Raw genomic sequence first — 57,671 nt, 5'->3', positions numbered from 1 at the left:
GGACCCATACCGTGGACACGTCCAAACATTTCACCCTGTACCGTCTGACCCTCGACCCCAAGGACGCCACCCGTTACCTGCTGGACGGCAAGTCCATCCCCTTGGATAAAACGGCGGTAACGGTACAGGTCAAGCAAGCCGACGACAGCCTCAAGGCCGTGACCCACACCGTCTACAGCTCGCAGTTCGGCCCCGTGGTGCAATGGCCCGGCAAGCTCGACTGGAACAGCCGCTACGCCTTCAGCCTGCGCGACGCCAACCTGGGCAACGACCGGGTGCTGCAACAGTGGTACGCCATGAACCGCGCCGCCAGCCTCAAGGAATTGCAAACCTCGGTGCACACCCTGCAAGGCATCCCCTGGGTCAACACCCTGGCCGCCGATGATCAGGGCCAGAGCCTGTACATGAACCTGTCGGTGGTGCCCAACGTCAGCGCCGCCAAGCTGGCAACCTGCAGCGACCCACGGGCCGGGCTGCAAATGATCGTGCTCGATGGCGCCCACAGCGCCTGCGCCTGGGACATCGACCCGCGCGCGGCCCAGCCCGGTATCTTCCCGGCCGACCAGTTGCCCCAACTGCAACGCACCGACTATGTGCAGCACTCCAATGATTCTGCCTGGATGGCCAACCCCAAGGCGCCGCTGAGCGGCTTCTCGCCGGTGATCAGCCAGGACAACATCGGCCTGGGCCCACGCGCGCGCTTCGCGCTCCAGCGCCTGCAAGCCCTTGAGCAGCAGCCGATCAGCGTCACCGACCTGCAAAACATGGTCATGGACAACGAGGTGTACCTGGCGGGCCAAGTCATGCCCGACCTGCTGACGTTCTGCGCCAATCAACTCGGCGCCGACGCCGCTGCACTGCAACCTTTGTGCACCAGCCTGAAAAACTGGGACCAGCGCGCCAACCTCGACAGCGGCGTGGGCCTGGTGCACTTCATCAACCTGATGCAGCACTTGCAGCAACTCCCGGGCGCCTGGCGCGTGGCCTTCGACCCGGCCTACCCACTGACCACTCCAAGCGGCCTAGCCATCGACCGCGCCCCGGTCGCCAAGGCCCTGCGCGAAGCCATGCTGGCCTCCAGCGCAGAAGTGGGCAAACTGGGCCAGACCCGCTGGGGCGATATCCAAGTCTGCGGCCAAACCCCAATGCACGGCGGCCCGCAAGAATTGGGCATCTACAACGCCATGCAAACCGTGTCCCGCGCCGATGGCAAGCGTGAAGTTGTCAGCGGCACCAGCTACCTGCAAATCGTCAGCTTCGACGACAAAGGCCCCAACGCGGTCGGCGTACTGGCCTTCTCCGAGTCCAGCAACCCGGCGTCCGCCTATTCAAAGGACCAGACCCAAGCCTTCTCCGAGAAAAAACTGCACCCATTGCCCTTTACCGAGGACCAGATCAAGGCCGACCCGCAGTACCACATCCACACGGTCAAGGAGTAGGGCAGACACACAACCCCTTGATGCCAAGACAGAATATTTTTTGAAATCAAGGGGTTGCAGGCCTAGGCAAATGAGTACATAATGGCGCCCATCGAACGCAACGAAGCATTAAAAACTTCAATGTATTCAATGAGTTAGAGTAGAGGCAAGCTTCACATAGCCCACTCAAGTTTGTATGCGGTGAATGTCAGCAACCAGGGCATTGATCGTTTGAGGCCGAGTAGCAAAATGGTTATGCAGCGGATTGCAAATCCGCCTACGCCGGTTCGATTCCGACCTCGGCCTCCACTCTTAGAAGCCCCGTAGATTAACGTCTACGGGGTTTTTTATTGCCTGGGATTTGCCAGCACTTCCAACGCCCCGTGAAACTGAACCAAACAAATGATGTCCGATTGCTATCGGCCAAGGAAGAGGTCCGCCAAGCGCGCATTGGGTCTACGCTCAGTAAAGCCTCACGCGACCTCCTCACGCCGTTTTAGCCGCGCGCTTATCCTGCCAGCGCAGGAAACGCCCGCACTCATCAAAGCTGACAGAGTGACCCATGAAACAAAAAATTCTTCTTGTAGCCGTGTGTGCTGCACTCATCCAAGGCTGTGCCGCCCCTTCCAAAAGCCATGAAGAATCACCTTCGATGCCAACTACCTCAGCCGCTGTAGCCCAGCCAATCTTATCTGCTTATGACTGGAACCTGGTCTCGGCAACGGATGCGTCGGGCAAGCCTCTCGTGGCGATGAACAAAGGCATTGAGCGCAAGTTGCGCGTTGCCTTCAGTGACAACAACCTGAGCATCAGCGGTGGCTGCAATCGTCAGTTCGGCGGCTATCAGTATCAGGACGGGGTTCTGAAGGTTCAGCCACTGGCCTCTACGTTGATGGCGTGTGACAAGAGCCTGATGGACCTTGACGCCCAGGTAGGACGGCTGTTCAAGGGCGATCTGCGCGCTGTAATCACCGGCGACAACAGCGCGCCGATGCTGCAACTGACGACAGTGGATGGCTCGGTGCTCAAGCTGCAAGGCGAGGCCACTCCGCAGACCCGCTACGGCAGCGAGGGTGAGGTCAAGTTTCTGGAAGTGGCGGCCAAGACGGTCAAGTGCAGCCACCCTCTGATCCCGAACTATCAATGCCTGCAAGTGCGCGAGCGCCGCTATGACGACGCGGGCCTGCAACTGGCGACCCAAGACGCTTGGCATCCGCTGTACCAGCCTATCGAAGGCTTTGTGCATCACGACGGCGTGCGCACTGTGCTGCGGGTCAAGCAGTACGAATGGAAGAATCCGCCAGCGGATGCGCCTTCGACGGTCTACGTGTTGGATATGGTGGTCGAGCAGGACGCTTCTGGCAGCAAGTAAGCGAACAGAAACCCCGTAGATTAGCGTCTACGGGGTTTTTTATTGTCTGTGATTTATGCGTTTTTTCGACGAGTGACACGTCTAGATCAAGGGTTCTAGCTCGATCGGGGGTTGTCACGTGCGGATTTGCCGACTACTCTGAAAATGTTTGAATTATTACAAACAATTTCGGTGTGGCTGTTTTTCGGTCACACGGCTTCAGGACGAGGAACGAAAAATGTTTTCACATGAAGGTACTGCACTAGAGCTGTTGGTCTTGGTTTTTGGCGTCACTGGGGTGTTGTTGGTCGCCTGGTTTATTCACCATCAATACGAGCTCAGGTCGCGCAAGCATGTAAAAAAACAACATGCCTCTGGCCAGCAACGTGAAGCTCAAAGCCGCTAACCGTCCCTTCACCTGTGCCAGCCTTTACGGCTGGCCTCAGAATCCGGCTTTCAATGGTCTGCAAGGTTTTCCCGAGCCCACTGCTCGGCAGTGGTGACCGGAATCGACTGCTGCTCGTTGAAGGTGGCCGCCTTAGGCCAGGCCACACCCTTGCCTTGTGCGAATACGGCACGGTACTTCTTGATGTGGTGCGTGGGGTCTTTTTCCAGTGCCTGCATGAGGTAGTCAACCGTCCACACGTTGCGCTTGAAGGGGCGATCCAGAACACGCTCCAGCATGCTTGCCACCTGCCCATACGTCACGGTGTCGCCGGCCAGGTAGACAATCTGATTGCGCAGGCGCGGTTCGAAGAACACGATTTGCGCTGTCAGCGTACCGATGTCGTCCGGTGTGGTGAGCGTCACGCTGTTCTCCAGACTGCCCAGGGCGTTGACTGTGTGGTTGTCGAAATCGACGACCTCGAACACCGGCTCGAACAGGAAGCTGGTGAACATGCCTGTCGAGATGATGACCCATTCAGTGTTGTCCTGGGCGCGCAGCAACTCGCGCACATCGAGCTGAGCATCGAACAGATCCTGAGGGCTGCCCCGGCCAATCACGTCGAAATCCACGCCGAACTGCCACGGGAAGTAGCGCTTCACGCCGGACTTGAGTGCGGCGGTCGCCAGCTTCATCGGGGTTTCTCGGCCCGCGACCATGCCCGCGCAGCCGATCACGGTATCGAAGCGTGCGAAGACCTTGGCAAGTTGATCGATTGAGTCGTTCACCAGGTCTGCGGCGACCATCTGGATGCCCAGGCCGCGCAGCTCATCGATCTCTACCTTTTTTTCGGGCACTTGCGTGTTGATGGTCGACTCCCTGAGCAACACGCTGAGGGTGGAGCCGGGCGCGCGTTTGGCCTCGCGTGCCAGGTTGCGCAAAACCGGTAGGCCGAGTTCGCCGGCGCCTAGAACGAGGATCGATTGAGAGGGAAGTGGGGTCATTTCAGGCATGATTTCTCCGCAGACCTGTTGGCGATAAGATGAGCCCATGCTGGCATGATTCGGCAGCGCTCATAAGAAGGCACACGTGTGATACCAGGGGTAGAAATGACCGATCATGAAACGCTCAGCCAGGCAGAAGTGATATGCCAGTCGCTAAGGGAGGAGGACGATGGCGTCAGGCGTGAAGTCCTTGCTCACGCCGGTAGCCGCTGGGCATTGGGCATCCTGCATGCGCTGGGTGTGTACGGTGCGATGCGTCATGCCGAGATAAAACGGCAGATGACGGGGGTAACTCAGCGTATGTTGACCAAGACGCTACGCGCCATGGAGCGCGACGGCCTGTTGGTTCGGCGCGAGTTCGGTCAAATTCCGCCCCGCGTTGAGTACGAGCTGACGCCACTGGGCAGGGAGCTTTTGATTCGCATGTCGCCTATCTGGACCTGGGTGGTGGAAAACGTGGAGGACTTTCGTAAGGCTCGGCGTATTTTCGACAGTCAGGAGGGCAAAAAACCGGCATGGCAGGTTCCCACACCGATTCCCGATGCGCCTCGGTAAGCGCAACTTCTCGATGAAGGCTGTACAAGTGTATGCCTCGATCCACCCCTAGCTGTACGGGGCGCAGCGGGCCATAACCCACTACTGTCGCAGGCACGTCACCACCGCTTGGATGCCGCGCCATGTTCATGTCTACCAGCCTGTTATCAGCCTTCGTGCTGTTCGCTTTTGTCTCTTCGATCACCCCTGGGCCCAACAACACCATGTTACTGGCCTCAGGCGTGAATTTCGGCTTTCGCCGTTCGATGCCCCATGCACTGGGGATCAGTATCGGCTTTATGTTGTTGGTGATCTGTGTGGGGCTGGGCTTGGGCGAGGTGTTCAAGCTGTTCCCGTGGGCCTATACGCTGTTGCGTTATGTCGGCGCCGCGTATTTGTTGTACCTGGCGTGGAAGATTGCCAATGCGGGCGGCATGTCTGACAACCCGGATGAACACGGCAAGCCGATGACCTTCCTCGGTGCGGCAGCGTTCCAGTGGGTCAACCCCAAGGCGTGGATCATGGCGCTGGGGGCGATCACTACCTACACGCCTGCCGAGGGTTATGTCACCAATGTGCTGGTGATCGCGCTGGTATTTGCAGTGGTCAACCTGCCGAGTGTGTGCGTGTGGGTGGGGTGTGGCAGCGGCTTGCGTAACCTGTTGCGTGAGCCGCGCTGGTTACGGATGTTCAACTGGTCCATGGCCGGGCTGTTGGTGCTGTCGCTGTATCCGATGCTGTTTGTGGGCTGAGTAAGTAGCCACGATGCGAAGCGAGCCGCTCGGCTTTTGATCTTGCTCTTGATCTGAAGCGCCCCGTTAAACCCCGCTGGCCGAACGCAGGCTTGAATTCGTGGGTAACCCGGCAGGACGCAGGGTTAGCCGCCCCGCGCCATGGATGGCGCGTGGCGGCGGCCCACGGATTCAAGTCTGCGTTCGGGCACACCGAGCCAAGGCGAGGTGCCGAGGGGTGGGGCAAGAGCCCTTTGGTTACTTTGGGCTGGGCCGGCATTCCGGCTCTTTTCCAAAGTGACCCGCCGTCAGGCGGAACCCTAAGTGGCCGTTACCGCAGCAATGGATATGCACACAATCCAACTGTGTTGCCTGTCAGGCCGCCTTCGCGAGCAAGCCCGCTCCCACAGTTTGGATCGTGGGGTGTCATGTAGATAGATGTCGGCTGTGAGGCCGCCATCGCAGGCAAGCCAGCTCCCACAGTTGGATCGGGGGCGTCAGGTAGATAGGCGTCGGATGTCAGGCCGTCACGGGAGCAAGCTCCCTCGCCACAGGGGCAGCAGCGCGGGCTTAGACCGGCGAGATGGTCGCCAACATGCCGATGCCAATGGTCAGCACCAAAAAGCCAAACAGGAAAATTGCCATCTTGGTCATAAGGCCTCCGAGGGGAAGGGGACGACAGGAATGTCGGGATGGGGCTATTGTCCGCCTCAAGCGGTTTTCAATACAGGCGCAGATTGAAAAGAAAAAACCGTATCAGATCACCGCGCAGCGCCTGGGCCGTGGCTTTTCAAGCGAACAGTTTTTATCAAGATCAGCGCCATGGCCGCGGCCCGCCTTGAGCGTCACCTGAGACAGACACGGCATTTGCCCCTAAGATAGCGCCCACTGCACAACAATAAGCGTGGGCCGACCCTCGATGGAAAGACGCCAGTTCAGCGGTGGCATGCAAGGCAAGAACCTGCGCTACCTCAGTGATAACCCCCAGCAATCAACCTCGGTCACCCGCGTCGGTTTCCTGCTGCTCGAACACTTCTCCTTGCCGGCCTTTACCCAGACCCTCGACACGCTGGTGACCGCCAACCTGTTGCGCCCCGATCTGTTCGCTACGCGCACCTTCGGTTGGGGTGAGGGCGAAGTCATCAGCGATCTGGGCCTGGTCATTCGCCCGGATGCGAACCTGATGCTGGCGACCTTGCAGGACTTGGACCTGTTGGTGATCTGCGGTGGTTTTCGTACCGAACTCAAGGCCAGCGAGCCCTTTATCCAATGGCTGCGCAGCGCGGGTGAAGCGGGCGTGCGCCTCGCCGGTTTGTGGAACGGTTCCTGGTTCCTCGGGCGTGCGGGGCTGCTGCAGGGTTACCGCTGTGCCATCCACCCCGAACATCGCCCGGCGCTGGCCGAAGTGTCCAAGGCGGCGCAGGTCACCAGCGAACCCTATGTGATCGACCGCGACCGCCTCACAGCGTCCAGCCCCTCGGGGGCTTTTCATATGGCTTTGGACTGGATCAAGAGCCTGCATGGCAAAGCGTTGGTCGAAGGTATCGAAGATATCCTGGCGTTCGAAGAGTCGCGCTACCGCCGTATCAAACCGACTGAAAACATGTGTGTCAGCGCGCCACTGCGCGAGGTGGTGAAGCTGATGGACGCCAACCTCGAAGAGCCTCTGGAACTCGATCAACTCGCCGTCTACGCCGGCCGTTCCCGCCGCCAGTTGGAGCGCCTGTTCAAAGAACAGCTGGGCACCACGCCGCAACGCTACTACATGGAATTGCGCGTCACTGAGGCACGACGCCTGTTGCAGCACACCGAGTTATCCCAGGTGGATGTGCTGGTGGCGTGCGGGTTTGTCTCGCCGAGCCATTTCAGCAAATGCTACAGCGCGTATTTCGGCTATCGCCCCTCCAAGGAGAAGCGGTTGGTCAAGTAGCCTACATTTGGTTTTCGGCGTTTTCAAAAACGATCCAGCCGATAAGGCTGTAGCTCTGGCACCCGCTCACCCGCCGCGAGCTGTCCAACCCGCTCGGCCGTCACCGCCGCCTGTGTCAGCCCCAGATGCTGGTGACCGAACGCGAGCAGTACCTTGCCCTCGCACACCCGGTCAATGATCGGCAGCGAGTCGGGCAGGGAAGGGCGAAACCCCATCCAGGGCGTGGCTTCGCTGTCGCTCAAGTCGTGTCGGAACAGCCCTTTGCTCAACCGGTGCAGCTGCCAGGCGCGTTGCATATTGGCCGGGCGGTCGAGGCCGGCGAATTCGACCGTACCGGCCAGTCGCAGGCCACCGGTCATGGGCGTCATGATGAACTTGCGCTCCAGCGAAGTGACCGCGAATGGCAGGCGCTGTTGTTCGTGGGGCAGCATCAGGTGGTAACCGCGTTCGGTGTCCAGTGGCACCTGTTTGCCGGTGAGTGCGGCGGTGAGTTTGGCCGAATGGGCGCCGCAGGCGATCAGCACTTGCTGCGCTGTCATTACGCCTTGGTCGGTCATCAGGGAAACGCCGCTGCCCTCCAGGCGCGCATCCAGAACGCGTTGCTGAAGAAATCGCACCCCCTCGGCCTTGGCCGCGTTCACCACTTCGTCAACCACCGTGTACGGGTCCAGAAAGTGCCCGGTAACGGGAAAGAACAAACCGCCTTGTATCGCGTCGCTCAGTTGCGGCGCAGCCTTGCGCACGGCATCGCCGCTCCAGAAGTCCACGGCGACGCCTTGCTGGGTCATGCGGTGCTGTAATGCATCCAATGCAGCGCGGGATTCGGCGCGCTCAAATACCAATAGCGAACCGTCTTCACGCAGCAATTGTGTTTGACCAATCGATTGCAGCAAGCGTTGCCACGCGCCCAGGCTGCCTTCGTTCAGCGCGCGAAGGCCCGCCACGGTGCGCTGATAACGCGTTGGCCGCAGGTTGAGCAACAGGCGGATAAACCAGGGCAGGGCGCGGGGCAGGTAGGCCCAGTCCAGGCGCAGCGGGCCCATGGGGTCCAGGAGCATGGCGGGCAAGCGCTTGAGGATCGACAGGTCGGCGATGGGGAACACTTGCTCCGTTGCCAGGTGGCCGGCGTTGCCGTAGGAGGCGCCCATGCCGGGTGCCTGGGCGTCGACCACTACGACTTGGCGACCTTGGCGTGCCAACTGCAAGGCGCAGGCGACGCCGATAATGCCGGCGCCGACCACTACGATGTCTGCTTGATTGGGATCGGCCATGGTTAAGCTTCTCGCTGGCCGTCGAGCAGGCGCCGCAGCCGCAGCGGGTTGTCGTGCTGCAGGGCAGTGGGCAGCAAGGCGTCCGGGAAATCCTGGTAACACACCGGGCGCAGAAACCGCAGGATCGCCGCCGTGCCCACCGAGGTGCTGCGGGCATCCGAAGTCGCCGGAAAGGGCCCGCCATGCACCATGGCGTCGCACACCTCTACGCCAGTCGGCCAGCCGTTCACCAGCAGGCGCCCAGCCTTGCGCTCCAGCACCGGCAGCAGTGCCCGGGCCTGTGGCAGGTCGTGGTCATCTATATGCAGGGTGGCGGTGAGTTGACCTTCCAGGTGCTCGGACACCTGGCGCATCTGCTCGACATCGCGGCACTCCACCACCAGCGAGGCGGCGCCAAAGACTTCGGCTTGCAGGTGTTCATTGTTCAGAAATGCTTCGGCCTGGGTCACGAACAGATGGGCCTGGCCCTGGTTCGGCCCCGTCGCTGGCGAGCCCTTGGCGGCAATGTTGGCGTGCTGGGCCAGGGTCTTCACGCCGTTTTCATAGGCGTTGAAGATGCCCGGTGTGAGCATGGTTTGGGATGGGCAACCCGAGAGCCGGTCACTGGCTGACTGAATGAAGCGGTCCAGAGCGACGCCTTGCAGGGCAATCACCAGGCCAGGGTTGGTGCAGAACTGGCCGGCGCCTTGGGTCAGCGACGCCACGAACCCTTCGGCCATGGCTTCACTGCGGGCTTCAAGCGCGGCAGGAAACAGGTACACCGGGTTGATCGAGCTCATTTCCGCGTACACCGGAATCGGCTCCGGGCGTGCCTGTGCCGCTTGGCACAGGGCAATGCCGCCACTGCGCGAACCGGTGAAGCCCACAGCCTTGATGCGCGGGTCGCTCACCAGTGCGATACCCACCTCGTTACCCGCACCGTAGAGCAGTGAAAACACACCCTCCGGCAAGCCGCAGTGTTTGACCGCCTGGGCAATGGCGCGGCCCACCAGTTCGCTGGTGCCGGGGTGCGCGTTGTGCGCCTTGACGATCACCGGGCAACCGGCGGCGAGTGCCGATGCGGTATCACCGCCCGCCACGGAGAAGGCTAGGGGGAAGTTGCTGGCACCGAACACCGCTACCGGGCCGAGGGCGATATGGCGCTGGCGCAGGTCGCCACGGGGCAGGGGTTGGCGCTGGGGCTGTGCAGTATCGACGCGCACGTCGAGCCATTCGCCCAGGCGCACGGTGCGGGCAAAAGCGCGCAGTTGCCCGCAGGTACGGCCGCGTTCACCTTCAATGCGTGCGCGAGGCAAGCCGGTTTCGGCGCAGGCGCGTTCGATCAACTCATCGCCCAAGGCCTCGATGTGGGTGGCGATGGTTTCAAGCAATGTGGCGCGCTCTGCCAAGGTGGTTTCGCGGTAAGCGTCAAACGCGGCCCACGCGAGTGCGCAGGCCTGTTCGACGTGCTGCTCATCCCCGCCAGCGTAGGCGGGTTCCAGTGGGGTGTGGGTGGCGGGGTTGATCGCCCGGATCGCATCGCGATGGCCGGAGATGGATTGCTGACCGATCAGCATCTTGCCTGTCAGAGTCATGGTGAAATCCTGGAAAACAGAGGGGCGGTGTAGGAGCGAGCTTGCTCGCGAAAAACGTGCCTACAACGCGTTCATTCAGGCTGAGCGCGTTATCGTTAACGATCTTCGCGAGCAAGCTCGCTCCTACAGAAATCAAGCAGCGTTTTGTTCTGCCGACCAGTTGGCATACCACTGGCGGAACAGCGCGTACTGCTGCTCGGCATAGCGGCGCTGGGCCGCGCTGAGCTCGTCGGTTTCGTTGAAGTGCAGGGCGTAACCCTGGTCACCGTTGAGTACCATCAGGTGCTTGTAATACAGCACTAAATCGCAGCCTTCGTCGAACGACGACAACACCGCCAGCGCAGCTTCCAGCTCACGGGCCTGACGACGCGCCTTGGCATCGCCCTTGGCGGCCTTTTTGCTCAGGGCTACCAGTTGCAGCACTTCGCGGGGCAGTGCATTGCCGATGCCGGTAATGGCGCCGGTGGCGTTGCAGTTGACAAAGCCGTGGACCACTTGGGTATCGACGCCGACCATCAGGGTCACATCGTCATCCTGGGAGGTGATGTTTTCGGCGGCGTAGCGCAGGTCGGCGGCGCCGCCGAACTCCTTGAAGCCGATCAGGTTCGGGTGTTCGCGGCGCAGTTCGAAGAACAGGTCGGCGCGGGTGGCGAAACCGTAGTAGGGGCTGTTGTAGATCACCGCCGGCAGGTTGGGGGCGGCGTTGAGAATCGCTGCAAAGTGAGCCTTTTGCGCAGTGACCGAAGCCCCTCGGGACAGCACGCGGGGAATCACCATCAAACCATGGGCGCCGACTTTGGCGGCATGGGCTGCGTGGGATACGGCCTCACGGCTGTTCACCGCCCCCGTACCGACGATGGTCGGCACACCCGCCGCCACCAGGCGCGCTACGCCTTCCTGGCGCTGGGCCTCAGTGAGCAGCGGCCAGTCGCCCATGGAACCGCAATACACCACGGCACTCATGCCGATGTCGATCAGCTCGCGACCCTTGGCCACCAGGGCGTCGAAGTCCGGTTGGCGTTCGGCGGTGCAAGGGGTCATCAGGGCGGGCATGCAGCCGGTGAAGATGTTGTCGCTCATGGTGCTAACTCCATTTCAGTTGAATTGATCAAGGGCTCAGATGCCCCAGGCAAACGGGTCTTGTTCGTCGATCAGCAAGGTGCTGTCGGCGGTCATGTAGGCACGGCCGGTGATGAATGGGCGTACGTGTTCGCCGTCCCACTCATAGCGGCCGAGGAACTGGCTGCCGGTGATGCTGGCTTGTACCCAGGGTTCTCCTGCGGCCAGTTTTGCGTCGGCGGCCAGGCAGGCGAGCTTGGCGCTGGTGCCGGTGCCGCAGGGGGAGCGGTCATAGGCTTTGCCAGGGCACATGACGAAGTTGCGGCTGTCGGCGTGGGGGTCGTCGGCGAACAGTTCGACATGGTCGATCAGCGCACCGTCTGCGCCACGGATGCCTTGGGCTTCGAGGGCCTTGAGCATCGCCCAGGTGTAGTCGGTCAGGGCGTCCACGTTATCCATCTGCAGCTCATGGCCGTGGTCCAATACCAGGAAAAACCAGTTGCCGCCCCAGGCGATATCGCCCAGCACCACGCCATGCCCAGGCACTTCAACCGGTACCTGCTTGCGATAGCGGTAGGCGGGCACATTGCGCAGGGTCACGCTGCCGTCTTCGTGCAAGGTGGCCGCGACCGGGCCGACCGGCGTGTCAAGGCTATGCACGCCCGGTTGGATCAGCCCCAGGTGATGCAGCGAGGCAACCAGGCCGATGGTGCCGTGGCCGCACATGCCCAGGTAGCCGGCGTTGTTGAAGAAGATCACCCCGCAGGTCGCCCCCGGTGTGACGGGCGCGCAGTACAGCGCGCCCACCAGTACATCGTTGCCCCGTGGCTCCAGCAGGCAGGCGCGGCGCCATTGATCGTGGTGGGTCCGCAGGTGGTGCAGTTGGTCGGCGATCGTGTCGCCAACCAGCGCGGGGAAACCGCTCATGACCAGGCGGGTAGGTTCACCGCCGGTGTGTGAGTCAATCACGTGCAGCCGTTTCATAAGGCGCTCCATCAGTGGGTGGTCGGGGACAGTGGGGCGCTGTAGTGCGCGTCGCTGACGGCTTCGCTTTCGTCCTCTTCCTGCTCCAGGCGCACCAAGTGGGCAGGCACGCCGGTGGCGGCGCCCCAGTAGTAGATGCCCAGGGCGCAGGCCGCGACCACCAGGGTGTCAAACGGGTGGCTGATCACGCCGATACCGCCAAAGCTGCCGAGTTTGGAGAGCAGGATGGTCACGGCGTAGAAGCCGATCAGCCAGGCCGAGGAGCGCACCTGTTGCTTGAGATTGAGGTGCGCGGTCGGCACCCAGCGTGCACACAGCAGGTACACCACAAACATCAGGATTTGCAGGCCCAGCAGCCAGGACACGGTGCTCCAGCCCGACCAGTACACGATCAGCGCAGCGATGATGAAGGAGAGCGGGCCCAGCACCGCCATGCCCTTGACCCGAAACGGGCGCGCCATGTCCGGTGCATTGCGGCGCAGGGCGGCGACGGTTACCGGGGCCACGGCGTAACTGAGGATCAGGGCGGCGGACACCACGTTGATCAGCGCTTCCCAGGACGGGAACGGCAAGGTCCAGAACACCGACAGGCCAAAGGTCAGCCACAGCGCCGGGCGCGGGATGCCGGACTTTTCATCGATGCGCGTGAAGATCTTGAAGAAGGTGCCGGTCTGCGCCCAGCCATACACCACGCGCGGGGTGGCGTTCATGTAGATATTGCCGCAGCCGCTGGGGGAGATCACCGCATCGGCCACCACCAGGTAGGCCAGCCAGCCCACGCCCAGCGCCAGGGCGATATCGCGATAGGGTAGGGCCAGTTCCTTGCTGATGCCGGCCCAGCCATTGGCAAGCATTTCGGTAGGCACGCCGCCGAGGAATGCGGTTTGCAGCAGCACATAGATGGCCGTCGACAACAGTACCGAGAGGATCAGGGCGATGGGGATGGTGCGCTGTGGGTTTTTCACTTCGCTGGCCACCGAAATGATCGGCGTCAGCCCCAGGTAGGCAAAGATCACCCCGCCTGCGGACACGGCCATCTCGATGCCCGACAAGCCGAACGGCGCGAAGCCATGCACCTGGAAGTTCGCAGGCTTGAAGAAGGTGAACAGCACGCCGATCACCAGCAACGGCACGATGAACTTGAACACGCTCACCAGGTTATTGGCGATGGCAAAGGTCTTCACGCTGCGGTAATTGAGCACAAAGAACAGGCACAGCAAGGCAAATTGCACCAGCCAGCCCAGGGTGGTCGGGTCGCTGGAGCCGGCCTTGGTCAGTTGGGGAAACCAGGCTGCCGCATACTGGCGTGAGGCGACTACTTCAATCGCCACCAGGCTGGAAAACGCGATCAGCGTGATAAAGCCCATCAGGTAGCCCAGCAGCGGGCCGTGGGAGTAAACCGGGTAGCGCACCACGCCGCCAGCGCGGGGCAGGGCGGCGCCGAGTTCGCAGTAGACAATGCCCAGCAACAGCACAGCGAACCCCCCGAGCAACCAGGAAAAGATTCCCGCCGGGCCTGCGATGGCAGACACGTGGCTGGCAGCGAACAACCAACCCGAACCGAAGATGGCCCCCAACCCGATAAAGGTGAGGTCCATCAGTGACAGCTGTTTCTTGAACTTGCCTTGGCCTGACATAGCGGCGCCTTCTTGTGAGTTATTGGATAGGCATGCAGTGGCGCTATCCTGAACCCACAGGCCTGGCTGACGATTGATGTTTTATGCGGCGATGGATGACGAATTCAGCACAATTTACTGCGCTCGACAGCGCTCGCCCCATGCCTCAATCTGCTGGCTGTCGACGAATAAAAGGGCAGATAAAGTCATGTTGCAGAGCGCGTTCGCGAGCCTTTTCCAGGGCAGCCGACCCCACAGCATCGAGCAGCTATTGAGCGGGGTAGAGCAGTTGCTGCCGATGCTCGATGTACTGCCCAATGCCGCGATTTTCATCAAGGACATCGACGCCCGCTATGTGCTCGCCAACCGCACCCTGGTGCAACGCTGCGGCCTCAAGCAACTGCAACCACTGCTGGGCAAGACCAGCGCCGAAGTGTTTCCCGCGCAATTGGGCCCCGGCTATACCGAGCAGGACCGGCGCGTGCTCAAGCAGGGCCTGGTGTTGGAGGAACAGCTCGAACTGCACCTCTACGGCACCCGCGAACCCGGTTGGTGCCTGACCCACAAGTGGCCGCTGTACAACCAGTTCGGTGCGATCATCGGCCTGGCCGGGATCTCGGTAGACCTGCAATCAGCCAGTGAAACCCACCCGGCCTATCAGCGTCTGGCGGCGGTGGACGAACACATCCGCAGCCACTTCAACCGCCGTGTCACCCTGGGGGAATTGACCCGCATTGCCGGGATTTCCGTGGCGCAACTGGAGCGCTACTGCAAGCGCGTGTTTCACCTCACGCCTCGGCAAATGATCCAGAAAGTCCGGCTGGAACATGCCCGGCGGTTGTTGCATACCGAGCTGCCAATTACCGAGGTGGCGCTGCAATGCGGGTACACCGATCACAGCGCGTTTACCCGGCAGTTCAAATCCTCTACAGGTTTCACCCCAAGGCAGTACCGGCAAGCCACACAAGGCGGCAGTGCAGGTGAATGTCTTCTGTAGGAGCGAGCTTGCTCGCGAAAAACCTCAACGATAACGCGGGCGTCATGAATCAACGCGGCGCCAGTGGGTTTTTCGCGAGCAAGCTCACTCCTACAGGGTAAGCGTTCTATTGCGATGCAACGAATGGCGCGCACGCCCCTCATATGCTTACACCGACACTTTTCACCACCACAGGTACCGAGCTTATGACCGCGGCGAACAACGATCATGTGAACTGGCTGGTGCAACATTCCATGCTCCACGCAGCGCGGCAGCGGGCCAAGCTGTATTCGGGGCAAGGCCGCCTGTGGCAGCAGCCTTATGCACAGACCCGGCCGCGTGACGCTTCGGCCTTGTCGTCGGTGTGGTTCACTGCTTACCCCGCGTCGATTGTCACCCGCGAAGGCGGCACCGTGCTGGAAGCGCTGGGGGACGAAACCCTGTGGCATACCCTGTCGAAGATCGGCATCCAGGGTATTCACAACGGCCCGTTGAAGAAGTCCGGTGGCTTGTCTGGCACCGAGCACACCCCGACCATTGACGGTAATTTCGACCGCATCAGCTTTGACATCGACCCGCAACTGGGCACCGAGGCTCAGTTACAGGCGTTGACGCGCATGGCTGCCGCCCACAATGCGGTGATCATCGACGATGTGATCCCGTCCCACACCGGCAAGGGCGCGGACTTTCGCCTGGCAGAAATGGCGTATGAGGACTATCCGGGCCTCTACCACATGGTCGAAATCCGCGAGGAAGACTGGCCGTTGCTGCCCGACGTGGCCGACGGGCGTGATGCACAAAACCTCAGCCCCTCACAGGTAGACGCGCTGCGCGACAAGCACTACATCGTCGGCCAATTGCAGCGGGTGATTTTCTTCGAGCCCGGCGTCAAGGAAACCGACTGGAGCGCCACCCCGGTGGTGCTCGGCGTAGATGGCAAGTCGCGGCGCTGGGTATACCTGCATTACTTCAAGGAAGGCCAGCCGTCGCTGAACTGGCTTGACCCTTCGTTTGCCGCGCAGCAGATGATCATCGGTGATGCGCTGCACGCCATTGATGTGATGGGCGCGAAAATCCTGCGCCTGGATGCCAACGGCTTTCTCGGCGTGGAGCGCAAGCTCGATGGCACGGCCTGGTCCGAAAGCCATCCGCTGTCGATCACCGGCAATCAGTTACTCGGCGGCGCCATTCGCAAGGCGGGCGGGTTCAGTTTTCAGGAGCTCAACCTTACCGTGGATGACATCGCGTCCATGTCCCACGGCGGCGCCGACTTGTCTTATGACTTCATCACCCGGCCGGCCTACCAGCATGCATTGCTGATGGGCGACACCGAGTTCCTGCGCCTGATGCTGCGCCAGATGCACAACCTGGGCATCGACCCCGGCTCGCTGATTCATGCGCTACAGAACCACGATGAACTGACCCTGGAGCTCGTGCATTTCTGGACGCTGCACGCCCATGACAGTTTCCTGTTCCAGGGCCAGACCTTCCCCGGCAACATCCTGCGCGAGCATATCCGCGAGCAGATGTACGAACGCCTGACCGGCGAGCATGCGCCGTATAACCTCAAGTTCGTGACCAACGGCGTGTCCTGCACCACCGCCAGTATCATCACCGCCGCCCTGGGGATTCGTGACCTGGAGGCGATCACCCCGGCAGATATCCAGCAGATACGCCAGATCCACTTGTTGCTGGTGATGTACAACGCCATGCAACCTGGGGTGTTTGCCTTGTCCGGCTGGGACCTGGTGGGCGCGTTGCCGCTGGCGGCCGAAGACGTGGCGCACCTGATGGCCGATGGCGACACGCGCTGGATCCACCGTGGTGCCTATGATCTGGTAGACCTGAACCCCGAGGCCGAACTGTCGGCGGGGCAAATGCCGCGCTCCAAAAGCCTGTACGGCAGCCTGAACAGCCAGCTGCAGGACTCGGATTCCTTTGCCTCCCAACTGCAAAAAATCCTCGCCGTGCGCCGCGCCTACGACATCGCCGCCAGCCGCCAGATCCTGGTGCCGGATGTCGAGCACCCAGGCTTGCTGATCATGGTTCACGAATTGCCGGCGGGTAAGGGCACGCAAATCACTGCGCTGAACTTTGGTGCCACGCCGATCACCGAAACCCTGCACCTGCCCAACATCGCACCGGGGCCGGTGGTGGATATCATCAATGAGCGGGTGGAAGGCGATTTGACCGAGGAGGGCGCGTTCACGATCACGCTGGACGCTTATGAAGGGCTGGCGTTGCGGGTGGTGAGCAGCACGCCGATGTAAAGGGATATTGGCCCTGGCAAACCGTAAACGTCATCGCCTACTGTAGGAGCGAGCTTGCTCGCGAAAAACGTCAACGATAACGCGAGCTTCCTGAATAAAAGCGGCGTCTGTGAGTTTTTCGCGAGCAAGCTCGCTCCTACATGGCAAGCCAGAGGATCAGTGGTGCTTGTTCTTGTGCTTATGCTTGTTGCCTTTGTGCTTGCCACCACCCGAACGATGACTGCTCTCGTCATCGGCCAGGTTGTTACCCAGCGCGCCACCGGCTGCGCCACCCACGCCCGCGCCGATGGTCGACCCGGTAGTACCGCCCAGGCGATTACCAATCAGCGAACCGCCCGCCGAACCCAAACCGCCGCCAATCGCTGCTTCGGTTTTATTACCTTTTTGCGCACCCACCGCACTCCCGGCTGCGCCACCCACGCCTGCGCCGATGGCCGCACCGGTCGAGCCGCCGAGCTGTTGGCCCACCACATTGCCCAACACACCGCCGACACCTCCTCCCAGCGCCGCGGTACCATCTCCAGCGGCCAAGGCCCCTTGGGAGATCAGGATGCCCAATGCCAGGGCCGGGAATGTCATTTTCATTTTTTTGTACCTCAAGGGCTGTCTCAGGCGCTCACGGGTTAAAGCACGCCTGGCAGTTTGATTAGAGCACACGCCGCAACGCTTGGGCTTCGGTGATCGCCCCTTGCACAAGAAATTTTTTTCCAGCCCTCTTGAATTCCTTTTGCGCGTCCATAAATTTTTGATCACGCGATGCCGAATCCGGGTCGCGTACTAAATCACTTGGAGAAACTCAGGAGATTTTAAAATGGCTACTACCCTGTCGTTGGCCCCACTGTTCCGTCAATCGGTGGGCTTTGATCGCTTCAATGACCTGTTCGAGTCGGCGCTGCGCAGCGAGGCTCCGAATTCCTATCCACCTCACAACGTGGAAAAGCACGGTGACGACGCGTACCGCATCGTAATCGCCGTGGCAGGCCTGACCGAGGAGGATCTGGATATCCAGGTCGAGAGGGGTGTATTGACGGTTTCTGGCGGAAAACGCGAAACCGACGATAAGGTCGCTTACCTGCACCAGGGCATTGCCCAACGTGCGTTCCGGTTGTCGTTCCGCTTGGCGGACCATATCGAAGTACGTGGCGCATCCCTGACCAGCGGGTTGCTTAACATCGACCTGCTGCGTGAAGTGCCTGAAGAGGCCAAGCCAAAACGCATCATGATTGGTGGTGAGGCCAAACCCGAGCTGCGTCAGGTCAGCTTGCAGTAAAACAATCGGCGGTAAAAAGGCGCTCTGCGGAGCGCCTTTTTTGTGCGCGCTGCAAACCCAGGCCCGCTAGGCCTGGGTATTGGGCGCAAACAACTTCCGGGCCTCGGCAAAGCATTTCTCTGCGATGGCCGAGCGCGGTTCGGTCTTGCGCATCACCATGCCCAGGGGGGCAAGGACGCTGGCATCCGGCAAGTGAATAAACGCCAGGTTCTCGATGGGGCTTTCCAGGCCGCTGTCCAACGGCATGATCGCGCAACAGAAGCCTTCGTGAATCGCCTGGAACAGTTGATAGGTGGAGTCGCTTTCCAGAATTGGCTGGGGATCGAGACCGCGGCTGCGGAAACTCAGGTCGATGGATTTTCGATAATGCATGCCATTGCTGATCATCCCCAGGGGCAATTCGGCGGCTTCTTCCCAGCTCATCTGCGTGCCTTCGAAGTGGAAGTGGCGGGTGTCGTACAGCAGGCCGACACGGGTTTCGCCCAGTTCGAAAAATTCCAGGTAGTTGGGGCTCACGTGGTCCAGGTAACACACGCCCAGGTCCAGTTGGTTGGTGCCCAGGGCTTCGATGATTTTGTCCGAACTCATGGAGGTGAGGCTGAACTTGAGTTCCGGGAAACTGTGGGACAAGCCTTGGATGAAGCTGATCGGGTTGAAGCCGCTCAGTGGCACCAGGCCCAGGCGCAGGTTACCGACCAACTGGCCGCGACACGCAGCCGCTTCGGCGAACAGGCCGTCGTGGGCGGCGAGCAGGGTTCTGGCCCAGGCCAGCACGCGTTCGCCGGCCTGGGTGAAGCCTTCGAAGCGTTGGCCGCGGGTCACCAGTTCCAGGCCCAGTTCTTCCTCCAGGTTGCGCAGGCGCATCGACAGAGTGGGCTGGGTGATGTTGCAGCGGGCGGCGGCCTGGCCGAAATGGCGGGTCTGCTCCAGCGCGATCAGGAATTTAAGTTGTTTGATGTCCATGAAGGCACCTGCCTGGAAATGAGCCGATGATCGCATTGTAACCACCGGCACGTCCAAGTGCCCTTGCCACCGTGCAGTGGCATCGTTCCATTTATGGGATGGAGCGGCCCGTTTCAGCTACTACCTAACCTCGAACGCGATGACTAAGGTGGTTCCACTGTTTTTTTGGGTGGGCCTGCTGACACACGTCCAGGTCGCGGCCCAAGCGTGTCTGTACAGGAAGCACAGGCACTGCCGGACGCAGTTCCGGCGCACCACGCCAGGGAGGTATCGCCAAGCAAGAGGAAATGCAAATGACTGCATCAGGTAACGCTGCAAACTTCAATGGTCAAAAGCCGACGATTGACCCCGCTGACACCGCCATGTTGCTGATCGACCACCAGAGTGGTCTGTTCCAGATCGTCAAGGACATTGATGTTCCTCAATTGCGCGCCAATGCCATCGCGCTGGCCAAGGCCGCGACGCTGCTGAAAATACCGGTCATCACCACCGCTTCGGTGCCGCAGGGCCCCAACGGCCCGTTGATCCCGGAAATCCACGAAGCCGCGCCGCACGCCCAGTACGTGGCCCGCCGTGGCGAAATCAACGCGTGGGACAACCCCGAATTCCATGCCGCCGTCAAAGCCACCGGCAAGAAGACCCTGGTGATCGCCGGTACCCTGACCAGCGTGTGCCTGGCGTTTCCGTCCATTGCGGCAGTGCATGAAGGCTACAAGGTGTTCGCGGTGGTCGATGCCTCGGGCAACCACTCCAGACTGGCCACCGACCTGACCGTCGCACGGCTGGCCCAGGCCGGCGTGGTGCCGATCGACATCATGGGCACGCTGTCGGAGCTGCAAGGCTCCTGGAACCGCCCGGATGCTCAGGAGTGGGCCAACGTCTACACCCAGGCCATGCCGCACTACCAGCTTCTGATCGAGAGCTACATCAAGGCCCAGGAAGTGGCAAACAACCACGAAGAACTAGACTCACAGCGCAAGTAAATCCGGTTGGCACTTTGAGGTGCGTCTATTTCAGGACGCACCTTCTTATCAGGAGTAATGATGATGTCTACACCTTACGTTCGCCTGGACAAAGACAACGCTGCAGTGCTGTTGGTCGACCATCAGGCTGGCCTGCTGTCATTGGTCCGTGATATCGACCCGGACAAGTTCAAGAACAACGTGCTGGCCCTGGCTGACCTGGCCAAGTACTTCAAGCTGCCAACCATCCTCACCACCAGTTTCGAAACCGGCCCCAACGGCCCGCTGGTGCCCGAGCTCAAGGCCCTGTTCCCGGATGCGCCTTACATTGCGCGCCCAGGCCAGATCAACGCCTGGGACAACGAAGACTTCGTCAAGGCCATCAAGGCCACCGGCAAGAAGCAGTTGATCATTGCCGGCGTCGTGACCGAAGTGTGCGTGGCGTTCCCGGCGCTGTCGGCCCTGGCCGAAGGCTTTGAAGTGTTCGTGGTCACCGACGCCTCCGGCACTTTCAACGAACTGACCCAGCAGTCCGCCTGGGCCCGCATGTCGGCCAACGGCGCGCAACTGATGACCTGGTTTGGTCTGGCCTGTGAGCTGCACCGTGACTGGCGCAACGACATCGAGGGCTTGGGGACGTTGTTCTCCAACCACATTCCGGACTACCGCAACCTGTTCACCAGCTACAACGCCTTGACTGAAGGCAAGTAAGCCCGAGCATGGGGGCTGTGCTGCGACAGGCAGTCCTCATTACAACCCAGGACCAGGTGCGTTGTCGCTGTGGCTGGCGTTCCTGGATGAGCTGGCAGTGGCGGGGCGTTCATTATCGACGCAGGCGCGCCAGCGCTTTAGCGGGTTGCAACAACGCTTTGACCCGTTGGCCAACAAAGTCGAACAACGTGATGGGCCCGCAACCGGCACGTTACGCGCCCTGGCGTGAGCCTTGCGCTGGGAACCGGCCAGGCTGTTGCAACAACTGCAAGAGATCCTGCAACTGAGCGATGCCATTCAGGAGGGCCGTCCGGCCAACTGCCTGTACCGCCAGAGACGAAGTAACCCGCTGTACCTGGACTGGCACCTGGCGGGAATAAACGCTGCCCGTGCGTTTCTTGCCTTGCTCGTATGCGGATTGATTTGGATCGAAGTTGCATGAGTTGGCGCCCGGGCAGGGATGATCCTGGTCGGGATCCTATGCTCATTGATGGCGACCTTTCCAGTCGCCAAGTACCGCCTGCGACCAGGCACTACGGCGACGGTGACGGTACTTGAACAACAGGAGCAACGCTGATGAGTGTGTCATTGCGCCGGCTTATAAGGGTCTCAATCTCGCTGACTGTCTCATTGTCGGCGACAGGGGCCTATGCCGATAACTCCATGGACCAGAGAGATAACCTCAGCACCGGTATCAATGAGCGCCAAAAGGCTGAGCTGTCGGTCACGCCGGGGTTTGTCAGCGGCTCGTCTCTTAACGGCTTGCTGCGCAATTACTACCTGGGCCGCGATAACCACAACACACCGTCCAGGCGTGACCAGCGCGAATGGGTGCAGGGCGTGTACTTGTCCTTTCGTTCGGGATACACCGACGCACCCATTGGCGTCGGGCTCGACGTGCATGGTTTTTATGGGCTCAAGCTGGATGGAGGAGGGGGCAGCGGCGGGGCCGGCTTGCTGCCGCTGGACTCAAAAGGCGCGCCGGAGTCTGACTTCTCGGCTGCGGGGGCGGCGCTCAAGTTGCGCGGGTTTGACAGCTTGATGCAGGCTGGCGATCAGTACCTTGAAAACCCGCTGATCGCCAGTGGCGTCAGCCGAGTCTTTCCCCAGACATTTCGCGGTGTCACGCTCAAGAACTACAGCCTGGAACACCTGACACTGGACACTGGCTGGATCGACTCAACACGCCAGCGCAACCAGAGCGGTCAAAGCCACTTGACCACCAGTTACGGCACCGGCAACAAGGTTGGGGTGGCCGCTGATCGTGAAAGCGCGTCCATGAGTTGGCTGGGTGGCGTCTACGCGGTGCCTGGCGGGATAACACTGACCCTGTACGGCGGCCAATTGAGTGATATTTGGAACCAGTACTACGCCGGGGTCAGCCAGCCATTCAAGCTAACGCCTGGGCTTACGCTGACACCGTACCTGCGTTACTTCAAAACCCGCGATCAGGGCCAGCGCCAGTTGGGCTATATCGACAACAACACTTATAGCGGTGGCCTGACGCTGTCCGGCGCAGGCCAGAGCCTGACCCTGGGGCTGCAGAAAGTGGACGGCGACACGCCGTTTGACTACATGGTGCAGGACGACCGGACCTTCCTTTACCTGGGCAACTCCCAGCAATACGCAGACTTCAATGCACCTGGCGAAAAGTCCTGGAAGATTCAATACCAGACCAGCCTTGCGTTTATCAACGCGCCGGATTTCCAGCTCAGCACTTCATACACTCGCGGTGAAGCGGACCTGACCCGGGTCGATCCCAATAGCGCAGGCTACGGCTACATCTATAACGCCGCCGGCAAAGATGCACACCATTGGGAGCGGGACGTCGCCCTGCGCTATGCCGTGCCAGACGGCAAGGCCAAAGGCTTGAATATCACCCTGCGCTGGGCCGCACACCGTTCAGCACAGGGGTATACCGCACCGGGCAACACCCGTGGCAATTCAAACGCCGATGAGTACCGGGTGATTGTCGATTACCCATTCAGTGTTTTCTAGTCGTTATTCAATGAAGGTGTTGTATGAGTCAAACCCAATGGATTCGGGTGCTGGGCATCAGCTCGGCACTGGCCTGCGCCACGAGCGAGGCTGACAGCGTCAGTCTGCCGCCCCTGGCCCTGGGCAATGCCAGTTTCATGGATGGGGTCGCCGGCCCTGGTGCGTTGTTCGAGTTACCGGTGCAGTATTACCGCAGCAACTCGGCTTACGATGCCCATGGCCATGCACTGCCGGGGCGGCAGCAGGTGCACAGCACCACGGTCCTGCCGCACCTGGCTTACTTCAGTGACAAGACTTTGCTGGGGGCGAACTATGGCGCCGAAGTGCTGCTGCCACTGGTGAACCTGGAGATAGATATTGATCAGGGCCCCAAGGAACGACGGACGCGCCAGGGTGACATGATCGTCAGTCCGTTTCTGTTGCAATGGGCCCCGGTGTCGTTCTTCGGCCGCCCGTACTGGCAGCGCTTGAATTTCGTGTTCTCCTTGCCGACGGGTTCCTATAACAAGGATTCGAGCCTCAATACCGGGAGCAATGTCTGGGTGGTCAACCCCCATTACGTGTTCACCTGGGAGTTGACTGACCGCCTGGAGGTCAGTGGTCGCTTCAATTATGCGTGGTCAAGCCGCAATAACGATCCGGCGTCAGTCCTGCAAGCCGGCAGTATCCAGCCGGGAGAGGCGTTTCACAGCAACCTGTCGGTTTCTTATGCCGTTGCCGAAAAGTGGCGTATCGGCGTTGCAGGCTATCAACTCAATCAGATCAGCGATGACCGCATTGATGGGCATCGCCAGCGTGACTCCAGGGAACAGGTGACAGGGATCGGGCCAGGGGTTATGTACCAGCAGGGAAATCAGACATTCTTCGCCAATCTGTACTTTGAAAGTGGCGCTGAAAACCGCGCGCAGGGCACCCAATTGACGCTACGTTACCTTCATGGGTTCTAGCGCCTGTCAGTTGACAACCCGTTGATGAAAATCGCTATGGTCTCGCTGATCAGATGCTCGCGTGCGGCTTTTCCAGGGCATGGGCTAAGCCCGAGCAGGCAGCGCAACTGCAGGTCGCCGGTCAATGCATCGAGGAAGATCTTCGCACGGGTCTGTGGGTTGCCCGGGATGACCAGCCCGGCTTCTTCGGCCCAGGTGAAGTAATCGGCTAGGCAGTTATAGGCCGTGGCGGGAGCAGCCTCGAAGAACGACTTTGCAGCCTCCGGCGCGCGCAGGGCCTCGGACACGATCAGGCGGTGCAGGGCCAGGGTGCGAGGCGACAGCACCACATCGAGAAAGACCCGGGCAATGGTCGTCAGCGCCTCCGGTAGGGGCTTCTGGGCGAGAGTCATGTGGGTCAGTGGGCTGACGTTTTCTGCGCACAGTTGCTCGATAATCGCCGCGAACAACCCTTCCTTGCCGCCGAAGTAGGCATAGAGCGTGCGCTTGGAGCCGCCAATGTTGGCGATGATCCCGTCAACACTGACCCCTGAATAGCCTTCTGTGAGAAACATATCAGTCGCAGCCTGGAGAATACTTTGACGCTTTGCTGCTTGCCTCGGGGTAGGGGTTTGCATGTGGCTCGGCTATTCCTGAAAAGAACAATTCAAAAGTTCTCCTAGCCTACGCCGCTCTGCGCAAGCCTTCCAGCCACGCAGAGGGACGAATCAAGCGATTGTCCCGGAATGTTTTTTGTAAAAAACACGTTGATGACCCTTGACGAGTTATTTATTTGGGCGCATTTTCGGCAAAAGGGTACGGTAACGTACCGTACCGAACTATAACAACAACAGAGGTAGTGATCATGCGTTTCGTACATTTTTTGGAAGGCTCCATCAAAGGCCTGGCCATTGAACAAGCAGGCGCACTGCGAGGTTTGACCGAACAGGAAAGTGGTTATCCGGGTACTCTGGAGAGCTTGCTCAAGGCCGGTCCAGACGCGCTGCAAGCGGCCCATCAGCGCTTGAGCGACGCCCGTTTGCTCGATTCATCGAAGCTGCGTTACCTGCCCCCGCTGGAGCGCCCGGGCAAAATTGTGTGTGTCGGCCTGAACTACGCCGATCACACCAAGGAAAGCCCGTACGAACAGCCGACCTACCCGACCTTTTTTCCGCGTTTCAGCACCAGCCTGATCGGCCATGGCGAACCCATCCTGCGACCGCGTGTCTCCGAACAACTGGACTACGAAGGAGAGCTGGCGGTAGTGATCGGCACCGGTGGCCGGCACATCTTGCGCGAGCAGGCCCTGGAGCATGTGGCGGGCTATGCGATCTTCAATGAAGCCTCGGTACGCGATTACCAGTTCAAATCGCCGCAATGGACCATTGGCAAGAACTTCGACGCCACCGGCGCGTTTGGTCCGACCTTCGTCAGTGCAGACGAGCTGCCAGCAGGGGCGGTTGGCCTCAACCTGGTGACCCGCCTCAATGGCACGGTGGTGCAGCAGGGCAATACCGCCGACATGATCTTTGGGGTCGCCGAACTGATCGCCGTGCTCAGTGAAGCGGTGACCCTGGAACCCGGTGACGTGATCGTCACCGGTACCCCGGCAGGGATTGGCTGGGCGCGACGCCCGCCACTGTTCATGAAGCCTGGCGACCTCTGCACCGTGGAGATCGAAGGCCTTGGCACCTTGAGCAACCTGATCGTCGACGAGCCTTCAGCGGCCTGAGTCCACGCCTCAGTTTTTTCGAGCGCGCAGCACAACCGATTCACCGTCACTGCGGTGGGCAGCGATCCCGGCTGCCCTGGTTTTGACCACCGGTTGTCCTGCCCATTGAATGCCCAGGAGCAACTACCGTGCTGCAGATCAAAGACATCAACCATGTGCTCTACCGTCATCCCGACCTTGGGGTGGTCGAACGATTCCTGACCGATTTCGGCCTGGTGGTCATGCACCGCACCGAGCAGCGCCTGTATTTTCGCGGCACCTGCTCGCTACCCTACGTGTACATCGCCGAGAAGGCAGTTGAAGCCAGCTTCGGCGCCATCGCGTTCGCCGTCGAAAGCCCCGATGACTTGCACCAGGCTACCCGGCTGCCGGGGGCCTCAGCGATCCAGGCGCTGGAAGGCCCGGGAGGAGGGCAGTACGTCGCCTTGCATGATCCCTCGGGGCGGCGCATCGAGCTGGTCCACGGTATCGAAGCCGTGGGCACGCTGCCCCAGCGTGCTGCGCTGACGCTCAACTCGGCCCATCACAAGCAACGCTTTGGCGACGTGCAGCGGCCCGGCAAGGGCGCGGCACAAGTCCTGCGCCTGGGCCATGCGGCGATTGGCGTGCAGGACATGCCCCAGCACCTGGCCTGGTACCAGCAAATGCTCGGCATGCTGCCTTCGGACCTGGTGGTCGAAGAGCCTGACCGGGACCGCCCGAGCGCGGCCTTCCTGCGGCTGAACCGTGGCAGCGCCTGGACTGACCATCACACCATCGCCTTGTTCCAGGCACCGAAGGACTTCGTCCATCACGTGTCCTTCGAGGTGCAGGATTTTGACGCGCAGTGCCTGGGCCACGAGTGGATGACCCTGCAAGGTTGGTCGCCGTTCTGGGGGGTAGGGCGGCACATGCTGGGCAGCCAGATCTTCGATTATTGGCGGGACCCGTCCGGCAACCTTATCGAGCACTTCACCGATGGCGACCTGTTCAACCAGGACTCGCCCTCGGGTTACACCCAGGCGTGCGACGCCAGCCTCTACCAGTGGGGCCCGCCGATGTCGGTGGAGTTCTTCCTGGGCGGCGAGTGTGCCGCCGAACAGACCTTGCCCCGGTCGACTTCAGACCGTCAACGACGCAGTTGAGGACAGATGCCATGAGTCAGGTAATCAGCGAGCAGGTGCTCGATAAGTTGTTTCGCCAGGCCCGTAGCCAGAATGGCTGGCTGGATAAACCGGTGGATGATCACACCCTCAAGGAACTCTACGACCTGATGCGCTGGGGCCCGACCAGCGCCAACGGCTGCCCGGCGCGCATTGTGTTTTTGCGCAGTGCCCAATCCCGGCAACGTTTGCTGCCAGCCCTGAGCGCCGGCAATGTCGAGAAGACCCTGGGCGCCCCGGTGACGGCAATCATTGGCTACGACACGCAGTTCCATACGCAGTTGCCCAGGTTGTTTGCGCACAACCCCACAGTACGCGACTGGTTTGCCAACCAGCCGGATTTGCTTGAATCCACGGCGTTTCGCAACAGTTCGCTGCAGGGCGGCTACTTCATCCTCGCGGCCCGGGCCCTGGGCCTCGACTGCGGGCCGATGTCCGGGTTTGACCCCGCACAGGTCGACCAGACGTTCTTTGCTCCAGAGGCCGAGGGCATGCAGGCCTTTGCCGGGATGAAGATCAAGACGAACTTCCTGTGCAACCTCGGCTATGGCGACCCCGCAAAACTCTTTGCCCGTAACCCGCGGCTGGGCTTCGACGAGGCCTGCGCGCTGCTGTAACTGACTGGCCGCACCCGTAATCCTCCAGGCCGATCAAGCGTGCTGCGATGCATCACGTGTGTCGATCGGCCTTGCAAAACAACAACAATAAGGAAACCTGCAATGCGAGCTCTATCCAAATGGCATGTACTTATCGGCGGTTTCCTTGCGTATCTGTTTGACGCCATGGAGATCATCCTGCTCACCATCGCACTCCCGGTGATCCGCCAGGACCTGGGCCTGACGTTCAATGAAGCTGGCATGCTCGCCTCGGCAACCCTGCTGGGGATCGGTTTGAGCGGCGTTACCACGGGTTGGTATTGCGACAACTACGGCCGACGCAAAGCCCTGCTGATCTCGTTGATCGTGTTCGGCGTGTTAACCACGCTGGTCGCTACCACGCACAACTGGGGCTTGCTCCTGCTCCTGCGGTTTCTGTCCGGGCTGGGCCTGGGCGGGGTCTGGGGGATTGTCTCAGCGTATGTAACGGAAACCTGGCCTGCCCATCAGAGGGCACGAGCGATCGGGTTCGTGTTGAGTTCATTCCCGATTGGCGCCGCCATCGCGGCAATGGTGGCGGCCAGCTACCTGCCAGACTGGCAAACCTTGTTCATGGTGGCGGGGATCTCCACCTTGATCCCGCTGGCGTATCTGTTTTTCTTTGTGCCTGAGTCACCGGAATGGAGCGCGCAGAAAGCCCGCAACATGGCCGGCCCCAGCCAGCACAAGCATGTCTCGGTACGCGAAATATTTTCCCCCGAACTGCTACGCCTGACCCTGCTGGGTACCCTGGCGGCGAGTTTTGCGGTGATTGGCTTCTGGGGGGCGAGCACTTGGTTGCCCACCTACTTGATCAAGGAGCGCGGACTGGACATTGGGATGATGGCCAACTTTATGGCGATCCTCAACATCGGCGCCTTTATCGGTATCAATGCTTTCGGCTTCATCGCTGACCACATCGGTAAACGCAACGCCACGCTCCTGTCATTGCTCGGCAGCGCGCTGATGTTGTCGATTTATGCACTCACCACCGATAACGCCATCCTGTTCTGGCTAGGGCCGATCTATGCCTTCTTCTATGCCTTTGCCAGTTTGTTTGCCTCCTACTTCAGTGCGTTGTACCCCACGCGGGTACGCACCCTCGGCGCGGGCTTCTGCTTCAACTTTGGCCGGGGCCTGGCGGCTTTTGCGCCGCTCCTGCTCAGTGGTATAGCCACCCACTACAGCCTGGCGTGGGGTCTGTTGGTGTGCGCCGGTTTCTTTGCCTTGGCCACCGTCACGTTGTTGTTTATGCCCCAGGTGGAGTCAGACGTGCCTGCTCGCGCGGCAGGGGCGCTGAAAACCACGGATTCCTGAAGTCTGAGATCAACACTGGAGTATCAAACGATGTCAGAGCAACGCGCAGAACAGCAGATCCAAACCCTGGAATTGCGCCGCCGCCAGGCCATGGTCGAGGGCGATATGGACTTCCTGGAAAGTATCTATACCCGGGACTTGACCTACAGCCACTCGGACGGCAAGAGCGACAGCAAGAGCAGCTACCTGCAGGGCATGCGAGAGGGCGTCTGGCGCTATCGCGGCTTCACCAGCCGTGACGAGCAGATGCGCAGGGTAGGGGAATGCGTGGTCGTTACCGGGCTGATCGACATGGACGTGGTGATCCGTGGCGAGCCCATGGTCCTCAACTCGCGCTACATCAGCGTGTGGAAGGCGGGCAATAACGGCTGGCAAATGATTGCCTGGCAATCCACTCGTCATACCCATGGTTAACGTCCGCTAAGCCATAGCACCCCTGGCAACTTGAACCCGGCCCTCGTGGTCGTCCGGGCAAGGCTTGCGCATGCCTGGAAACCGGGATGGCTGGACCTTTGACGTGATGGAATCCTGAACATGTACGTACAACAATTACAAAAAACGTATTGCAAGGCTCTTTTGATAACCGCAGGTGCAATGAGTCTGATCTCAAGCCCGGCACAGGCCAAGGACTGGAGCGATACCTTCATCGGTTTTCGCTACGGTACCGACTTCACCGAACCCAGCATCCGTGGCAAGGTCCATAAGGAGATCTACCAACTGGGCCATGCCAGCGGCAATGAGACCGGTTCCAATTTCTTCAACCTGGACGTGCTCAAGTCCGACAGTAACGATCCAAAGAAAGACAGCGATTCTGGTGCGACCGAGGCCTATCTGGTGTACCGCCATCAACTGTTCCTCAGCCAGGTGTTCGAGCGGTCGATGGCCTTTGGTCCGGTCAAGGAGGTGGCCCTGAGCGGCGGGGTTGAGCTCAACTACAAGGACACCGAGTTCGCTACCCGCAAGCGCATGCTGGTTGCCGGCCCGACGCTCAAGTTCGACGTGCCCGGTTACCTGGATATCAGCCTGCTGTATGCCATGGAGTGGAATCACTGCGGGTTGAATGCGTGCCAGACCGAAAATATCCAGTTCGACCCGTACTATGTGTTGCACATGGTCTGGGGCATCCCGTTCCAACTGGCCGGCGTGCCCCTCAAGTTCCAGGGTTTTGCCAGCTACAAGACCGAGAAGGGCAAGGATTACTTCAAGCAGGATACAGCCGAGGAAAGCCTGGTGCGCGCGTCATTGATGGTCGATGTCGGGCAACTGGCATGGGGTCGCAAAAATACTCTATTGGTCGGTCCGGGCTATGAGTACTGGAAACACAAGTACGGCGCTATCAATAAACCGGGTACCGATACGCATGCACCGACGGTCCACCTTGAGTGGCACTTCTAAAGTTTAAACCTGATTGTTACAGGGTGAGATGAGCGGTATGTCTCCACGCTCACCTCACGCTGTCCAAAAAAAGCGTCGCGTGCCGTTTTTTCGTCGTATTTTGTTACTAACCAATAACCTAAAAAAACCGCGCTGTGGCGGCAAAGCAGGACAAAACGCCACCTCGCCATTCAATTTTCATAAAAATGTAACAACCCTGCTTCACAGTTCGGGAGCCCGTCACCACAACGAGTTCCTTTTAATGAAAAGCTTGATGAAGTCCGCAGCACTCGCCATTACGGTATCCCTGTGTGCCTCCTCCGTGACCTTCGCCGCCGAAAACGTGCGCCTCACCGGCTCTGGCGCCAGCTTCCCTGCACCTATCTACCTCACCTGGTTCAAGGATTTCAGCAAGAAGACCGCTGGCGTCACGGTGGATTATCAATCCAAGGGCAGCGGCGCAGGTGTGCAGGACTTCCTGAATAAAACCGTCGACTTCGCCGCCAGTGACTCGGCCATGAAAGATGAAGACATCGCCAAGGTCGCCGAAGGCGTGCAACTGCTGCCAATGACCGCTGGTGAAATCGTGCTGGCGTATAACCTGCCGGGCAATCCCAAGGGCCTCAAGCTGCCACGCGATGTCTACTCCAATATCTTCCTGGGCAAGATCACCAAGTGGAACGACCCACAGATCGTTGCCGCCAACCCGGACCTGAAACTCACCGACACGCCGATCACCGTGGTTGTGCGTGCAGATTCCAGCGGCACCACAGCGGTCTTCACCAAGCACCTGGCCACCATCAACCCTGAATTCAAAACGGCGCTGGGGGAGGGCAACACCGTCAACTGGCCGGCCAGCGACAAATTCATCAAGTCGCCCAAGAACGATGGCGTGACCGCCACCGTACGCCAGACCCCAGGCGCAATTGGCTACATCGAGTACGGCTTCGCCAAACTGGCCAAGGTTGACTTCGCCCAGTTGCAGAACAAGGCCGGCCAGTACGTAGTGCCAAACGCTGAAAGCGGTGCCGAGGCCCTGGCCGCCGTGAAGATGCCGGAAAGCCTGGTGGCCTGGTTGCCGGACCCGGACGGTGCCAAGTCTTACCCGATCACCTCGTACACCTGGATGATCTTCCGCAAGGATAACGGCAACCCCGCCAAGGCCAAGGCCATGCGCGAAATGGTTGAGTACAGCCTGACCGAGGGGCAGAAAATCGCCGACTCGATGGGGTACATCCCGCTGCCGCCATCGGTGGTAGAGCAGGTTCGCAAGGCATCCGCCAACATTCAGTAACACCCGTGAGGCCGCTCTCGGTGTGGGCTGTTTGCCGCGCCGGGGGCGTTTCCCCCCTGTTCCGGAATTAGCCAATGAACAAACCTTTCGTCGTACCGGTTAACCGGGATTCTGCCTGCCAACCGCCCTCCGCCAAGGACTTCCTGGTTGATCGCACCTTCCGTGGGCTCGCGCGAATCGGGGTGGTACTGATTCTGGCGTTGGTCGCAGCCTTGGTCTTCGAGGTGGGACGCAAGGCCTTGCCGGGCATGGAAAAGCACGGCTTCGATGTGCTTTTTGGCAGTGTCTGGGACGTAAACCAAGGCAAGTACGGGATCCTGCCGGCCATTTGGGGCACGCTCTACAGCGCGTTTATCGCGCTGCTGATTGCGGGCTTTTTCGGTGTCAGCATGGCGATTTTCCTCACCCAGGATTTCCTGCCGGCCAAGCTGGCCGCGGTGTTTCGCACCATCGTTGAATTGCTCGCAGCGATCCCCAGCGTGGTGTACGGCCTGTGGGGCATCTACGTGGTGATCCCGGCCATACGGCCACTGACCACCTGGTTGAACAGCGAACTGGGTTGGATACCGTTTTTCGGCACGTCCTTGAGCGGGCCGGGGTTGCTGCCTGCGGCGCTGGTGTTGGCCATCATGATTCTGCCGACAATTGCCGCCGTGTCCCAGGACGCGCTCACCAGCGTGCCGATGAAAACCAAGCAGGCCGCCTACGGCATGGGCACCACCCACTGGGAGGCGATTCTCAAGGTGATGGTGCCATCCGCCGCCACCGGTATTTTCGGCTCCCTGGTGCTTGGCCTTGGCCGTGCGCTGGGTGAAACCATGGCCCTGGCGATGTTGGTGGGCAACGCCAACAACATTTCCCTGTCGCTGTTCGCGCCGGCCAATACGTTGGCAGCCTTGTTGGCGCTGAACTTCCCCGAAGCCGGGCCCAACGAGGTGGAGGTCTTGATGTACGCCGCCCTCGTCTTGATGTTCATCACGCTGCTGGTGAACGTCATTGGTTCCATGATCATGCTCTACGCCCAACGGGGTAATCGATGATGACGAATCTCACATCCCCTATCACCGCTGTACCGAGCTTGCAGCGCAAGTTCGAAGGCCGCGCCTTGCGCAGCCTGGTGTTGACCACACTGGTATGGCTGGGTGCGCTGCTGGCCAGTGTGCCGCTGATTTCGGTGCTCTACATGCTGATCACCCGTGGCGGCGCACGCCTGAGCCTGGAGGTGTTCACCGAGTTGCCGCCCACCGGCTTCGAAACCGGCGGCGGTTTCGGCAACGCCATGGCAGGCACCTTTGTGATGGTCGGTATCGCTGCGGCGATCGCAGTGCCGGTCGGCATCATGGCCGCGATCTTCCTGGCCGAACTGGGGCCGGACAGCAAATTGGCCAACGCTGCACGCTTTGCCGCCAAGATGCTTACCGGCTTGCCTTCGATCCTGGCCGGCGTGTTTGCCTATGCCTTGGTGGTGATGACCACCGGCACTTACTCGGCACCGGCAGGCGGCGTAGCCCTGGCGGTACTGATGCTGCCCATCGTGGTGCTGACGGCTGAAGAGTCGATGCGCATGGTGCCCAAGATCATGAAGGACGCCGCCTACGGCATGGGCTGCACCCGCTCGCAGGTGATCTGGAAGATCATCTTGCCGACCGGCCTGCCGGCGATCCTCACCGGCGTAATGCTCGCGGTGGCACGTGCCGCAGGCGAAACCGCGCCGTTGTTGTTCACCGCGCTGTTCAGCAACTACTGGATCTACCACGACGGCGACCTGGCGGTGATGAACCCCACGGCCTCCCTCGCAGTGTTGATCTACAACTTTTCCGGCATGCCCTTCGACAACCAGCTGGAGCTCGCCTGGGCGGCCTCGTTGGTGTTGGTGATGATCGTGCTGGTCGTGAATATTGTGAGCCGTATCTTCGGCAAGCCTAAGTATTAAGAACGGGAGCATCTGAATCTTGAACGTCTCAACTGCGCAAATAGCCGCTCCGTTTGTCACCCAATCGCCTGTGGTCATGGACTGCAAGCTGGACAGGATTTTCTACGGCAACTTCATGGCGGTGCGTGACAGCCATGTGCCGATCGAGAAAAACAAGATCACCGGTTTCATCGGCCCGTCCGGCTGCGGCAAAAGTACGGTACTGCGCAGCCTCAACCGCATGAACGACCTGGTGAAAGGCTTTCGTTTCGAGGGCCACGTGCATTTTTTGGGGCAGGACGTGTATGGCAAGGGTGTAGATCCGGTGGTGGTGCGCCGTTACATCGGCATGGTGTTCCAGCAGCCGAACCCGTTCTCCATGAGCATCTTCGACAACGTCGCCTTCGGCCTGCGCCTGAACCGCTACAAAGGCGACTTGGGCGACCGCGTCAAGCACGCCCTGCAAGGCGCGGCGCTGTGGGATGAAGTCAAGGACAAGCTCAAGGTCAGCGGCCTGTCGCTCTCCGGTGGCCAGCAGCAACGGCTGTGCATTGCCCGCGCTATCGCCACCGAGCCGGAAGTGCTGTTGCTCGATGAACCTTGCTCGGCACTCGACCCGATTGCAACCCGCCGGGTAGAGGAGCTGATGGTGGAACTGAAGAAGGACTACACCATCGCCCTGGTCACCCACAACATGCAGCAGGCCATTCGGGTGGCGGACACCACGGCGTTTTTCTCGGTGGATATTTCCCAGGGCACGCGTACCGGCTACCTGGTGGAAATGGGCCCGACCGCGCAGATTTTTGGCAGCCCGCGTGAACAGATGACCGAGGATTACATCAGCGGCAAGTTCAGCTGAGTCCCTATGTTCGATAAAAATCACAGGTGCGCCACCGTCAGCCCAGGAATGCCAATGTCTGCAACACATCGTCTCGATTTGTCAGCGATTGAACGCGCGCTACGTAAAGTGCAGAGCCGCTTTGCCGAGCTCAGCACGCAATTTACCGAGCCGCGCGACCCCTTGACCGACGAAGTGCTGCTCAACGTGCTTGAAGGCTATGCGTTGGTTGACGACTATGTCGCACGGGGCGTTGACCTGTTTGACCTTCATCATCTGGACCTGATGCTGGAGATCAACGCCACCGTGCTCTGCGGTAGCGACCCGGCGCGCCGCGTGGAATACGCGCAGCACCTGGCTGCCACCGAGGAGCACTTCTTCAACAATGTTGAAGGCGGTATCAAGGACTTGTTCAACTGGTACTGCGCGTATCGCAGTGAATCGGTGTGGAAGCGTGCGGCCGGTGTGTATGTGCGCATCCTCAGCAAGCCGCAGTTGTTCATCGAAGGCAACAACCGCAGTGGCTCGCTGATCGTCAGCTATCTGCTGATGCGCGCCGGGTTGCCACCGTTTGTGCTGACGCTGGAAAATGCCGAGGGTTACTTCAATCCTTCCTCGGTGATCCGCAACTCGGCCAAACATGGCGTCAAGGCGTTGTATGAATTGCCCAAGATCAAGAAAAAGTATGCCGCCTTCCTGGAGGAGCAGGCCCCGGATCCCAAGGCGTTTTTCTTGAGCGATACACCACAGCCTATCTATCAGGGAGGCCATTAATGCGCTGGTATCCAACGCTCGCCAGCCGAGCCGTGCAAGCCGTCCAGCAAGCGGTCCTCACGCGTGCCGCCAAGCGCCCGCGCGTACGCATCTCCTTTGATATTGACGACACACTGGCTTGCCAGCTTGACCACGCTGACGTCGAGAGCAGTTGGCTGCCGGCCTGCGCTCATCGTTGGTGGGGAGAACCGCTGCGTATCGGTACCCGTTCGTTGACGCGGGAGCTGCGGCGCCAGGGTTGCAGTATCTGGGTGTACACCTCATCGGGCAGGGCGCCTTCCTACATCAGGCGTTGGCTGATGCTGTACGGCATCCGTGTCGACGGCGTGGTGAATAGCGAGCGGCATAGCCATGCCCTCACGGTGCATGGGCTGTCGAATACCCCGTCGAAATTCCCGCCAGCCTTCGATATTGATTTACACGTGGATGATTCCGAGGGCGTGCGCCTTGAAGGTAACGACCACGGCTTTCGCGTAGTGGTGGTTGACCCAAAGGATGAGCACTGGGCGCAAAGAGTGCTTGAAGCGGTGGCGGCCGTGCAGGCACAACTGGCCCGCCAGCAATTGCCCAGGTTCAAGCAGCCTGTATGCCAACGTGCTGAGGTTTATTCTTCCTGAGGTTCAGAAGCGTGAACATCTTGACCCCTTATTGCAGTTCACAACTTGCTATAAGGGCTTGAGTTTCTTTGACTCGCTAGTCACGAACAACACAACACTTCCTTTCTTGTTCGACAAACAGCGCTTATGGCGCTTTTGTCGCCTATATCCCTAAGTACATACCCTTACCTTCCGATAGTCGGTCACTTTACGGCAGCGCTTCTAGGCTAGTGTTGACGAGCTTCCTTAATGGTCAACCTCGATATTAAGAAACGAAGCAGCCTGAACAGAATGCACAACAACAACTTCAATGCATATTGTTTAGCCCGACGCATCAGGTATTACCGTTGACTTTCGGTGTTGATCGCTGGGCTCAAGGAGTACTGACATGGCTATATTCGATTACAAGGGGCAAGACGCCCGCGTCCTGATTTCAGATGCCTGGACCCTCGCCACTTATACCAGCGGTGTTGCCACCGTAGGCGCGCTCTACAACATTCCGGGGCTTGTGCTGGGCGAGGGCAACACCTTCGCGTTGCCCAAGGGCTGGCGTGAGATCGGCGCGAGCGAACTGCAGGTTGATAGCAGTCACACCGACATCACCGGAAGTTTTACCGGCGACGGCGTCTTTGGGTCTCAAGCCAGGGTGTTTGGTCAATACGATGACAGCGGCCAATTAGTCAAAATGGGTTTTTCCATTGCCGGCACTAATTCGCCAATTGATCTGCTGGGTTGGCCGGCGATGATTGATAACTCTTATATCAACGGCTACGACTACCTGCTCAATTCAATCAAGGACTACGCCACGGGCCATAACCTGAGCGGCAAAGATGTTCTGGTCACCGGCTATAGCCAGGGTGGTTCCGTCACCAATAGCATGTATATCGGCAAGGACACTTTGGCAGATGGTTTTTTCAAGGATTCGGACTACTTTGGCATGGAGTCGCCCAAGTCCAGCAACAGCGACGGAATCTTCAACTTCGGCTTTGAAAACGATGTGGTCCACCGCCTCACGGGGCAAGAGACCGACGTGGGCAGCGCCATCCTCGACGCGCTTCAAGGCAGTGACGCCAGTTACACCTCGACCACCGACAACATCGTGCTGTTCGATACGATCTACGCGCTGCCTACCTGGCCCAATGGTCCGTTCTCGATTGCCAACCTGTCAGGATGGGCCGCGCACCTGGAAGGCATTTTCATCAACCCTATCCAGCGCATCGCCCAATCGACTTTCTACGATTACATCGAACGCGACAGCACCATCATCATCAGTAACCTCGACGCCATCAGCCGCAGCTTTACCTGGGTCAGCGACAAACAGACCGCCACCTCCAACCACTACGGCACACCGGCCTTCCTGCTGGGCACCGACAGTGCGGACAAGCTGCAGGACGGGCGCAGCGATGACTTCCTGGACGGGTTCAAGGGCGACGACAGTTTCCGCGTGAGTACCGGTACCGATATCGTCGCCGGCGGCGAAGGCAACGACAAGGTCTTCCTCAAAGGCACCGCGTCTTCCTACGAAGCCGTTAAACTCAGCGATGGCACCTTGTTTCTGAACGACAGCAGCGGCCAATATGGCCTGAAGGAATTGCACGGCGTAGAGCATGTGGAGTTCGAAACCGGCCTGGCCAACAGCCTCGGCCATGTGCCCGTGCTCGGCGGGCTCTTCGGTGGCATCGGCGAGGTCCTCACGCCGGCCTATACGGTGACCAGTGGCAAACTCGACTTCGAAGGCCTGTTCGGCGCCGATAAGGCGTATGCCAAATCCATCGAAGGCAGCCAGTTGGCCGACACCCTCAAAGGCACCGCCGCACGTGACCTGATCTTCGGCCAGAACGGTGATGACCGGCTCGACGGTGGCGCCGGCAATGACTTGCTGCACGGCGGCGATGGCAACGACACACTGCTGGGCGGCACGGGCAACGACGCCCTGTATGGCGCCAGCGGCAATGACGTCTTGATCGGCGGGCTGGGCAATGACCAACTCAGCGGTGGCGTGGGCAGCGACCTGTTTGTTTTCGATCAACGCGGCTTTGGCCACGACGTGATCAGCGACTTCAACATTCACCAGAATGGGCAAGACCTGCTGGTGTTCGCCAAGTCGCTGTTTGCCAACGCCGATGCTGTACTCGGAGCCACTACCCAGCATGGCAGTGACAGCGTAATTCTGGCGGGGGACAGCAGTGTGACCTTGGTGGGGTTCAATGCGGCGCAGTTGAGTGCAGAGATGATCAGCGTGGTTTGACACGGCACCAGCGAAACGGAAGGTAAAAACCTCACAGGGTCTCTGATGCTGTGGGGTTTTTTATTGCTTGCTGATTAACGCAACGGCTCGATACCACACGCAGCGTCATTGCTTAGCGGTAGGGCCCAACCCCCAAAAACTCTACATTTCAAGCCTGAGCGGCTCTGCGTAAAGGGTTGAACGAATTTGCACTGTTAATTGACGCCATCATTATGACATCTTATCATCGCCGCATTGGATGGCATAAAGCCATATAGAGGGATCTATAAAGTGTGGCGTTTACTGCGTCGGACCAGGTTAAGCCTGCTGTCCGCTTTTTTTTGCCTGGGCACCTCCGGATGGGCACAAGCGGCCACGCCGCAGAACGCCCCCGGCATCACCGACCTGATCCGTGACCGCCAGGACCGCCTGCTCGAAGAGCAGCAACGGCGCCTTGAAGAGCTCAAAGACTTGCCGGGTAAAGCCGCCGCACCGGCAACCTCGGCAACACCTGTCGACACCCGCTGTTTTCCGATCAAAACCATCGAGCTGGGCGGTGCTGACGCGCTGACTGAAGGTGAGCGAGCCCATCTGATCAAGCCCTACATCGGCCAATGCCTCGGCGTGCCACAGCTCAACGCAGTGCTCAAGGTCATCACCGATCGCTATTTAGCCAAAGGCCTGGTCACCAGTCGTGCCTACCTGCTTCAGCAGGACCTTTCAGGCGGCAATCTCAAGATTCAGGTCGTCGAAGGCAGGCTGGAAAGCCTGAAGGGCGCCGAGGGCAGCGGCATCACCGACCGCCAATTGACCATGAGTTTCCCCGGCAAGCAGGGCGAACTGCTCAACCTGCGCGAAATCGAGCAGATGGTCGACCAGTTGAATCGCTTGCCCTCAAACCAGGCGCAGATGGAGTTGGCGCCGGGCAAGGCCGTGGGGGGCAGTGATGTTCGGGTCAAAAACACTCCGCAAAAGCCCTGGCGTGTCGGCCTGTCGCGGCATAACGGCGGCCAGCGCAGCACCGGTGAGCAGCAGTGGGGCGCCAGTCTGGATTGGGATAACCCGTTAGGTCTGGCCGACCAACTTTCGCTGCGCGGTGGCCACGATGCCGTCAGCGATCACCAGAAAACCTCGCGCAATTCGATGCTCAGTTATAGCCTGCCGTTCGGTTGGTGGAACCTCTCGTACAGCTATATCGACAGTGAATACCGCTCGCGAGCCGAGGCTAACAATTTCAAGTTCAAGCAGACCGGCGACAGCCAGACTCATCAGTTGCGCCTGGAGCGTGTCATCCATCGGGACGCTTTGAGCAAGACGTCCCTGAACACTGGCATCGCCTATCTGCGCACCAACAACTTTATCGAAGACAGCAAGCTTGCCTTGAGCAGCAATCGCCTCAGTGAAGCGCAAGTCGGCATCAACCATGGTCGGCGTATCGGCGGTTCATTCCTCAACATTGACCTTGGCATGCAAAACGGCATCGGCGCATTCGATGCCCAGGCCAATCACGATCCAAAGCCTGGGCAGCCGGATGCGCGCTATCGCAAATACACCGCCACGGTGAGCTATTTGTATCCATTCAAACTGTGGGGCGAGTCCTTCAGCTTCAGCAGTTTGATGACCGGCCAGCACAGCGAAGACGTGTTGTTCAGCCCTCAGCGCATGAGCCTGGGTGGGCAGTCGTCGATTCGGGGCTACAAAGACCAGATGCTCGCCGGCGACAGCGGCGGCTATTGGCGCAACGACCTGCGCTGGAGCCGGCCGGTGACCTGGGCCTGGATGCAGCCCGTGTTCACTGAATACGGCACCAGCCTGGGCTACGACCAGGGCGTGATCAGCCATGGCCGCTATAACGCCGAGCAGCATGGGCGCGTGAGCAGCAACTCGGTGGAGTTGTTTGCGCGCGGCAAGAACATCGCGGCCAGCGTGGCCTTTGCACACTCTTTGGAACGACCGGAAGCGATCACGGACCGTGAAGCGCCGATCTATTTCCGCTTGGACTTTTTCCTTTAAATTTTTGACCGCCTTCGGGCTTCGAGACATGACATGGACGTTCGCCAGTACGCATTCCTCGCGCGCCAGCCTTCTGCTGCCGTAAAAAGCCGCTCCCATTTCCTGGGGCTGCCTAAACGTGGGTTGGCATTGATTCTGGCCAACGCGATGTTCTGGCACCCGTTGCTGGCCCAGGCAGACGGCATTGTGGTGAATGCTCCAGGTACTACGCTCGGGCAGGCGGGCAATGGCGTGCCCATCGTCAACATCGCCACGCCGAACGCCAACGGCCTCTCGCACAACCAATTTCATGACTACAACGTCGGCGCCAACGGAGTCATCCTCAATAACGCCACCGACCGTACCCAGGCCACGCAACTGGGCGGCATTATCGTCGGCAACCCCAATCTCCACGGCACTGCTGCCAATATTATTCTCAACGAAGTCAACGGCGGCAGCCCCAGCCAACTGCGCGGCTACACCGAAGTGGCCGGGCAATCGGCCCATGTGATCGTTGCCAACCCGTATGGCATCAGCTGTAACGGTTGCGGCTTTATCAACACCCCGCAAGCGACGCTCACCACTGGTAAAGCCGTGATTGAAAACGGCCAGATCAATCGTTACCAGGTCGACCAGGGCAGTGTTGCTATCGAAGGCGCCGGCCTGAACGCCAGCAACGTCGATCAGTTCGAAATCATCACCCGCGCCGCCACCATCAACGCGCAGATCCAGGCGAAAAAACTCACTGTCGTCGCCGGTCGTAATGATGTGGACGCACGCACCTTGAATGCCACCGCGCGAGCCGCAGATGGCAGCCAGGCGCCAGATCTGGCGATTGACTCGTTGGCGCTGGGCGGCATGTATGTGGGCGCAGTCAAGCTGGTGGGGACCGAGGCGGGTGTCGGCGTGAAGTTGTCGGGGGACATGGTCGCCGGCGGTGATATTCAGATTGATGCCGGTGGCCATGTGGTCATGGGCCAGACAACGGCGGCCGGCGCCATTGACGTGAAGGCCCGCAGCGTTGAAGCCCAGGGCGTGGTCGCGGCGGGCAGTGTGCTTGGGGTGAAGGCGCAAGGCGACTTGCTCATTCAAAAAAGCCTGGCTGCGCGTGATCGCGTGGCGCTGCAAAGCGGTGGGGTGTTGACCAACAACGGCGTCATCGAAGCGGGCGTCAATGCTGATCAGACGCGCAACGCTCAGGGCGATATCCACGTCACTGCCGCCCAGTTGAATAACAACGGCAAAACCGTCATCGCCAGTCGTGACCTGACCGTGAATGTGGATGGCACTCTCGACAACCGCAGCGGCACCCTTAGCGCGCAAAACCAGCTCAAGGTGAATGCCCAAAAGCTAGATAACCAACAGCAAGGCCGCGTGTTGAGCTCCGCACGCACCGAGTTGAATGCCGCACAGTTACTCAATGCTGACGCAGGCCTGGTGGTGGGCGACCGAGGGCTCAGTGGCCGCATCGGGCAGTTGGTCAATCGCAAGGGCGAGCTCTCAAGCCTTGCTGACGTCACCTTGCAGGTCGACAGCCTCGACAACGTCGCCGGCCTGATATCTGCGGGCCAGGCGTTGCGTTTGACTGCCAGCGCGGCGGTGAACAATCAAAGCGGTCGCCTGGTGGCCGGGCAGATGGCGCAGGTCAACGCCGGGCAACTGGACAATAGCCAGTCAGGCATCCTCACCAGCCAGGGTGAACTGGGGCTGAATATCGCCGGCACGTTGGATAATCGGCAGCAGGGCCGCATCGAATCGGGTGCCGCTGCACAGGTCAACGCCGGCAACTTCAACAACCAGCAACATGGCGTGCTCTCCAGCGGTGGCGCCCTCGCACTGACGGCCGGCCCGGTGATTAACAGCCAAGGTGGATCCATTTCCAGTGCCAAGGCCCTCAATGCCCGTGTCACCAGCCTCGACCAGCATGAGCAGGGGCGCCTTTACAGCAACAGCGATGCAGTCCTGGACCTGGGCAACGGCCACCTCGACAACCGCGACGGTGGTTTGATCAACGCCGCTGGCCAACTGACGTTGAACAAGCTCAATAGCGTTGACAACCGCAGCGGCGAAATTTCCAGCGCTCATGGGTTCACGCTCACTGCCAACAGCCTGGACAACCGCGCTGGCAAGCTGCTCAGCGACCAGGCCTTGGGCCTGCGGATCGCCCAGACGCTGAACAACGGTGCCGGTCAGATTGCAGCCAGCGGGCTGGATATTGACGTTGCCAGTTTGATCAACGACCAACGCGGTCGAGTTCACAGTCGTGAGCGGCTTAACGCCAGGGTGGGTGGTTTGCTCGCCAATCAAAGCGGGAGTTTCAGTGCCGACGCAGGCGCACAGTTGACCGTGGGTAGCCTGGACAACAGCAATGGCGGCCAACTCTTCAGCCAAGGCGATTTGAGCCTGAACCTCAATCGGGGTCACCTGAACAACCAGGGTGGCTTGATCAATTCCCCAGGCCAATTGTTGTTGACTCAACTTAACAGCGTCGATAACCAGGGTGGCGAGATCTCCAGCGCCCAAGCCTTCGATCTGATCGCGGATCAACTCAATAACAGCGCCGGCAAGTTGCTCAGCGAGCAAGCCTTGAGTGTGCGCATTGCCCGCGCCCTGGACAACACCCAAGGTGCGTTGACCGCAAAGGCCTTGGATGTACGGGCTGGGACACTGATTAACCGGTCCGGTCGACTCGCTGCGGTGGATAGCGTCAACTTGCAAGTCGATGGCGAACTCGATAACCGCAGTGCAAAGGTTCTGGGCAAACATCTTGTGCTTGGCGTTGGGACGCTCAATAACGACCAGGGCCTGGTGCAGGGTCATTCGACGTTGCTGCTCCAAGCGGCGGCGCCGTCAGCAACCAGGCCGGCACGTTGGCCGCTGGGCACAGCGTGACGCTCAACAGCGCCAGTCTGGATAACCGCACAGGTAACTTGACCAGCGACGGTGCACTGACGGCAGGTATTGCGGGCAGCCTGCTCAACCAAGCGGGGCTTTTGAGTGCCGGCACTGACTTGCAGTTGAATGCCGCAGACCTGAACAACTCGCTCAAAGGTCGCATTGCCGCTCAGCAGGTACAGCTCACGGGGCAAGGGTTGGATAACAGTGCAGGCGGTAGTCTGTATGCCAAAGGTCAATTGGGTGTGGCCCTCGGCGGCCAGTTGAACAACGTCCAAGGCATACTGCGCAGCGATGATCGTTTGACCATCAATGCCTCCGGTTTAACCAATGATGACGCAACACTATCCAGTGCCAGCGACCTTAAGATCACGACCGGCAAGCTGAGCAACCAGGGCGGGCGCCTTAGCAGCGCGACCCAGTTGGGTATGACGGTTACCGCACTGGACAACGGCCGTAAGGGGCAGGTCTTTAGCCAAGCCGATGTAAGCCTGGACGTGCAAGGTGGCCATCTCAACAATAGTGCAGGCCTGATCAACGCCCCAGGGCAATTGCTGCTCAAGCAACTGGGCAGCGTTGATAACCAGGGCGGTGAAATTTCCAGTGCGCGTGCTTTTGAGCTGGCGGCAACGGCCTTGAATACGACGGACGGCAAGATACTCAGCCAGCAAGCCCTGACCTTGCGTATTGCCCAAGCGCTGGACAACACCCGCGGCTTGATTTCTGCCGCGGCCTTGCAGGTAAACAGCGCCAGCCTGGGCAACCAGGGCGGCAAACTGAGTGCCGTTTCCGACCTGAACCTCGGCATAGAAGGTGTGCTAGACAACCGCAACGGTGAATTGCTGGGTCAGCACTCGACAGTTGAAGTGGCTGCGCTGAACAACAGCCAGGGGCGCATCCAGGGCGATAACCGCTTGGCCTTGACCAGCCACGGCGCGGTCAATAATGACAAAGGCACGCTAGCTGCCGGTCAGATGCTGATGGTCAATGCCGCCAGCCTGGACAACCAGTCCAAGGGCCGCCTGACCAGCAAGGGTGACGCGCAGCTGGTGGTGGGGAGTGTGGACAACCGCGGCGGCAGCATCACCTCGGTCGGGCAGTTGCAGGTCAAAGGCGATCAGTTGGATAACCGTCAGGCCGGGTTGCTCAACTCGGGCAAGGCCATGAACCTGTCCATCGGCAAACTGGACAACCGAGGGGGTGAGGTTTCCAGCGTTACCGAACTGACGATGACGGGCCGCGAACTGGACAACAGCAATGCCGGTCGCGTACTGGCCAATAGCACGCTGCAGTTGACGCTCGACAGGTTGAACAACCAGCTCAAGGGCCTGATTTCTGCGCAACAGGATGTCAACCTCAAGGCAACCAGTCTGGACAACAGCGCCCAAGGCAGTGTCTATGCCAAGCGCAACCTCGATATAACCCTGGCCGAACAGGCTGACAACAACCAAGGCGTCATGCGCAGTGACGCCGCCTTGCAACTGCGCAGCGCCAGCTTTGGCAACAACGGCGGGCGTATCAGCAGCGGCGGGGCGTTACTGTTGAACTCCGCCAATGCCCTTGCCAATCAGAACGGCGAGGTGCTCAGCGCTGATACGGCGACGGTGAATGCCGGCAGTGTCGACAACAGCCAAGGGCGCATTGTTGCTGACGGTGCGCTGCAACTGACCACAGGCGTATTGCTTAACCAACATCAAGGCCGTGTCACCAGCGCTGATCGCCTCGACCTGACAGCGACCGACGTAGACAACCGCTTCGAGGGCCGCATCGCCAGTGACCAGGCGCTCAACGCCAGCCTCAGCAGCCTTGACCAGCGCGGAGCCGGTGAGTTTTACAGCAACCGCGAACTGACCCTGGACATGAACCAGGGGCACTTGAATAACGCCGATGGCTTTATCAACGCGCCAGGGCAGTTGTTGCTCAAAAACCTCAAAAGCGTCGACAACCGTAACGGGGAAATTTCCAGCGCCAAGGCCTTTGCCTTGCGCGCCGGCACCCTGGACAACAGCGGCGGCAACGTACTCAGCGACCAAGGCTTGACCGTCAAAATCGAACAGGCGCTGCTTAACGTCAAGGGGCTGATTTCAGCCGCCGGTGTCGAGCTTGATGCCTTGCGCCTGGACAACCGCGAAGGCAAGGTCAGCAGCGCTCTGGATGCGCGCCTGGCGGTCAATGAGGACCTGCTTAACGACCAGGGCGAAATCGTCAGCGCAGGCCACACGCAGCTGAAGGCGGCCAGTTTGAGTAACACTGCCGGGCAAGTGCTCGGTGATGTCAGCCTGGACGTGAAGGTCAAGGGCGCACTGAATAATCAGGCCGGCACACTCGGGGCCGGCACCTCATTGAACGTGCAGGCCGCCAGTCTGGATAACCGCGAGGCCGGCAAATTGGGCAGCGACGGCCAACTCAAGGCCACGATTGATGGGTTACTGGACAATCAGGCCAAAGGGCAGGTGTTGGCCAAAGGCGCTATGGAACTGCGTGCCGGTCGTTTGGATAACCGCGAAGGGCAACTGACCGGGCAGGACCTGTTGACGCTGCACAGCGCCAACGTCGACAACCGCGGCGGTGTGATCCTTTCCCAGAAGGACCTTCAACTCCATGTGGGTGAGTTGGACAACCAACAAGGTTCGCTCAGTAGCAAGGCGGCCTTGGGCTTCGCCGGGCAACAGCTGCGCAACCAGAAGGGCCTGGTCAGTGCCGTGGGGTCCCTGCGCCTGACGGCCGACACTGTACAAAACGCGGCTGGCCGCATCGCCAGCCAGGCCGATCTGCAAGCAACTATCGGTGTACTGGCCCAACAAGGCGGTGAGTTGGTCGCCCAGAATGAGCTGAGCCTAAGCGGCACCTCCCTGGACAATCGCGAGGGCGGCCTGGTAGGCGCCACAAAAGCGCTGAAACTGACGGTCGACGCCGTTGATAACCGTGCGGGCGAGATTTCCAGCCGCAGCAGCATCGACTTCAAGGCGCAGCGCCTGGATAACAGCGCGGGCAAACTGATCGCCGGTACCGCATTGGAACTGGCCGTGGCCCATGTGATCAACCAGGCCCAAGGGATGATTTTCGCCCGGGACAACCGCTTCAACGGCGCGCGCCTGGATAACGGCCAAGGCACTTTCGCGGGCCAGCAATCGCTGAGCATGTCGCTGGTAGCCATTCCCGGCACTGAACTGGATGGCCGGCTGGATAACCAGTTGGGCACAATCAGCAGCGAAGGCACCCTGCAGGTGACCAGCGCGACGCTCAACAACGACGCGGGTGCCGTCTCTTCGGCAGGTGCGCTCACACTTGCTGCCAGCGGTGCTATCACCAACCAGGGCGGCATCATCGAGACCGATGCCAGCCTTGACCTGACCAGCGCAAGCCTGGACAACGGCCCCAAAGGCCTGCTCAACAGCCGTGGTGCGCTGACCCTGGCCACCGGCACGCTGAACAACAATGGCCGTATCACCAGCGCCGATCGCCTGGATCTGGCAGCCACCCAGGTAGACAACAGCGGCCGTATCGCCAGCAGCAAAAATCTGACCGCCACCCTTACCGGCCTGAATCAGCAGGGCGGCGAGCTGTTCAGCAACACCCAGCTCGATCTGGACCTTAACCACGGCCAACTGACCAACGTGGGCGGGCTGATCAATAGCCCGCTGCTGATGTTGAAAAACCTGGCCGATGTGAACAACCAGCGTGGGGAGATTTCCAGCCAGCAAGCCTTTGCCCTGGCGGCGCGCAACCTGGATAACGGCGGCGGCAAACTGATCAGTAACCAAGGCCTGACCCTGCAGATTCAAGACGCCTTGAGCAACGCCAAAGGTGCGATCAGCGCCGCCTCGCTCAACACCAACAGCGCCCGCTTGGACAACACGGATGGGCTGCTCAACAGTCGTGGCGTCATGGACGTCTCGGCCACCCAGGCGCTGGATAACCAGCGCGGCACGCTGATTGCGGACGGCGCCATGCGGCTGTCTTCCGCTCGACTCGACAACCGTGACGGTGATGTATCGGGCAAGGCATTGGTGACCGCTGATATCGATCAGGTCGATAACCGCGGCGGTCAACTCATCAGCACCACAGCCGTGGATGTACATGGTGCGTCGCTGGACAACCGCAAAGGCCTGGTTGGCGCCGATAAAGCGCTGAAACTGCGGGTCGATAGTATCGACAACCGTGGCGGCGAACTGTCGACCAACGCCGACCTGACCGTCACCGGGCAAACCCTGGATAACAGCGATGGCGGTCGTGTACTGGCCGGGCAATCATTGAACCTCACGCTCACCCAGCTGCTTAATCGCAACCAAGGCCAGCTCAACACACAGCGTCTGATGCTGAGCGCTCAGGACCTGGACAACAGCACGGGCAAACTGCTCGCCCAGCAGCTTCTGCAACTTGAGCTCAAAGGTGAGCTGAACAACAGCCAGGGTGTGCTCAACAGTGAAGGGCGCCTGGGTGTCAACGCAGCCAGCCTGGTCAACCGCCAGGGCCGAATTTCCAGTGCCCAGGCGTTGGAACTGGGTTTAAAAGGTGGGGTGGACAACGAGGGCGGTGAGCTCGTGACTGACAGCACGCTGCAACTGCGCAGCACTAGCCTGGGGAACCAGAAGGGCGTGCTCAGTGGCAAAGGGGCGGTCAGTGTAACCACTGGCGCGCTGGATAACACTGGGGGCCGTCTCACCAGTGGCGACACCTTGGCGCTGAAGGCGGGGCTACTGAACAACAGCGCCGGCAACATCGGCAGTGCCCAGGCCCTGACCGCCAGCGTCGATGGGCTTGATCAACAAGGTGGCAAGTTGTTCAGCAACGCGGGCCTGACCCTGGACCTGAACAATGGCCAGCTCAACAACCAGCAGGGCCTCATCAACGCGACCGGGCCGCTGGTGCTCAACCATCTCAATGGTGTGAACAACCAGGCCGGTGAAATCTCCAGTGGCCAGGCATTCACTGTCGCGGCGCGCAACCTGGATAACAGCAGTGGTCGTCTTCTCAGCAACCAGGGCCTGACGCTGCGTATCGACCAGGTACTCACCAACGTCAAGGGTTTGGTTGCAGGCGCAAGCCTGAGTGCGCATGCGGCTGCGGTCGACAACAGCGGCGGTACGCTCACCAGCCGTGGTGGCCTTGAATTGACCAGCACCGGGCTGCTGAACAACGGGCAACAAGGTTTGATCAACGCCGCGCAGGCATTGACAGTCAATGCGGGCAACTTCAATAACCAGGGCGGCAGCCTGCTGGGTACCAGCGCGCTGACGCTCAACGCGTTGGCCGTGGACAACAGCGCCAAAGGCTTGATCAACAGCCAGGGCGGCCTGGAACTCAATGCACAGAATTTAGACGCCAGTGACGGCGGCGAGTTATCGGCCAAGGGGGATATAGACCTCACACTCACGTCCATGGCCTTGCGTGGCGGCAGGTTGATAGGTGAGCAACGCCTGAGCGTGGACTTGGCAAACGGTGATCTGGATAACCGTAAAGGCCTGATCTTCGCCAAAGGCCCGCTGACCTTGCAACGCGTGCGCGACCTGCAAAACCAGGGCGGCGAACTGTCCAGCCAGAATGCCCTGAGCTTGACGGGGCGCAACCTGGACAACAGCGCCGGTACGCTCATCAGCCAGCAACTGCTGACACTGAACGCAGGCGACGTCGTCAATCGCGGCGGCTTGCTGTCAGGTTGGCAAGGGCTCAACCTGATCGGCACCCAGTTGGACAACCGTGACAAAGGCACGCTGTCCAGTCGCAACGGCGACCTTGACGTGCGCCTCAGTGGCAGCGTGCTCAACAGTGGCGAAGGTGCGTTGGCCAGCCAAGGGAGGTTGAGTGTCAGCGCCGCCAGCCTGGATAACAGCAACAAAGGCGTTATCTCCAGCGGCGCGCAGCAGACCTTGAGCGTGACTGGCGCATTGAACAACACCCAAGGTGGGTTGATCGACAGCGGCTCGACGCTGGATCTGAGCGCGGCCGACCTCGACAACAGTGCCGGCACTATCACGGCCCTGCGCAACCTGAACTTCCTGGGTGGCAACTTGCTCAATACCGATGGGTCGCTGATGGGTAACGACCATCTGGTGCTGAACCTGCAAGGTCACCTTGGCAACGTCAACGGCAAGATCGCAGGCACTGGGTCGTTGCTACTCCAGCGCGCCATCGAGGTGGATAACCGCGGCGGTCAACTGGCCAGCCAGGGACGCCTGTCATTGGCCATGGGCGGCCTGAACAACAGCCAAGGCGGCACCGTCGCGGCCAAAGGTCCGCTGGCCATCGATGCCAGCGCCATCGTTCAAAACAACGCTGACGGCTTGATCTACAGCCAGGAAGGCGACCTGCAAATTAAGGCATTTGGCCTGGCCAACGCGCAAGGCAAGCTGCAGGGGCACAATGGCCTGCGGGTCGAGGTCAATGGCGACCTCGATAACCAAAGCGGCAACATCATCAGCCAGACCGGTGATATCTACCTCAAGGCCGGCAACCTGGACAACCGCAGCGGCGTGCTCGCCAGCCTCAAGGGCGCCATCGAGGCCGGCGTGGTGGGAGTGCTTCGCAATGGCCACGATCTCAATGGCAGCCCCAAGGGCGGCTTGATTCAAGGCCAGCGCCTGCTACTCAATGCCGGTCAGCTCGATAACCAGGGCGGCTATCTTGGCGCGCAAACCAGCGATGCATGGCTCACGGTTGCAACCCTCAATAACCAGCAGGGCGCTTTGTATGCCAAAGGCCTGATGCGCATCAATGGCAGCGCCCTGGATAACAGCGCCGGGCAGATCGCCGGCGACCAGATCGCGCTCGGCCTCAACGGCCAACTGACCAACCACAACGGCCTGATCGAAAGCACCAACAACCTGACCGTGGCCGCCAATGCCCTCGATAACCAGGGCGGCAAAGTGCGCGCCCTGGGACGCTCGGGCAAGACCGAGTTCCAGATCGGCGGTGTGTTCGATAACCGCAACGGCGCGGTGGAAACCGCCAACCAGGACCTGACCTTGGCAGCCGCCCGCTTCCAGAACAACGGCGGGCAATTGCTGCATGTGGGTGAGGGCACATTCGACATCTCATTGCCTAACGTTACCGGCGCCGGCGGCACCGTTGTTACTCGTGGTGGCCTGACCCTGAACGCGGATACCTGGACCAATACCAGTGTCATTCAGGCGGGGCGTTTGAACGTTAACGTCAATAACTTCACCCAGACCGAAACCGGGCAGTTGCTGGCTTCGACGCACTTGGAAGGGAAGGGGGGGAGCTGGGTCAATAATGGGTTGATTGCCAGTGATGGCACGCTCAGCTTGGGGCTAACGGGGACCTACGGCGGCAGGGGGCGTGTCAGCAGCGTAGATACCCTGAACGTCGGCGCCGCTTCGTTAAACCTTGATGCTGCTTCAAGTATTACGGGGGGCCGAGGGACAACCATCAGCGTCGCAGGCCAAATGACTAACTCGGGCCGTATCAGCGCCATGGGCAATCTGGCGATCAGCGCCGGAGCGCTGACTAACGCGGGCACTCTTGGCAGCAGTGAAGGCATGCAGATTGAAACGCAGACCCTGCTCAACGAGCGAGGCGCGATCATCAGCGGTGGTGACATGTCGCTGCTAGCTGAGAGCTTTACCAATAAAAATGCTGATGTTTATAGTCTGGGCCAACTCTTTATTGCGCGGGATAAACAGGGAAATTGGGCGGGGACCCTGAACAATGTTTCCGCCAACTTGGAGAGTGCGGGCGATATGACGCTCCATGTGGGCGCGATAGAGAACAAGAAAGAATTCTTCAATGTTTCTTCGTCATTGGTCTCCGGTGCTATCGGGATGAGAGGCACGTCCGCACGGGGCGGGCACATGGTGCTGATGGAAGAATATGAGTCCAAGGTGGATGCGGAGTCGGTGTCCGCAAGCATCTCGTCCGGCAGGAACCTGGATGTTCAGGGGCGTAGCCTGTTGAACTCTGCCTCGGTTATTTCGGCCACCGGCAATATCAGTGCTGCGCTGGAAAACTTCAGTAACGTTGGCGCCACATTAGGAAAGTATTCGGTTCTCAAGTCTTTCGACCTTCCTAACCTCAAGGAAGACAAGAATATCTCCCGTTTCTGGCGTTCGATCATGGATTACAACGCTGCGAATGATCCGTCCTATACGCTTCAAGGCTCCGGTTCGAGACGCGCGGGAACCCTACATTTCTGGGATCAAAACTGGAACGAGTCGATGGTGACGCCCTATACGCGAATGGGGGGTACGGCTCAACGACAAACCAACCTGACGTTTGGCTGGAAAACTTACACGACCTTCAATGTCAATTTCCAAGCCCTGTTCCCTGCGCCCGCCTACAACGCGGGTAACAGGTCAGCGTTACCGGCCACTCTGAGCGGAGTCAATTTCTACGATCAGCGAATGATCTCCAAGCCTGGCAGTGCAGGCACTGCCCAAGCCATCGTTCAGGCTGGCGGTGCGGTTCAAATCAATGCCAGCAAGAATCTGGTCAACAGTGTCATTCAAGAAGGCCAGCCGATATCGACAGGTTCCGGGCGTGGGTTTGATGCCACTCGTCCAGTCAATAATGCTGTTGTTGCGATCGACTTGAATGCGCAGCTGCCACCGGACTTGGCCCAACAACAAGTCAACCCCTTGACGCTACGCGGGTTCACCTTGCCCACGGGCACTCACGGCCTGTTCCGCCTCAGTAGCCGGGCGGGTGAGGATACCCAGGCCACCCAAGCCACCAGTGGCCCACAGAGCTGGACCATGGGCGGTGCGACCCTCGGCCTGGCTCAACGCCAGGATGCACAACCGGCGCTTGAAACGCGCACCTTCGATTTCAACAGCGTCACTCAACAGGGCGCAGCTACTCGTCAGGTGGACGCCACTGCACGTCAGGTCAGTGGTGTCACCGCCACCACCAGAACACTTAACGTTGCCGGGGCCGGCGATGTGGCCAACGGCAGTGGCTGGGCGCCCAGCCAGATCACCCCAGGTGAAATCGCCCGGGGCGACGGTATCCACGCCCAAGATCCGTCTAGCGGTTCAACGCCGCCAGTGGCCAAGGTCACAGGGCCGACGGATCAGCCTGACCTGGCGCTGACCCAAAGGGACACCCACGTTCAGGTCGCCACTCCGGGCGAGCCCGCTCGGCCGACGTTGAACATCCCTGGCGTGACGCCGGTTATGCCAGGCGTGCAGCCGGTGGTGAATACACCCATCGCACAAGGTGCGGGCAGCAACCCAACCCAGGTCGCAGAGGTGATTGCCCAGCCGGTCGATGCGCTGGCGCAAACCACTCCGGTCGCCAGCCAGACCATCAACCGCGTGCAAGGCTTCACGCCTACCGCGCCAACGTCGCAACCGCATAAATACCTGATCGAAACCAACCCGGTGCTCACGGACCTCAAGCAGTTCATGAGCTCCGACTATCTGCTCGCGGGCCTGGGTTACAACCCGGACGAAAGTGCCAAGCGCCTGGGCGACGGCCTCTATGAACAACGCTTGATCCAGCAAGCCGTGCAAGCGCGCACAGGGCAACGCTTTATCGACGGTCAGAACACCGACGAAAAACTGTTCAAGTACCTGATGGACAATGCGATCCAGAGCAAGCAGCAACTGAACCTCGCAGTGGGCGTTACCTTGACCTCGCAACAGGTCGCGGCGCTGACCCACGACATCGTCTGGCTCGAACAGCACGAAGTGAACGGTGAGAAAGTGTTGGTGCCCGTGCTGTACATGGCCCAGGCCGACAATCGCCTGGCGCCCAACGGTGCCTTGATCGCCGGTAACGACCTGAACCTGATCGCCGGCGAAAACCTGGAGAACGCCGGTACCCTGCGCGCCACCAACAACCTGTCAGCCAAAGCGGGCAATGACCTGATCAACAGCGGCTTGATCGAAGCCGGTAACCGCCTGGACCTGCTGGCGGGTAACAACATCGTCAACAAGTCCGGTGGCATCATCGCCGGACGCGACGTCACGCTGACGGCGATCAAGGGGGATGTGATCAACGAGCGTGCCGTGACCCGCACTGGTAACGGTACTGCCGAGCGACGCGACTATCTCGACAGTGCGTCACGCATCGAGGCTGCCAATGACCTGACGATGAATGCAGGCCGTGACATCGCCAATACCGGTGGCGTGCTGCAAAGCGGGCGTGACACCACACTGGTCGCTGGCCGCGATGTGCGTATCGAAGCCGTTGAGCAACGCAATGGTTTGGACCTGGGCAACCGCCTGCGCACCGAAACCGTGACGCAAAACGGCGCCAGTGTGGAGGCCGGCCGCGACCTCAAGGTATCGGCAGGGCGTGACTTCAGCGCCATTGCCAGCCGCATCGACGCCAAGCGCGACTTGAGCATCACGACGACTGAGGACCTGAGTATTTCGTCGGCCGCCGACGAACAGCATTCCTCCAGCAAGTCCAAGAAGGTCACCCAGTCCAAGGACCACATCAGCCAGGTTTCCAGCGTGCTGACGGCCGGCGGTGACGTGTCGCTCAATGCCGGTAAAGACCTGGAACTCACCGCCAGCCGGATTTCCGGTGGCGGCAACGTGGCCCTTGATGCACAACGCGATGTGAGCATTCTGTCGGCACTGGATGAAGACGCTTCGTTCTACTCGAAAAAGAGCAAAGGCTCGTTCGGTCGCAGCAAAAGCCGGCAGCAGGAAAGCTACGACAGCACCAACGTAGCCTCCGTCGTCGAAGCCGGCAAAGACCTGACCGTCAACGCCAGCAAGCAAGCCGATGGCGGGATGAGCATCGACGGCGGGCGTGACGTCACCGTGATCGGCAGCCAGTTGAAAGCAGGCGGCGACATGTTGCTGGGGGCCACCGGTGACATCGCGGTGTTGTCGGGTGTCGAGGAACATGGCTCCTACAGCAAGAAAACCAAGTCCGGGTTCCTGGGGCTGTCCAAAAGTGGCAAGAGCCAGTTGAAGACGACTGCGAGCCAAGTGGGCAGTGAGTTGGAGGCGGGCAATGATGTGGTGGTGGCTGCAGGTAATGATGTGCGGGTGCGGGCCAGTGAGATCAGTGCAGAAAATGATGTCGAGTTAAGGTCTGGACTGGTCAAGGAGACAGGCGACATCAACCTGGTCTCTGCAAACGACACCGCCTATAGCCGTAGTGAAAAATACGAGAAGAAAACCGGCTCGATCTCGGGTGGGTTTATTGCGATCTCCTCGGCCAAAAAAGCTGGCCAGGAAGCCCAAAGCAGCACCAGCGTGGGGAGCCAAGTGTCCGCGGATCGTGATGCGAGCTTGCACGCTGAGCGAGATATTAACTTGGTGGGCAGTGGCGTCAGCGCCGGGCGTGATGTCAGTCTCAATGCGGGGCGCGATGTCAATGTACTTGCGGCCCAAAGCAGTACCAGTGAGCGCGATTGGCAAAAAAGCAAACAAGCCGGTATTGGCGTATCGAGTGACGCCAATGGTGTGACCTTGTTTGTGGGCGCTGATAAAAGTGCAGAGAAAAATAGACTTGAGCAGCAAACAGCAGTCGCCAGCCAGATCAATGCAGGACAGGACCTGACGATCAATGCCAAGCGAGATATCAACCAGCGCGGCTCTGACCTATTGGCTGCCAATGATGCTGAGCTGACGGCCGGGCGGGATATCAACATCGATGCGGCACGCGAACGTTTGCTGATTGAGCAGCAGCGGGAGACGGAGCGTAATGGGTTGAGCGTGGCTATCAACCACAACTATGGCAACACCAAAGACGCAGTGAGCGGGGCTGGCAAAGGAGAGGACAACATCAGCAAGGGCTCCAGCACGCTGAAAGGTGTTGATGCAGTCAGCCAATTTCTTGCAGGTCCCACTGGGGACGTAAAATTCGGCAATAGCAAGCACAGCACCAGCACACAGCTGATTGAAGAGACCAATCGCTCATCGACCCTCAAGGCCGGTAAAGATCTCAACTTGGTCGCCGGGAATGATGTGGCGATCAGCGGCGGCCAGTTGAATGCCGGCCGTGATATCAACATCAAAGGTCGGGATGTTTCGCTTGATGTAGCCAAGGGCAGCATTAACCAAAATGACAGCGAGAGCCAGAGCTGGGGTGGCATCCATGGCGGTACCAGTGGTGGCATAAAGCTAGGCGTAGGTGGGAGCCATGGCGTTGCTAGTGAGAAGGGTAGTAACGGTACTTCTACCGTCACGACAGCGCAGGCCGGGCGCGATATTAACCTGAGTGCGAGCAATGACCTGAACCTGGTAGGTACTCAAGCCAAGGCGGGTCGCGACATCGATCTCAAGGCAGGGAACGACTTGAGCATTCGTGCTGCGCAGAACGACAGTTCAAGCGACAGTAATAGAAACAGTGGTGGTGGCGAGGTCGGGTTTACCTTTGGCAATGAGGGGGTCGGCGTTTATGCCAGCGTCAGCATGGGCAAGGGGAACCTGGACCGGGAAGGGCAGCGTCAACAGGATGCCTATCTCTATGCTGCAGATCGTTTGGGCTTCGAGAGCGGCCGCGATACCCAGGTCGCAGGTGCCGACTTGCGGGGGGATAAAGTCATTGGCCGGGTTGGCGGAGACCTGAATGTTTCTTCTGTCCCCGACACCGGCAAAGTCAAAGGCAAAGAATTTGATCTAAGTGTCACCGTCACCATCGGCCCGGGTGCCGGTGTCAGCGGTTCGGTTGGTTACGGTCAGACCTCTGGAAAAACCAATTGGGTCGAAGACCAGACGCGGATCACCGCCAGCGACAAGGTGGATATCCGTACGGAGAAGCACACACAACTCGATGGCGCTTTAATCGCTTCAGACACTGGCAATTTGAAACTGGACACCGGCACGCTGGGGTTCAGGGACATCTCTGGAGAGGATAAAGAGCACGGGTATTACTTGAACGTTGGTGGTACCTACAAGAACGGTGAAAGCACTACCCAGGACCCGAGCCAGGTCGGTAAAGGCAAGACGGGGCAGACGGGGTGGAGTGTTACTGGCTGGAAGTACGATAAGGACCGCGAGCAATCAGTCCGCGCGACAGTGGGCGCGGGTGAGATCGTTGTGCGTGATGTGGGCGATGTTACATCTGCAGTGACGGGGCTCAATCGCGATGTTGACAAGGCCTATGAAGTTACCAAGGACCAGGAAAAACGTACGGATTTGTATGTGACTGACTCTTCGTTGAAGGCGGTGACATCCCCAAAGGCAACATTAGAACAATGGAAAACCGACGCAGCCAAGTTAGGTGACAAAACCGAAGAGACGATTTTCCAGATGGTGGACTTGCTTGGCGCTGGCTCGCAGATTGCGCAAGGTATAAACCCTGACTTAGTCGGAATCGAGATGAAAGGCCAGGCCGCCATACGGCAGCTAGGCAGTCGTCACCAAGAAGAAAGGTCCGCTATCGTCAACCGGGTGCTTGGTAATATTACAAACGACGACCACTCGCCTGAAACTCAAGCACTGGCAGATAAGCTCACTCAGATAGCAGGGAACGACCCGCAAAAAGCCCTGCAGGTGTTGATGTTGCTGAAGGGCTTGAATAAAAGCAGCCATGGAGAAAATAACTTTTTACCGGCGATACCTCTCGCTATGGCGGGCATCACAGCCATAGGAGGCGCATTAGTTGCAGCTAACCCAACCACGCAGGAAAACTTGCGTATTGCGGCAAATTCCATGGTTGAGGCAGCAGCCAAAACTGGAGAGAATGCTGCGCAAAGCATGAAAAGCAGCATACTGATCTGGGATGTGATTGTCGGTACGGCATTCCCGATCCACCTGCTTGATCCTAGCAATCGCAGTCTGGTCAATCCGATCCTGACTGACATCGCCGTGCATCCGAGCAGTGGCGGGTTTGGTGATGGCAGTGTGGTTGCTCCGACCGTTCATACCGGTGGGACGCAGCTGGATGGGCGACAGGATGATGGCAAGTATGTGACGCCGGAGCATCGACTTGATCCGGGGAATATGTACAGTGAGGGTAGCGGTCCAAAAGGTAATAGTGTAGCTGAGGCTTTAACGGGTGTTACCCAGAAGCAGCTCGATAAAAAATTCAAACATGCGTCTGATTTTGGTGTGGTGACTACTAAGAAAAATCCTGAGACACTTGCTCAGTATGAGACAGCGATCAAAGCGCACATGGCGTCCACCTCTACGGCTCAACAAGGTACATATGGGTTTGTAAAAGACTCCAAAGTGTTTTTTAACTCAACCACTAACAATGCTGTTGTGCTCGATGCGTCAGGTAATTTTGTGACTGGTTTTAAACTCGCACCAGGAACTCAGCAGTTTGATAACTTTATTAAAAACGGAGTGCTACGATGAGTCTTACCATCTTGGAGTTTGCAAGGTCGTTTGTAGCAGGTAGGCTGACAGCCGAAATTTTTTCTGAGGCGTATATTGAGCTTTGGAAAATTGAGCGCGATAAAAACATACTTCTGCTCGACGAGCCTTCGTTGAGTGAGTGTTTGTCTAGTATTTTTTGTGCCGCGGACATGTACGAACCAGACGAGTCAAGGGAATACTATGAACTTGACGCCGAAATGCTGAGATCTGAGGTTGCGACTCTGGTGCTGAATCTAGTCGCTGATTAGTTGGTGCAAAAGCAATTCCAGAAAGCAGCTACCCGTCGCTTGCCAAGCCAAGTCCAAATGCCCCAAGCAATGTAATTCTTGGCGAGCTTGACTCACTTGGTCGACCTACTGGGGTTACAGCAGTCCTTAGGGAGGATTCATTTTTTTTCGCAGGAAAACTTGGGGAGAAAAGGGTACAGATTTGAATGGCACTTACTTAACCTTCTTCGGGTGTCCATTTCTCCTGACCTCGGCCCTTGCCGCCGAGCGCGTCTGCATCAGCATCGGGTAAGGCTTGGGCCTTCGTTTTATGGCGCGAGGCTCAATCCTTCCCGGCCGGTTTCCGACACGTTTCCTCGCGATCAACCTGAGTAAATTCGGTATCCCATCGTCTTGTTCGTCGGCACCGTACTGCTGCATCACAAGGCATAATTGGAGGCTATGTTTAAAGCTCAGCTCGCGTGGCAAACAATCCGCTAACAGCGCTGATTGGGCCATGATCATCCGAATCAAATTATGCGCTAGCAGATACACCCA

Annotated in this window: 39 protein-coding genes, 1 tRNA gene and 2 pseudogenes (1 of these 42 running past the window's edge); 32 read left to right on the top strand and 10 right to left on the bottom strand. The window is 59.6% G+C overall.

The window, feature by feature from the left end; all coding sequences use genetic code 11:
• The 4 genes from DK871_RS09300 to DK871_RS28595 all read left to right on the top strand — a co-directional run.
• Positions 1-1,439: the 3' portion of an acylase gene (locus tag DK871_RS09300; protein ID WP_161904802.1), read on the top strand. The gene continues 841 nt to the left of window position 1, outside the view; the window shows 1,439 of its 2,280 coding nt (coding positions 842-2,280); the start codon falls outside the window, past its left edge; its stop codon occupies positions 1,437-1,439.
• A 214-nt stretch (positions 1,440-1,653) separates the two neighbouring features.
• Positions 1,654-1,727: transfer RNA gene (locus DK871_RS09295), tRNA-Cys, on the top strand.
• 343 nt (positions 1,728-2,070) lie between these two features.
• Positions 2,071-2,790, top strand: coding sequence for an META and DUF4377 domain-containing protein (locus DK871_RS09290; RefSeq protein WP_256677420.1), 720 nt, complete (start codon positions 2,071-2,073; stop codon positions 2,788-2,790).
• 217 nt (positions 2,791-3,007) lie between these two features.
• Positions 3,008-3,175 (top strand): hypothetical protein, encoded by a 168-nt coding sequence (locus DK871_RS28595; RefSeq protein ID WP_177327566.1) that lies wholly within the window; start codon positions 3,008-3,010, stop codon positions 3,173-3,175.
• 50 nt (positions 3,176-3,225) lie between these two features.
• Here DK871_RS28595 and DK871_RS09285 read toward each other — a convergent pair whose 3' ends face one another.
• Positions 3,226-4,167: an aromatic alcohol reductase gene (locus DK871_RS09285; RefSeq protein ID WP_161904800.1), complete on the bottom strand. Its 942-nt coding sequence runs from the start codon at positions 4,165-4,167 to the stop codon at positions 3,226-3,228.
• 96 nt (positions 4,168-4,263) lie between these two features.
• Between DK871_RS09285 and DK871_RS09280 the strand changes: the two genes are divergently transcribed.
• The 3 genes from DK871_RS09280 to DK871_RS09270 all read left to right on the top strand — a co-directional run bounded on the left by DK871_RS09280 (position 4,264) and on the right by DK871_RS09270 (position 7,353).
• On the top strand, positions 4,264-4,713 hold the full coding sequence (locus DK871_RS09280) for a helix-turn-helix domain-containing protein (RefSeq protein WP_161904799.1): 450 nt from the start codon (positions 4,264-4,266) through the stop codon (positions 4,711-4,713).
• Between the two features lie 122 nt (positions 4,714-4,835).
• A complete protein-coding gene (locus DK871_RS09275) occupies positions 4,836-5,444 on the top strand; it encodes a LysE family translocator (protein ID WP_014718583.1) in 609 nt (202 codons plus the stop codon).
• Positions 5,445-6,369: 925 nt separating this feature from the next.
• Entirely contained in the window at positions 6,370-7,353 is a 984-nt protein-coding gene (locus tag DK871_RS09270) for a GlxA family transcriptional regulator (RefSeq protein ID WP_044274164.1), read from the top strand.
• A gap of 23 nt (positions 7,354-7,376) precedes the next feature.
• Here the strand turns inward: DK871_RS09270 and DK871_RS09265 are convergent, their stop codons facing one another.
• From DK871_RS09265 to DK871_RS09245, 5 genes are all read right to left on the bottom strand, one after another.
• Entirely contained in the window at positions 7,377-8,624 is a 1,248-nt protein-coding gene (locus tag DK871_RS09265) for an FAD-binding oxidoreductase (RefSeq protein ID WP_161904798.1), read from the bottom strand.
• Between the two features lie 2 nt (positions 8,625-8,626).
• Complete coding sequence (locus tag DK871_RS09260) at positions 8,627-10,198, bottom strand: aldehyde dehydrogenase (NADP(+)) (RefSeq protein ID WP_161904797.1); 1,572 nt, start codon at positions 10,196-10,198, stop codon at positions 8,627-8,629.
• Positions 10,199-10,330: 132 nt separating this feature from the next.
• A complete protein-coding gene (locus tag DK871_RS09255) occupies positions 10,331-11,278 on the bottom strand; it encodes a dihydrodipicolinate synthase family protein (protein WP_078803135.1) in 948 nt (315 codons plus the stop codon).
• Between the two features lie 36 nt (positions 11,279-11,314).
• On the bottom strand, positions 11,315-12,241 hold the full coding sequence (locus DK871_RS09250) for a 4-hydroxyproline epimerase (protein WP_161904796.1): 927 nt from the start codon (positions 12,239-12,241) through the stop codon (positions 11,315-11,317).
• Positions 12,242-12,252: 11 nt separating this feature from the next.
• Positions 12,253-13,878 (bottom strand): APC family permease, encoded by a 1,626-nt coding sequence (locus DK871_RS09245; RefSeq protein ID WP_072434613.1) that lies wholly within the window; start codon positions 13,876-13,878, stop codon positions 12,253-12,255.
• A gap of 187 nt (positions 13,879-14,065) precedes the next feature.
• Between DK871_RS09245 and DK871_RS09240 the strand changes: the two genes are divergently transcribed.
• Both DK871_RS09240 and treS read left to right on the top strand, forming a co-directional pair.
• Positions 14,066-14,854: an AraC family transcriptional regulator gene (locus DK871_RS09240; RefSeq protein ID WP_161904795.1), complete on the top strand. Its 789-nt coding sequence runs from the start codon at positions 14,066-14,068 to the stop codon at positions 14,852-14,854.
• A gap of 185 nt (positions 14,855-15,039) precedes the next feature.
• Positions 15,040-17,103, top strand: a complete 2,064-nt coding sequence (gene treS, locus DK871_RS09235; protein ID WP_161904794.1) for a maltose alpha-D-glucosyltransferase — start codon at positions 15,040-15,042, stop codon at positions 17,101-17,103.
• A 156-nt stretch (positions 17,104-17,259) separates the two neighbouring features.
• On the opposite strand, the gene DK871_RS09230 is transcribed toward treS, so the two are convergent.
• Positions 17,260-17,688, bottom strand: a complete 429-nt coding sequence (locus DK871_RS09230; RefSeq protein ID WP_161904793.1) for a glycine zipper domain-containing protein — start codon at positions 17,686-17,688, stop codon at positions 17,260-17,262.
• A gap of 226 nt (positions 17,689-17,914) precedes the next feature.
• On the opposite strand from DK871_RS09230, the gene DK871_RS09225 reads away from it, so the two are divergent.
• Complete coding sequence (locus tag DK871_RS09225; RefSeq protein WP_161904792.1) at positions 17,915-18,373, top strand: Hsp20 family protein; 459 nt, start codon at positions 17,915-17,917, stop codon at positions 18,371-18,373.
• 66 nt (positions 18,374-18,439) lie between these two features.
• On the opposite strand, the gene DK871_RS09220 is transcribed toward DK871_RS09225, so the two are convergent.
• On the bottom strand, positions 18,440-19,336 hold the full coding sequence (locus DK871_RS09220; RefSeq protein ID WP_161904791.1) for a LysR family transcriptional regulator: 897 nt from the start codon (positions 19,334-19,336) through the stop codon (positions 18,440-18,442).
• 293 nt (positions 19,337-19,629) lie between these two features.
• On the opposite strand from DK871_RS09220, the gene DK871_RS09215 reads away from it, so the two are divergent.
• The 5 genes and pseudogenes from DK871_RS09215 (at position 19,630) to DK871_RS09195 (ending at position 23,954) form a co-directional block, all read left to right on the top strand.
• On the top strand, positions 19,630-20,319 hold the full coding sequence (locus tag DK871_RS09215; protein ID WP_116667448.1) for an isochorismatase family protein: 690 nt from the start codon (positions 19,630-19,632) through the stop codon (positions 20,317-20,319).
• A gap of 63 nt (positions 20,320-20,382) precedes the next feature.
• Positions 20,383-21,009, top strand: coding sequence for an isochorismate family cysteine hydrolase YcaC (gene ycaC / locus DK871_RS09210; protein WP_003191542.1), 627 nt, complete (start codon positions 20,383-20,385; stop codon positions 21,007-21,009).
• Between the two features lie 73 nt (positions 21,010-21,082).
• Positions 21,083-21,514 (top strand): annotated as a pseudogene (locus DK871_RS09205) (FUSC family protein); the annotation flags it as partial.
• A gap of 71 nt (positions 21,515-21,585) precedes the next feature.
• A complete protein-coding gene (locus DK871_RS09200; RefSeq protein ID WP_161904790.1) occupies positions 21,586-23,007 on the top strand; it encodes an OprD family outer membrane porin in 1,422 nt (473 codons plus the stop codon).
• Positions 23,008-23,030: 23 nt separating this feature from the next.
• Entirely contained in the window at positions 23,031-23,954 is a 924-nt protein-coding gene (locus DK871_RS09195; RefSeq protein WP_161904789.1) for a transporter, read from the top strand.
• Here the strand turns inward: DK871_RS09195 and DK871_RS09190 are convergent.
• Positions 23,951-24,571 (bottom strand): TetR/AcrR family transcriptional regulator, encoded by a 621-nt coding sequence (locus DK871_RS09190; RefSeq protein WP_161904788.1) that lies wholly within the window; start codon positions 24,569-24,571, stop codon positions 23,951-23,953. The genes DK871_RS09195 and DK871_RS09190 overlap by 4 nt on opposite strands.
• A 227-nt stretch (positions 24,572-24,798) precedes the next feature.
• Here DK871_RS09190 and DK871_RS09185 point away from each other — a divergent pair, with 227 nt between their 5' ends.
• The 17 genes from DK871_RS09185 to DK871_RS09110 all read left to right on the top strand — a co-directional run bounded on the left by DK871_RS09185 (position 24,799) and on the right by DK871_RS09110 (position 57,155).
• A complete protein-coding gene (locus DK871_RS09185) occupies positions 24,799-25,665 on the top strand; it encodes a fumarylacetoacetate hydrolase family protein (protein WP_161904787.1) in 867 nt (288 codons plus the stop codon).
• A gap of 128 nt (positions 25,666-25,793) precedes the next feature.
• Positions 25,794-26,789, top strand: a complete 996-nt coding sequence (locus DK871_RS09180; RefSeq protein WP_161904786.1) for a 2,4,5-trihydroxytoluene oxygenase — start codon at positions 25,794-25,796, stop codon at positions 26,787-26,789.
• A gap of 11 nt (positions 26,790-26,800) precedes the next feature.
• Entirely contained in the window at positions 26,801-27,424 is a 624-nt protein-coding gene (locus DK871_RS09175) for a malonic semialdehyde reductase (protein WP_161904785.1), read from the top strand.
• A 102-nt stretch (positions 27,425-27,526) separates the two neighbouring features.
• Complete coding sequence (locus tag DK871_RS09170; RefSeq protein WP_161904784.1) at positions 27,527-28,759, top strand: MFS transporter; 1,233 nt, start codon at positions 27,527-27,529, stop codon at positions 28,757-28,759.
• A 30-nt stretch (positions 28,760-28,789) separates the two neighbouring features.
• Entirely contained in the window at positions 28,790-29,173 is a 384-nt protein-coding gene (locus DK871_RS09165; protein ID WP_161904783.1) for a nuclear transport factor 2 family protein, read from the top strand.
• Between the two features lie 180 nt (positions 29,174-29,353).
• Positions 29,354-30,154 carry a hypothetical protein gene (locus DK871_RS09160; RefSeq protein WP_256677416.1) on the top strand — a complete coding sequence of 267 codons (801 nt, stop codon included), beginning with the start codon at positions 29,354-29,356 and terminating at the stop codon, positions 30,152-30,154.
• A gap of 241 nt (positions 30,155-30,395) precedes the next feature.
• Positions 30,396-31,427, top strand: a complete 1,032-nt coding sequence (pstS, locus tag DK871_RS09155) for a phosphate ABC transporter substrate-binding protein PstS (protein WP_044274067.1) — start codon at positions 30,396-30,398, stop codon at positions 31,425-31,427.
• 74 nt (positions 31,428-31,501) lie between these two features.
• Positions 31,502-32,467: a phosphate ABC transporter permease subunit PstC gene (gene pstC, locus DK871_RS09150; RefSeq protein ID WP_003191517.1), complete on the top strand. Its 966-nt coding sequence runs from the start codon at positions 31,502-31,504 to the stop codon at positions 32,465-32,467.
• A complete protein-coding gene (pstA, locus tag DK871_RS09145; protein WP_003191515.1) occupies positions 32,467-33,360 on the top strand; it encodes a phosphate ABC transporter permease PstA in 894 nt (297 codons plus the stop codon). Before pstC ends, pstA begins: the two co-directional genes overlap by 1 nt.
• Positions 33,361-33,436: 76 nt before the next feature.
• The gene (gene pstB / locus DK871_RS09140) at positions 33,437-34,198 is read left to right on the top strand and encodes a phosphate ABC transporter ATP-binding protein PstB (protein WP_019817112.1); all 762 of its coding nucleotides are present in this window, start codon (positions 33,437-33,439) and stop codon (positions 34,196-34,198) included.
• Positions 34,199-34,252: 54 nt separating this feature from the next.
• Entirely contained in the window at positions 34,253-34,951 is a 699-nt protein-coding gene (locus tag DK871_RS09135; protein WP_032897161.1) for a hypothetical protein, read from the top strand.
• The gene (locus DK871_RS09130) at positions 34,951-35,568 is read left to right on the top strand and encodes a hypothetical protein (protein ID WP_161904781.1); all 618 of its coding nucleotides are present in this window, start codon (positions 34,951-34,953) and stop codon (positions 35,566-35,568) included. The genes DK871_RS09135 and DK871_RS09130 overlap by 1 nt, the downstream gene beginning before the upstream one ends.
• Before the next feature lie 367 nt (positions 35,569-35,935).
• The gene (locus DK871_RS09125) at positions 35,936-37,795 is read left to right on the top strand and encodes a calcium-binding protein (RefSeq protein ID WP_161904780.1); all 1,860 of its coding nucleotides are present in this window, start codon (positions 35,936-35,938) and stop codon (positions 37,793-37,795) included.
• A gap of 270 nt (positions 37,796-38,065) precedes the next feature.
• Complete coding sequence (locus DK871_RS09120; RefSeq protein ID WP_161904779.1) at positions 38,066-39,787, top strand: ShlB/FhaC/HecB family hemolysin secretion/activation protein; 1,722 nt, start codon at positions 38,066-38,068, stop codon at positions 39,785-39,787.
• 33 nt (positions 39,788-39,820) lie between these two features.
• Positions 39,821-42,658 carry a filamentous hemagglutinin N-terminal domain-containing protein gene (locus DK871_RS29035; protein ID WP_256677412.1) on the top strand — a complete coding sequence of 946 codons (2,838 nt, stop codon included), beginning with the start codon at positions 39,821-39,823 and terminating at the stop codon, positions 42,656-42,658.
• Complete coding sequence (locus tag DK871_RS09115) at positions 42,637-56,886, top strand: hemagglutinin repeat-containing protein (protein WP_256677411.1); 14,250 nt, start codon at positions 42,637-42,639, stop codon at positions 56,884-56,886. Before DK871_RS29035 ends, DK871_RS09115 begins: the two co-directional genes overlap by 22 nt.
• Positions 56,883-57,155: a colicin immunity domain-containing protein gene (locus DK871_RS09110; protein ID WP_161904778.1), complete on the top strand. Its 273-nt coding sequence runs from the start codon at positions 56,883-56,885 to the stop codon at positions 57,153-57,155. The genes DK871_RS09115 and DK871_RS09110 overlap by 4 nt, the downstream gene beginning before the upstream one ends.
• Positions 57,156-57,347: 192 nt before the next feature.
• On the opposite strand, the pseudogene DK871_RS28755 reads toward DK871_RS09110, so the two are convergent.
• A pseudogene (locus DK871_RS28755) lies at positions 57,348-57,671 on the bottom strand (IS4 family transposase); the annotation flags it as partial.

Source organism: Pseudomonas sp. L13, from assembly GCF_009935965.1.
Lineage (GTDB): Bacteria > Pseudomonadota > Gammaproteobacteria > Pseudomonadales > Pseudomonadaceae > Aquipseudomonas > Aquipseudomonas lactis.
This window is presented reverse-complemented; position numbering and strand designations above follow the sequence as displayed.

What these genes read in the sequence shown, in the direction of transcription:
- DK871_RS09290 (WP_256677420.1), top strand. Translation starts at nt 2,071, where the DNA reads ATGCCAACTACCTCAGCCGCTGTAGCCCAGCCAATCTTATCTGCTTAT.
- DK871_RS28595 (WP_177327566.1), top strand. Translation starts at nt 3,008, where the DNA reads ATGTTTTCACATGAAGGTACTGCACTAGAGCTGTTGGTCTTGGTTTTT.
- DK871_RS09285 (WP_161904800.1), bottom strand. Translation starts at nt 4,167, where the DNA reads ATGCCTGAAATGACCCCACTTCCCTCTCAATCGATCCTCGTTCTAGGC.
- DK871_RS09280 (WP_161904799.1), top strand. Translation starts at nt 4,264, where the DNA reads ATGACCGATCATGAAACGCTCAGCCAGGCAGAAGTGATATGCCAGTCG.
- DK871_RS09275 (WP_014718583.1), top strand. Translation starts at nt 4,836, where the DNA reads ATGTTCATGTCTACCAGCCTGTTATCAGCCTTCGTGCTGTTCGCTTTT.
- DK871_RS09270 (WP_044274164.1), top strand. Translation starts at nt 6,370, where the DNA reads ATGCAAGGCAAGAACCTGCGCTACCTCAGTGATAACCCCCAGCAATCA.
- DK871_RS09265 (WP_161904798.1), bottom strand. Translation starts at nt 8,624, where the DNA reads ATGGCCGATCCCAATCAAGCAGACATCGTAGTGGTCGGCGCCGGCATT.
- DK871_RS09260 (WP_161904797.1), bottom strand. Translation starts at nt 10,198, where the DNA reads ATGACTCTGACAGGCAAGATGCTGATCGGTCAGCAATCCATCTCCGGC.
- DK871_RS09255 (WP_078803135.1), bottom strand. Translation starts at nt 11,278, where the DNA reads ATGAGCGACAACATCTTCACCGGCTGCATGCCCGCCCTGATGACCCCT.
- DK871_RS09250 (WP_161904796.1), bottom strand. Translation starts at nt 12,241, where the DNA reads ATGAAACGGCTGCACGTGATTGACTCACACACCGGCGGTGAACCTACC.
- DK871_RS09245 (WP_072434613.1), bottom strand. Translation starts at nt 13,878, where the DNA reads ATGTCAGGCCAAGGCAAGTTCAAGAAACAGCTGTCACTGATGGACCTC.
- DK871_RS09240 (WP_161904795.1), top strand. Translation starts at nt 14,066, where the DNA reads ATGTTGCAGAGCGCGTTCGCGAGCCTTTTCCAGGGCAGCCGACCCCAC.
- treS (WP_161904794.1), top strand. Translation starts at nt 15,040, where the DNA reads ATGACCGCGGCGAACAACGATCATGTGAACTGGCTGGTGCAACATTCC.
- DK871_RS09230 (WP_161904793.1), bottom strand. Translation starts at nt 17,688, where the DNA reads ATGAAAATGACATTCCCGGCCCTGGCATTGGGCATCCTGATCTCCCAA.
- DK871_RS09225 (WP_161904792.1), top strand. Translation starts at nt 17,915, where the DNA reads ATGGCTACTACCCTGTCGTTGGCCCCACTGTTCCGTCAATCGGTGGGC.
- DK871_RS09220 (WP_161904791.1), bottom strand. Translation starts at nt 19,336, where the DNA reads ATGGACATCAAACAACTTAAATTCCTGATCGCGCTGGAGCAGACCCGC.
- DK871_RS09215 (WP_116667448.1), top strand. Translation starts at nt 19,630, where the DNA reads ATGACTGCATCAGGTAACGCTGCAAACTTCAATGGTCAAAAGCCGACG.
- ycaC (WP_003191542.1), top strand. Translation starts at nt 20,383, where the DNA reads ATGTCTACACCTTACGTTCGCCTGGACAAAGACAACGCTGCAGTGCTG.
- DK871_RS09200 (WP_161904790.1), top strand. Translation starts at nt 21,586, where the DNA reads ATGAGTGTGTCATTGCGCCGGCTTATAAGGGTCTCAATCTCGCTGACT.
- DK871_RS09195 (WP_161904789.1), top strand. Translation starts at nt 23,031, where the DNA reads ATGAGTCAAACCCAATGGATTCGGGTGCTGGGCATCAGCTCGGCACTG.
- DK871_RS09190 (WP_161904788.1), bottom strand. Translation starts at nt 24,571, where the DNA reads ATGCAAACCCCTACCCCGAGGCAAGCAGCAAAGCGTCAAAGTATTCTC.
- DK871_RS09185 (WP_161904787.1), top strand. Translation starts at nt 24,799, where the DNA reads ATGCGTTTCGTACATTTTTTGGAAGGCTCCATCAAAGGCCTGGCCATT.
- DK871_RS09175 (WP_161904785.1), top strand. Translation starts at nt 26,801, where the DNA reads ATGAGTCAGGTAATCAGCGAGCAGGTGCTCGATAAGTTGTTTCGCCAG.
- DK871_RS09170 (WP_161904784.1), top strand. Translation starts at nt 27,527, where the DNA reads ATGCGAGCTCTATCCAAATGGCATGTACTTATCGGCGGTTTCCTTGCG.
- DK871_RS09165 (WP_161904783.1), top strand. Translation starts at nt 28,790, where the DNA reads ATGTCAGAGCAACGCGCAGAACAGCAGATCCAAACCCTGGAATTGCGC.
- DK871_RS09160 (WP_256677416.1), top strand. Translation starts at nt 29,354, where the DNA reads ATGAGTCTGATCTCAAGCCCGGCACAGGCCAAGGACTGGAGCGATACC.
- pstS (WP_044274067.1), top strand. Translation starts at nt 30,396, where the DNA reads ATGAAAAGCTTGATGAAGTCCGCAGCACTCGCCATTACGGTATCCCTG.
- pstC (WP_003191517.1), top strand. Translation starts at nt 31,502, where the DNA reads ATGAACAAACCTTTCGTCGTACCGGTTAACCGGGATTCTGCCTGCCAA.
- pstA (WP_003191515.1), top strand. Translation starts at nt 32,467, where the DNA reads ATGACGAATCTCACATCCCCTATCACCGCTGTACCGAGCTTGCAGCGC.
- pstB (WP_019817112.1), top strand. Translation starts at nt 33,437, where the DNA reads ATGGACTGCAAGCTGGACAGGATTTTCTACGGCAACTTCATGGCGGTG.
- DK871_RS09135 (WP_032897161.1), top strand. Translation starts at nt 34,253, where the DNA reads ATGTCTGCAACACATCGTCTCGATTTGTCAGCGATTGAACGCGCGCTA.
- DK871_RS09130 (WP_161904781.1), top strand. Translation starts at nt 34,951, where the DNA reads ATGCGCTGGTATCCAACGCTCGCCAGCCGAGCCGTGCAAGCCGTCCAG.
- DK871_RS09125 (WP_161904780.1), top strand. Translation starts at nt 35,936, where the DNA reads ATGGCTATATTCGATTACAAGGGGCAAGACGCCCGCGTCCTGATTTCA.
- DK871_RS29035 (WP_256677412.1), top strand. Translation starts at nt 39,821, where the DNA reads ATGGACGTTCGCCAGTACGCATTCCTCGCGCGCCAGCCTTCTGCTGCC.
- DK871_RS09110 (WP_161904778.1), top strand. Translation starts at nt 56,883, where the DNA reads ATGAGTCTTACCATCTTGGAGTTTGCAAGGTCGTTTGTAGCAGGTAGG.